This window comes from Seongchinamella unica (assembly GCF_004354085.1).
In the GTDB taxonomy this organism is placed as follows: domain Bacteria; phylum Pseudomonadota; class Gammaproteobacteria; order Pseudomonadales; family Halieaceae; genus Halioglobus; species Halioglobus unicus.
The window spans coordinates 749,219-806,581 of sequence record NZ_SMSE01000002.1; the positions used below are offsets into that span (position 1 = coordinate 749,219).

At 59.1% G+C, this 57,363-nt stretch carries 56 protein-coding genes (2 of these 56 only partly in view); 25 read left to right on the plus strand and 31 right to left on the minus strand.

Features of this window, described 5'->3' with window-relative positions; genetic code table 11:
• From E2F43_RS10490 to E2F43_RS10505, 4 genes are all read left to right on the plus strand, one after another.
• Window positions 1–808, plus strand: the 3' portion of a protein-coding gene (locus E2F43_RS10490; RefSeq protein WP_165954268.1) for an ion transporter. It extends 71 nt beyond the left edge of the window; only the last 808 of its 879 coding nucleotides appear in the window; its start codon lies off the left edge, out of view; it ends in the stop codon at window positions 806–808.
• Window positions 805–3,135, plus strand: a complete 2,331-nt coding sequence (locus E2F43_RS10495; RefSeq protein ID WP_133212360.1) for a TonB-dependent receptor — start codon at window positions 805–807, stop codon at window positions 3,133–3,135. Before E2F43_RS10490 ends, E2F43_RS10495 begins: the two co-directional genes overlap by 4 nt.
• 107 nt (window positions 3,136–3,242) lie before the next feature.
• A complete protein-coding gene (locus E2F43_RS10500) occupies window positions 3,243–5,363 on the plus strand; it encodes a YgiQ family radical SAM protein (RefSeq protein WP_133212362.1) in 2,121 nt (706 codons plus the stop codon).
• Window positions 5,364–5,939, plus strand: coding sequence for a YtfJ family protein (locus E2F43_RS10505; RefSeq protein WP_133212364.1), 576 nt, complete (start codon window positions 5,364–5,366; stop codon window positions 5,937–5,939).
• Between the two features lie 16 nt (window positions 5,940–5,955).
• Here the strand turns inward: E2F43_RS10505 and E2F43_RS10510 are convergent, their stop codons facing one another.
• A complete protein-coding gene (locus E2F43_RS10510; protein ID WP_133212366.1) occupies window positions 5,956–6,939 on the minus strand; it encodes a zinc transporter ZntB in 984 nt (327 codons plus the stop codon).
• A 45-nt stretch (window positions 6,940–6,984) separates the two neighbouring features.
• A complete protein-coding gene (gene hrpB / locus E2F43_RS10515) occupies window positions 6,985–9,549 on the minus strand; it encodes an ATP-dependent helicase HrpB (RefSeq protein ID WP_133212368.1) in 2,565 nt (854 codons plus the stop codon).
• A gap of 249 nt (window positions 9,550–9,798) precedes the next feature.
• Between hrpB and E2F43_RS10520 the strand changes: the two genes are divergently transcribed.
• Window positions 9,799–11,262, plus strand: coding sequence for an HAD-IB family hydrolase (locus tag E2F43_RS10520; protein ID WP_133212370.1), 1,464 nt, complete (start codon window positions 9,799–9,801; stop codon window positions 11,260–11,262).
• Here E2F43_RS10520 and E2F43_RS10525 read toward each other — a convergent pair whose 3' ends face one another.
• The 3 genes from E2F43_RS10525 to E2F43_RS10535 form a co-directional block, all read right to left on the minus strand.
• A complete protein-coding gene (locus E2F43_RS10525) occupies window positions 11,263–12,276 on the minus strand; it encodes a dihydroorotate dehydrogenase-like protein (RefSeq protein ID WP_133212372.1) in 1,014 nt (337 codons plus the stop codon).
• 1 nt (window position 12,277) lies between these two features.
• Window positions 12,278–15,919: a pyruvate:ferredoxin (flavodoxin) oxidoreductase gene (gene nifJ / locus E2F43_RS10530; RefSeq protein ID WP_133212374.1), complete on the minus strand. Its 3,642-nt coding sequence runs from the start codon at window positions 15,917–15,919 to the stop codon at window positions 12,278–12,280.
• Window positions 15,920–16,037: 118 nt separating this feature from the next.
• Window positions 16,038–17,000 (minus strand): transglutaminase-like domain-containing protein, encoded by a 963-nt coding sequence (locus E2F43_RS10535; protein WP_133212376.1) that lies wholly within the window; start codon window positions 16,998–17,000, stop codon window positions 16,038–16,040.
• A gap of 102 nt (window positions 17,001–17,102) precedes the next feature.
• Between E2F43_RS10535 and E2F43_RS10540 the strand changes: the two genes are divergently transcribed.
• The gene (locus E2F43_RS10540; RefSeq protein ID WP_133212378.1) at window positions 17,103–17,984 is read left to right on the plus strand and encodes a lysophospholipid acyltransferase family protein; all 882 of its coding nucleotides are present in this window, start codon (window positions 17,103–17,105) and stop codon (window positions 17,982–17,984) included.
• Window position 17,985: 1 nt separating this feature from the next.
• Here E2F43_RS10540 and E2F43_RS10545 read toward each other — a convergent pair whose 3' ends face one another.
• The gene (locus E2F43_RS10545) at window positions 17,986–19,353 is read right to left on the minus strand and encodes an MATE family efflux transporter (protein ID WP_238946848.1); all 1,368 of its coding nucleotides are present in this window, start codon (window positions 19,351–19,353) and stop codon (window positions 17,986–17,988) included.
• Window positions 19,354–19,497: 144 nt separating this feature from the next.
• On the minus strand, window positions 19,498–20,889 hold the full coding sequence (locus tag E2F43_RS10550; RefSeq protein WP_133212380.1) for a M20/M25/M40 family metallo-hydrolase: 1,392 nt from the start codon (window positions 20,887–20,889) through the stop codon (window positions 19,498–19,500).
• 111 nt (window positions 20,890–21,000) lie between these two features.
• On the opposite strand from E2F43_RS10550, the gene E2F43_RS10555 reads away from it, so the two are divergent.
• Genes E2F43_RS10555 through E2F43_RS10565 form a run of 3 tightly spaced genes read left to right on the plus strand, consistent with a single transcriptional unit; the run spans window position 21,001 to window position 22,997 of the window.
• Window positions 21,001–21,876 carry a helix-turn-helix transcriptional regulator gene (locus E2F43_RS10555; protein WP_133212382.1) on the plus strand — a complete coding sequence of 292 codons (876 nt, stop codon included), beginning with the start codon at window positions 21,001–21,003 and terminating at the stop codon, window positions 21,874–21,876.
• A gap of 4 nt (window positions 21,877–21,880) precedes the next feature.
• Window positions 21,881–22,252 carry a YkvA family protein gene (locus E2F43_RS10560; protein WP_133212384.1) on the plus strand — a complete coding sequence of 124 codons (372 nt, stop codon included), beginning with the start codon at window positions 21,881–21,883 and terminating at the stop codon, window positions 22,250–22,252.
• Window positions 22,245–22,997: a class I SAM-dependent methyltransferase gene (locus E2F43_RS10565; RefSeq protein WP_133212386.1), complete on the plus strand. Its 753-nt coding sequence runs from the start codon at window positions 22,245–22,247 to the stop codon at window positions 22,995–22,997. Before E2F43_RS10560 ends, E2F43_RS10565 begins: the two co-directional genes overlap by 8 nt.
• On the opposite strand, the gene E2F43_RS10570 is transcribed toward E2F43_RS10565, so the two are convergent.
• Together E2F43_RS10570 and E2F43_RS10575 are read right to left on the minus strand one after the other, a co-directional pair.
• Window positions 22,994–23,815 (minus strand): Rossmann-fold NAD(P)-binding domain-containing protein, encoded by an 822-nt coding sequence (locus E2F43_RS10570; protein WP_133212388.1) that lies wholly within the window; start codon window positions 23,813–23,815, stop codon window positions 22,994–22,996. The genes E2F43_RS10565 and E2F43_RS10570 overlap by 4 nt on opposite strands.
• Window positions 23,809–24,105 carry a 4a-hydroxytetrahydrobiopterin dehydratase gene (locus E2F43_RS10575; protein WP_133212390.1) on the minus strand — a complete coding sequence of 99 codons (297 nt, stop codon included), beginning with the start codon at window positions 24,103–24,105 and terminating at the stop codon, window positions 23,809–23,811. The genes E2F43_RS10570 and E2F43_RS10575 overlap by 7 nt, the downstream gene beginning before the upstream one ends.
• 143 nt (window positions 24,106–24,248) lie before the next feature.
• Between E2F43_RS10575 and E2F43_RS10580 the strand changes: the two genes are divergently transcribed.
• Window positions 24,249–25,202 carry a cyclase family protein gene (locus tag E2F43_RS10580; protein WP_133212392.1) on the plus strand — a complete coding sequence of 318 codons (954 nt, stop codon included), beginning with the start codon at window positions 24,249–24,251 and terminating at the stop codon, window positions 25,200–25,202.
• A 66-nt stretch (window positions 25,203–25,268) separates the two neighbouring features.
• Here the strand turns inward: E2F43_RS10580 and E2F43_RS10585 are convergent, their stop codons facing one another.
• Window positions 25,269–25,988, minus strand: a complete 720-nt coding sequence (locus E2F43_RS10585) for an ABC transporter permease (RefSeq protein ID WP_133212394.1) — start codon at window positions 25,986–25,988, stop codon at window positions 25,269–25,271.
• Window positions 25,989–26,109: 121 nt separating this feature from the next.
• Here E2F43_RS10585 and E2F43_RS10590 point away from each other — a divergent pair, with 121 nt between their 5' ends.
• Entirely contained in the window at window positions 26,110–26,718 is a 609-nt protein-coding gene (locus tag E2F43_RS10590) for a uracil-DNA glycosylase (protein ID WP_133212396.1), read from the plus strand.
• Here the strand turns inward: E2F43_RS10590 and E2F43_RS10595 are convergent.
• Window positions 26,710–26,934 carry a hypothetical protein gene (locus E2F43_RS10595; RefSeq protein WP_133212406.1) on the minus strand — a complete coding sequence of 75 codons (225 nt, stop codon included), beginning with the start codon at window positions 26,932–26,934 and terminating at the stop codon, window positions 26,710–26,712. The genes E2F43_RS10590 and E2F43_RS10595 overlap by 9 nt on opposite strands.
• Window positions 26,935–27,433: 499 nt before the next feature.
• Between E2F43_RS10595 and E2F43_RS10600 the strand changes: the two genes are divergently transcribed.
• Window positions 27,434–29,245, plus strand: coding sequence for a DUF885 domain-containing protein (locus tag E2F43_RS10600; RefSeq protein WP_238946849.1), 1,812 nt, complete (start codon window positions 27,434–27,436; stop codon window positions 29,243–29,245).
• Between the two features lie 23 nt (window positions 29,246–29,268).
• Here the strand turns inward: E2F43_RS10600 and E2F43_RS10605 are convergent, their stop codons facing one another.
• The 10 genes from E2F43_RS10605 to E2F43_RS10650 form a co-directional block, all read right to left on the minus strand.
• Entirely contained in the window at window positions 29,269–30,186 is a 918-nt protein-coding gene (locus E2F43_RS10605) for a DUF808 domain-containing protein (RefSeq protein ID WP_133212410.1), read from the minus strand.
• Window positions 30,187–30,274: 88 nt separating this feature from the next.
• Entirely contained in the window at window positions 30,275–32,437 is a 2,163-nt protein-coding gene (ppk1, locus tag E2F43_RS10610; RefSeq protein ID WP_133212412.1) for a polyphosphate kinase 1, read from the minus strand.
• A 299-nt stretch (window positions 32,438–32,736) separates the two neighbouring features.
• Window positions 32,737–33,141 carry a hypothetical protein gene (locus tag E2F43_RS10615; protein WP_133212414.1) on the minus strand — a complete coding sequence of 135 codons (405 nt, stop codon included), beginning with the start codon at window positions 33,139–33,141 and terminating at the stop codon, window positions 32,737–32,739.
• A 432-nt stretch (window positions 33,142–33,573) separates the two neighbouring features.
• Entirely contained in the window at window positions 33,574–34,443 is an 870-nt protein-coding gene (locus E2F43_RS10620; protein ID WP_133212416.1) for a universal stress protein, read from the minus strand.
• 136 nt (window positions 34,444–34,579) lie between these two features.
• Entirely contained in the window at window positions 34,580–34,834 is a 255-nt protein-coding gene (locus tag E2F43_RS10625) for a hypothetical protein (RefSeq protein WP_133212418.1), read from the minus strand.
• Window positions 34,835–34,931: 97 nt separating this feature from the next.
• Window positions 34,932–35,957: an AraC family transcriptional regulator gene (locus tag E2F43_RS10630; RefSeq protein ID WP_133212420.1), complete on the minus strand. Its 1,026-nt coding sequence runs from the start codon at window positions 35,955–35,957 to the stop codon at window positions 34,932–34,934.
• Between the two features lie 63 nt (window positions 35,958–36,020).
• On the minus strand, window positions 36,021–36,545 hold the full coding sequence (locus E2F43_RS10635) for a PspC domain-containing protein (protein ID WP_133212422.1): 525 nt from the start codon (window positions 36,543–36,545) through the stop codon (window positions 36,021–36,023).
• 3 nt (window positions 36,546–36,548) lie between these two features.
• Entirely contained in the window at window positions 36,549–36,806 is a 258-nt protein-coding gene (gene pspB / locus E2F43_RS10640) for an envelope stress response membrane protein PspB (protein ID WP_133212423.1), read from the minus strand.
• Window positions 36,807–36,876: 70 nt separating this feature from the next.
• Window positions 36,877–37,557: a phage shock protein PspA gene (pspA, locus tag E2F43_RS10645; protein WP_133212425.1), complete on the minus strand. Its 681-nt coding sequence runs from the start codon at window positions 37,555–37,557 to the stop codon at window positions 36,877–36,879.
• 18 nt (window positions 37,558–37,575) lie between these two features.
• The gene (locus E2F43_RS10650) at window positions 37,576–37,758 is read right to left on the minus strand and encodes a hypothetical protein (RefSeq protein WP_133212427.1); all 183 of its coding nucleotides are present in this window, start codon (window positions 37,756–37,758) and stop codon (window positions 37,576–37,578) included.
• A gap of 203 nt (window positions 37,759–37,961) precedes the next feature.
• Between E2F43_RS10650 and pspF the strand changes: the two genes are divergently transcribed.
• Window positions 37,962–38,981 (plus strand): phage shock protein operon transcriptional activator, encoded by a 1,020-nt coding sequence (gene pspF, locus E2F43_RS10655; protein WP_133212429.1) that lies wholly within the window; start codon window positions 37,962–37,964, stop codon window positions 38,979–38,981.
• Here the strand turns inward: pspF and E2F43_RS10660 are convergent.
• The 3 genes from E2F43_RS10660 to E2F43_RS10670 are packed head-to-tail and all read right to left on the minus strand — an operon-like array spanning window position 38,969 to window position 41,697.
• The gene (locus tag E2F43_RS10660; RefSeq protein ID WP_133212431.1) at window positions 38,969–39,424 is read right to left on the minus strand and encodes an SRPBCC domain-containing protein; all 456 of its coding nucleotides are present in this window, start codon (window positions 39,422–39,424) and stop codon (window positions 38,969–38,971) included. The genes pspF and E2F43_RS10660 overlap by 13 nt on opposite strands.
• Window positions 39,425–39,433: 9 nt before the next feature.
• Window positions 39,434–40,600 (minus strand): sulfotransferase family protein, encoded by a 1,167-nt coding sequence (locus tag E2F43_RS10665; protein ID WP_133212433.1) that lies wholly within the window; start codon window positions 40,598–40,600, stop codon window positions 39,434–39,436.
• Complete coding sequence (locus E2F43_RS10670) at window positions 40,597–41,697, minus strand: hypothetical protein (RefSeq protein WP_133212435.1); 1,101 nt, start codon at window positions 41,695–41,697, stop codon at window positions 40,597–40,599. The genes E2F43_RS10665 and E2F43_RS10670 overlap by 4 nt, the downstream gene beginning before the upstream one ends.
• A gap of 288 nt (window positions 41,698–41,985) precedes the next feature.
• On the opposite strand from E2F43_RS10670, the gene E2F43_RS10675 reads away from it, so the two are divergent.
• The 7 genes from E2F43_RS10675 (at window position 41,986) to trmA (ending at window position 46,277) form a co-directional block, all read left to right on the plus strand.
• A complete protein-coding gene (locus E2F43_RS10675) occupies window positions 41,986–42,660 on the plus strand; it encodes a Bax inhibitor-1/YccA family protein (protein ID WP_238946850.1) in 675 nt (224 codons plus the stop codon).
• A gap of 66 nt (window positions 42,661–42,726) precedes the next feature.
• A complete protein-coding gene (gene tusD, locus E2F43_RS10680) occupies window positions 42,727–43,119 on the plus strand; it encodes a sulfurtransferase complex subunit TusD (RefSeq protein WP_133212437.1) in 393 nt (130 codons plus the stop codon).
• 1 nt (window position 43,120) lies between these two features.
• Window positions 43,121–43,492, plus strand: coding sequence for a sulfurtransferase complex subunit TusC (tusC, locus tag E2F43_RS10685; RefSeq protein ID WP_133212439.1), 372 nt, complete (start codon window positions 43,121–43,123; stop codon window positions 43,490–43,492).
• Window position 43,493: 1 nt separating this feature from the next.
• The gene (tusB, locus tag E2F43_RS10690; RefSeq protein WP_133212441.1) at window positions 43,494–43,784 is read left to right on the plus strand and encodes a sulfurtransferase complex subunit TusB; all 291 of its coding nucleotides are present in this window, start codon (window positions 43,494–43,496) and stop codon (window positions 43,782–43,784) included.
• Window positions 43,785–43,787: 3 nt separating this feature from the next.
• On the plus strand, window positions 43,788–44,105 hold the full coding sequence (locus E2F43_RS10695; RefSeq protein ID WP_133212443.1) for a TusE/DsrC/DsvC family sulfur relay protein: 318 nt from the start codon (window positions 43,788–43,790) through the stop codon (window positions 44,103–44,105).
• Window positions 44,106–44,115: 10 nt separating this feature from the next.
• A complete protein-coding gene (locus E2F43_RS10700; protein WP_133212445.1) occupies window positions 44,116–45,132 on the plus strand; it encodes a glycosyl transferase family protein in 1,017 nt (338 codons plus the stop codon).
• Complete coding sequence (trmA, locus tag E2F43_RS10705; protein ID WP_133212447.1) at window positions 45,132–46,277, plus strand: tRNA (uridine(54)-C5)-methyltransferase TrmA; 1,146 nt, start codon at window positions 45,132–45,134, stop codon at window positions 46,275–46,277. The genes E2F43_RS10700 and trmA overlap by 1 nt, the downstream gene beginning before the upstream one ends.
• Here the strand turns inward: trmA and E2F43_RS10710 are convergent.
• The 7 genes from E2F43_RS10710 to E2F43_RS10740 all read right to left on the minus strand — a co-directional run bounded on the left by E2F43_RS10710 (window position 46,251) and on the right by E2F43_RS10740 (window position 53,643).
• On the minus strand, window positions 46,251–47,144 hold the full coding sequence (locus tag E2F43_RS10710) for a hypothetical protein (protein ID WP_133212449.1): 894 nt from the start codon (window positions 47,142–47,144) through the stop codon (window positions 46,251–46,253). The genes trmA and E2F43_RS10710 overlap by 27 nt on opposite strands.
• 17 nt (window positions 47,145–47,161) lie before the next feature.
• Window positions 47,162–47,767, minus strand: a complete 606-nt coding sequence (locus E2F43_RS10715) for a dUTP diphosphatase (protein WP_133213027.1) — start codon at window positions 47,765–47,767, stop codon at window positions 47,162–47,164.
• A 179-nt stretch (window positions 47,768–47,946) separates the two neighbouring features.
• Complete coding sequence (locus tag E2F43_RS10720) at window positions 47,947–49,356, minus strand: DUF3604 domain-containing protein (protein WP_338054591.1); 1,410 nt, start codon at window positions 49,354–49,356, stop codon at window positions 47,947–47,949.
• 48 nt (window positions 49,357–49,404) lie between these two features.
• On the minus strand, window positions 49,405–50,388 hold the full coding sequence (locus E2F43_RS10725; protein WP_133212453.1) for a zinc-dependent alcohol dehydrogenase family protein: 984 nt from the start codon (window positions 50,386–50,388) through the stop codon (window positions 49,405–49,407).
• Window positions 50,389–50,402: 14 nt separating this feature from the next.
• Window positions 50,403–50,951: a nuclear transport factor 2 family protein gene (locus E2F43_RS10730; RefSeq protein WP_238946852.1), complete on the minus strand. Its 549-nt coding sequence runs from the start codon at window positions 50,949–50,951 to the stop codon at window positions 50,403–50,405.
• 79 nt (window positions 50,952–51,030) lie between these two features.
• Complete coding sequence (locus tag E2F43_RS10735; protein WP_133212455.1) at window positions 51,031–52,161, minus strand: HEAT repeat domain-containing protein; 1,131 nt, start codon at window positions 52,159–52,161, stop codon at window positions 51,031–51,033.
• Window positions 52,162–52,164: 3 nt separating this feature from the next.
• Window positions 52,165–53,643 carry a neutral/alkaline non-lysosomal ceramidase N-terminal domain-containing protein gene (locus E2F43_RS10740; RefSeq protein WP_165954269.1) on the minus strand — a complete coding sequence of 493 codons (1,479 nt, stop codon included), beginning with the start codon at window positions 53,641–53,643 and terminating at the stop codon, window positions 52,165–52,167.
• A 521-nt stretch (window positions 53,644–54,164) separates the two neighbouring features.
• Here E2F43_RS10740 and E2F43_RS10745 point away from each other — a divergent pair.
• From E2F43_RS10745 to E2F43_RS10765, 5 genes are all read left to right on the plus strand, one after another.
• Window positions 54,165–54,632: a rhodanese-like domain-containing protein gene (locus E2F43_RS10745; protein WP_165954270.1), complete on the plus strand. Its 468-nt coding sequence runs from the start codon at window positions 54,165–54,167 to the stop codon at window positions 54,630–54,632.
• A gap of 373 nt (window positions 54,633–55,005) precedes the next feature.
• A complete protein-coding gene (locus tag E2F43_RS10750; protein ID WP_133212461.1) occupies window positions 55,006–55,290 on the plus strand; it encodes a hypothetical protein in 285 nt (94 codons plus the stop codon).
• Entirely contained in the window at window positions 55,283–56,494 is a 1,212-nt protein-coding gene (locus E2F43_RS10755) for a tyrosine-type recombinase/integrase (RefSeq protein ID WP_133212463.1), read from the plus strand. The genes E2F43_RS10750 and E2F43_RS10755 overlap by 8 nt, the downstream gene beginning before the upstream one ends.
• The gene (locus E2F43_RS10760) at window positions 56,491–57,201 is read left to right on the plus strand and encodes a hypothetical protein (protein ID WP_133212465.1); all 711 of its coding nucleotides are present in this window, start codon (window positions 56,491–56,493) and stop codon (window positions 57,199–57,201) included. The genes E2F43_RS10755 and E2F43_RS10760 overlap by 4 nt, the downstream gene beginning before the upstream one ends.
• Before the next feature lie 89 nt (window positions 57,202–57,290).
• Window positions 57,291–57,363: the beginning of a hypothetical protein gene (locus E2F43_RS10765; protein ID WP_133212467.1), read on the plus strand. 146 nt of this gene lie beyond the right edge of the window; the window shows 73 of its 219 coding nt (coding positions 1–73); the start codon lies at window positions 57,291–57,293; the stop codon falls past the right edge of the window.

A 57,363-nucleotide genomic window follows, 5' to 3' on the forward strand; every position in this document is an offset into this window, starting at 1 on the left:
CGGTAAGTGGTTCGACATCTGCCTGATCCTGGTGATCCTGGCCAGTGTCCTGGTGGTGATGCTCGATTCCATCCCCCGCTACCACACCAGTTACGCGCGGCTGTTCCTGCAGATCGAATGGGGATTCACTCTGCTGTTCACAGTGGAGTACCTGGTGCGACTGTGGTGTGCCCCCAATCGTAAAGGCTACGCAACGAGTATTTACGGTGTTGTCGATCTGCTTGCCCTGATGCCGACCTATATTTCCCTGCTGGTACCCCAGGCCGCTCCCCTGTTGATTATCCGGTTACTGCGTATCCTGCGCATCTTCAGGGTCCTGCGCCTGTTGACGCTGCTGGACGAAGCCAACGGCCTCGCCCGGGCGCTGCACAACTCCGCCCGTAAGATATTCGTTTTCTTCTCGTTGATGATCATCCTCGCCACCATCTTCGGCTGCCTGATCTATGTCATCGAGGGCCCGGAACATGGTTTCAGCAGCATCCCCCACAGTATCTACTGGGCGATCGTGACCATTACCACGGTCGGTTACGGTGACGTGACACCGATGACACCACTGGGGCAGGCCCTGGCCTCAGCCGGCATGCTGATCGGCTACGCCGTGATCGCCGTGCCAACCGGCATCGTGACCGCTGAACTGACCCTGTCACAACAACTGAACAAAGAACGCCTGATTCGCTCCTCACGCAACTGCACCACCTGTGCCCAGGTGGAGACGGACGCGGCCGCACACTACTGCCGGCACTGTGGCAGTCACCTGCCCCTGCCTGGCCACCAACCAGAAACCAATAATAAGGAACACACAACATGAAAAGTTTCAGTCGCCAACAAGCCCTTGCCGCTGCAATTGTCTCGATCTTCGGCCCTGCTTCGCCTGCCCTGTTCGCCCAGGGCGTGCTAGAGGAAGTCCTGGTTACGGCGCAGAAACGGGAACAGAACCTGCAGGATGTGCCGGTCGCTGTCTCAGCATTCGACGCCGCGGCACTGGAACAAACAGGGGTCAAGGATATGTTTGACCTGCAAAACAACGCCCCGAGCCTGATCGTTTCCCAAAGCCAGACTTCGACCACCACCAGCTTCTCCATTCGCGGCATCTTTACCAGTTCCCAGAATTTCGGACTGGAGCCCTCAGTGGGACTGTACGTCGACGGTGTTTATCGCGCTCGCCAGGGTTCGATGATCAACAACATGGTGGATATCGCCAGTGTGGAAGTGCTGCGAGGGCCCCAGGGCACGCTGTTTGGCAGAAACACACCCGCCGGCGCCATCACCATGACCACGGCCTCCCCTGATTTCGAAGGCTCCGGGTTTCTCCAGGGAACCGCTGGTAACTACAACCTGATCGACATTAACGGCGCCAAGTCATTCACCCTGATCGATGACACCCTGGCCATGCGTGCTACCGGCTTCTACATGGAGCGCGACGGCTATGTGGATATCGTCGGCGGTAAGGATGACATCATTAATGACCGGGATCGCTGGGGCGTGCGACTTTCCGCACTATACGAGCCCAATGACCAGTTGACGGTGAAGGTTATCGCCGACTATTCAGAAGTCGAGGAGCTCTGCTGCGCAGCCGGGTCCTGGAAAAACAACTTTTTCGCCCAGGACCTGCCTCCCGACTCTGCGCCCAAGGCAGGGACCGACGGTAACACGGTGGCCGCTGGCGGCACGGTGGTGGACCAGCGGGATTTTTACGACTACGCGGTGAGCGTGGCGCGTCCGCCACGGTCAGAAAACGAGGACGGCGGTATATCGGTACAGCTTGACTGGGCCACCGATACCTTCCTGTTTACCAGCATCACCGGCTACCGTCAGCACGATTCCTATGACGATGCCGACATCGTATTCAATGACCTGGGCGGTGCATTTCGCATCAACGATGCCAGCCAGGACCAGTTCACCCAGGAATTGCGGATAAGTGACAGCACGGAAACGCTCAATTACGTGGCGGGCCTGTATTACTACGAACAGTCACTGGACAACGACCGTCAGACGACCGTGGGCGGTGCGCTGGGCAGCATCGTCGGCTTGCCGCCGAATGCCTTTATTGAAGGTACAGGCTCAAGGGATACCAATACGCAGGATCACACCAGTTACGCCGCCTTCGGCCAGGTCGACTACAACCTGAGCGAGAGTCTGGTGTTAACCGCCGGTCTGCGCTGGACCTATGAAGACAAGGACCTGGGCACCACGTTCACCCAGGAGGCACCGGACGTCTTCAATCCCCTGCTGCCCAACTGGGGCTTTTACCTGTTCCCGCCCCTGTCTCCCCAGCCCGACGTGGAGGAGAAGTTCGACGATGATCGCGTCACCGGCACGCTCAAGCTGAGCTGGTTCCTGAATGACCTGACCATGTTCTACGCTTCCTACGGTACTGGCTACAAGTCCGGCGGCATCAACGCCGATCGCATCGAACAACAGTTTGACGTGGCTTTCGACGCCGAAAACTCCGAATCCTACGAAGTCGGCCTCAAGGCTGAATTCCCCGACCAGGCGATGCGCCTGAACGTGGCCCTGCATTTGACCGACACCGAGGACCTGCAGACCGTCTCTTTCCAGGGTGGTGGTTTCGCCCTGACCAACGCCGGCACGGCTGAAACCTATGGAGCGGAAGTGGATCTGTTCTGGCTGCCTACCGACAGCACCACCCTTACCCTTGCCTACGCCTACAATCACGGCGAATACGCCGATTTCGAGGGCGGCCCCTGCTGGACCGGCACCCCCTGGCATACTGACCAGCCGGACCCGGGACAGCTGGAGGACGGCAGCTGTGATCGCAGCGGTGGCGATATTTCAGGCAATCCGGAAAACGTCCTGGTGCTCACCGCCAACCAGGACTTCCAGCTCACTGACGGGATCAGCGGCTTTGTATACGGTGAATATGTCTACACCGATGAGCGCATGACCGATGTGAACAACGACCCGGTCAAGTACGATGACGCCTTCAACCTGCTCAACCTGCGGGCGGGAATTGTTTTTGAGCGCCATAACACCCAGCTGACCCTCTGGGGACGCAATGTCACCGATGAGGAATCCACCGACACCATCACCGACACGCCGGGACAGACCGGTCGCTTCATTGCCTACTACAAGGAACCTGCCACCTGGGGACTCACCCTGAGAAAGGATTTCTAGCCCAGACCCGAGCTGCTCCGGACACCCTGTGGGTGCCCGGAGCAGCCCCTCTCCAGGCCCGGCCATTCCTGCTATAATACGCGGCCTGATTGCCCGTGTAGCAGACCATGCCAACCCCGATTCACTCCTACCGCAAATACTGGGCCGAATGCTTTGGCCCGGCGCCGGAACTGCCCACCTCGCGGGCGGAGATGGACGCCCTCGGCTGGGACAGCTGCGACATTATTATCGTTACCGGCGACGCCTACGTGGACCATCCGAGCTTTGGCATGGCGGTTATCGGTCGCCTGCTTGAAGCACAGGGTTTCCGGGTGGGCATTATCGCCCAGCCTGACTGGACCAGCGCCGATCCCTTCAAGGTCCTCGGCAAACCCAATTTGTTTTTCGGTGTTTCCGCCGGCAACATGGATTCCATGATCAATCGTTACACCGCGGACCGCAAGCGGCGTAACGATGATGCCTATACCCCCGACAACGAGGGCGGCAGGCGCCCCGACCGGGCGGTCATCGTGTACAGCCAGCGAGTCCGGGAGGCCTACCGCGATGTGCCCTTGATCATCGGCAGTATCGAGGCCAGTCTGCGGCGTATCGCGCACTACGATTACTGGAGTGACAAGGTCCGTCGCTCGGTGCTGCTGGACAGCCGCGCCGATCTCTTGCTGTACGGGAATGCCGAGCGCGCCATCGTCGATGTGGCCCATCGCCTGGCCGCCGGGGACTCCATCCACGACATTCGCGACCTGCGCGGCACCGCCTTCGTGCGCAAGCGCATACCCGATGGCTGGCGTGAGATCGACTCCACTTCCATCGATACGGTAGGCCGGGTAGACAGGATTGCCAACCCCTACCAGGAAGTGCGCACCGCCGAGTGTTCCAACGACGAGGTAGCGGTACAGCAGGGCGAGGACGTGGTGCGCATCCTCGACCGGGTGGACGACACCCGTCCGGCGGTCATCCGCATACCGTCCTACGAACAGGTAAAAGACGATCCCGCCCTCTACGCTCACGCCTCGCGGATACTGCACAAGGAAACCAATCCGCACAACGCCCGGCCGCTGATACAGGCCCACGGTGACCGCGAGGTCTGGCTGAACACGCCGCCGATCCCGCTGGAGACCGACGAACTCGACTGGCTGTTCGAGTTGCCCTATACCCGGCTGCCCCACTCCAGTTACGGCGATGCCCGACTCCCCGCCTATGAAATGATCCGTCATTCGGTCAACATCATGCGCGGCTGCTTCGGCGGTTGCACGTTCTGCTCCATCACCGAGCATGAGGGACGCATCATCCAGAACCGCTCGGAAGACTCCATCCTGAGGGAAGTGGAAAAGATACGCGATACCTCTCCGGCGTTTACCGGTGTTATCTCCGATCTGGGAGGCCCCACCGCCAATATGTGGCGACTCGCCTGCAAGAGCCGGGAGATCGAGGCCAAGTGCCGCAAGCTCAGCTGCGTGTTTCCCGGTATCTGCAAGAACCTGAACACCGACCAGAAGCCGTTGGTGGAGCTGTACCGGAAAGCACGGGAACTGCCCGGCATCAAAAAAGTCCTGATAGCCTCGGGGCTGCGCTATGACATCGCGGTAGAAACCCCGGAGTACGTGGAGGAGCTGGTGACCCATCATGTAGGCGGTTACCTGAAAATCGCCCCGGAACACACCGAGGAAGGCCCGCTGGACAAAATGATGAAGCCGGGCATAGGCTCGTATGACCGCTTCAAGGCCATGTTCGAGAAGTACTCAAAAGCGGCGGGTAAGGAGCAATACCTGATTCCCTACTTTATCGCCGCCCACCCCGGCACTTCAGACAGGGACATGATGAATCTCGCGCTGTGGCTCAAACGCAATAAATTCCGCGCCGACCAGGTACAGACCTTCTACCCCTCGCCCATGGCCAGCGCCACGGCGATGTACCACAGTGGCAAAAACCCCCTGAAACGCATTACCCGCGACAGCGACACCATGCCCACGGTAAAAGGCTTGTCGCAGCGCCGTCTGCACAAGGCCTTCCTTCGTTATCACGACCCTGACAACTGGCCCATCTTGCGCAAGGCGCTGAAGAAACTGGGCCGCAGCGACCTGATCGGCAATGGCAAAATGCACCTGGTCCCCCCGCGCCAACCCGGCAGGCGTCACGCGGTCGTTGAGCCGGGACAGCCCTTCGCTACCCAACACAACGGCCTGCCGCGAACACCCAAATCCGGCAAGAGACTGCGGAAGGGCCGCTAGGTGAGATATACCGCTTCCCTGTTATTGCTGGCCCTCGTCCAACTGTCGCCGGTTCAGGCGTCTTCGTCCGGGGCCGGCCTGCCGCCGCTGACGATCACCCGCCTGGGCGAACTGGTGCTCGCTGGCGATGAATTCGACTACCGGCACTGGCACAGTGGGCGGGCCGTCGACAAGGTGCACGTACTGCAATATTTTCCCGGCACCCTGTCTGCGAGCAAAACCTTCGAGCCATTTACTGATTTACTGCAGGAAAAGTACCAGCCAGACAGCTACCACGTCACCACCATTATCAACCTCGATGCTGCGCTGTGGGGCACCGGGGGTTTTGTGGTGTCAGAGGTCAAAAAGAACAAGCGCCGCTTCCCGGGGGCAACCATGGTGCTGGACAAGACCGGTGACGCGGTCAGTGCCTGGGAACTGGGGGAACAGGGAGTGGGTCTCTTCATACTGGATGCCCAGGGCAAGGTCCATTTCCAGGTTCACGATGCAATGAGCGAGGATGTTCAGGCACAGGCTGCAGCCGTGGTCAGCTCACTGATCAGCAGCCAGCGGGGCCAGGCCCCACCGGCCCGGTAAACCGGGAAATAGCCCCCTAAAGCCAGCGTTTGAAGCGAAACACCAGGGCCAGTAAACCGGTCAGCCCCAGGCAGGCTGCAACCACAATCCAGAACGCGCTAGCGTTCTCGACACCGGGCATGCCGCCCACGTTGATACCCATCAGTCCGGTAAAAAACCCCAGCGGCAGGAAAATTGTCGCTACCACGGTAAAAATATACGAGCGCTCATTCATTTGCTCCGATACCCGGGTGAACAGTTCTTCCTGGGCCAATGCGGCGCGATCCCGGATTTCGTCAAGGTCTTCAATGTAGCGCATCTGCCGGTCGTTGGTTTCCCGCAGGCGCAGGCGGTTAATCTCATCCAGCCAGCTCAGGTTTTCACTGGCCAGCCGGTTCATCGCTTCTCGCTGGGGCGCCAGGTAACGCCGCAGTGAAATGGTTTTCTTGCGCAACTGGGCTATCTGCACCCGGAGACCGGAGGTCTCGCCGCTGAGGATTTTCTCTTCCAGCGCCAGCACTTCTTCCTCCAGTTGCTCGATGGTGTCGTTCATCCGCAGCACCACCCGATCGATCCAGGTCACCAGTAACTCGGCGGCATTTTGAGGACCATGTCCGGCCTCCAGTTCCTCGATCACATCCTGGGTAGAAACCAGTTTTCTGCGGCGAGTGCTGACCACCCGCCTGCCGTCCGTCCAAAGGCGCAGCGACACCATGTCTTCCGGATCGTCTCCCGGCGCCAGGTTAACCCCACGCAGGGCAAGTAGCAGGTTATCACCGCGATTGAGGGTGCGCGGCCGGGTCTCGTCGGTCACCAGTGCGCTCACCGCGATTTCACTCAGGCCGCTATGTTGCTCCAGCCAGACCTGGCTCTGGGGGTCTTCAAAGTAGAAGTGAAGCCAGAGGCAGCCCTGTTCCGGCTGCCAGCGGGCAACGTCTTCCCAGGGTAAGTGTACACAGCCGCCTTTACCATCAAGCAGAATCGCATGCAGCAAACCTTTCGGTGCTGTTTGTTCAGGCATTAACACGCTCCTCTTCTGGGTCCTGTTGCGCTACCGGCAGAAAGATCAAGCCTGCTCCAGACGTTTCCGGGTGTGCCGGGTCGGCACGGCCTGCAGGGGATCGTCTGGCCACGGGTGCTTGGGATAGCGCCCTTTCATTTCCTTTTTCACATCCTGGTAACTGCTGCGCCAGAAGCCGGCGAGATCCTGGGTCACCTGCAGCGGGCGTTGGGCGGGCGACAACAGATGAACCTGCAGGGCCACCCTGCCCCCGGCTATGACAGGTGTTTCCTCGCAGCCGAACATCTCCTGCAGCTTGACCGCCAGCACCGGGGGACGCTGGCTGTAGTCCACGGCAATACTGGAGCCAGAGGGCACAGTGATTCGTTCCGGAGCGAGGCGCTCCAGTTCCAGGGGTAGTGGCCATGGCAACAGTGCCTGGAGCATCGCTTTCAGGTCCAGCTGCTGGAAATCCTCCAGCCGGCTCACCGGCCCCAGATAGGGCAATAGCCAGTTTTCAAGAGAGCCCAGCAGACCGTGATCGGAAAGATCCGGCCAGGGATTTTGCGGATCACCCCTGCAGGCTTCATGCATCAGGCGGACCCGCTCTCGCCACTGTTGCAGGGCTTTAGTCCAGGGAAGAATGGCCAGTCCACGGCGCCGGACAACGCCGAGCAGGGCCCGGCTGCGAGCGTCTTCGGACACGTCCGTCAGCGGCTCTACCGCCACCTGCAACTGGCCACACAGGGTCCTGCTCTGGGCGACGAACCTCTCCAGTCGATTATCCCAGTCCACCACCTCTTCTGTGCGCACCAGCGGCGAAAGAATGTCACTGAACCGGTCGGGATTGAGTTCAACAGCACTGTATATCCGGTCCGTGCTGTGGCCAGCCTGGCTGCCAAGATCCGCGACCGCCAGCCAGACCTGACTGGCCAGTGAATCCTCTGCCGGCAGGATGGCGCTGCGGCCATTACCCAACTGGTAGACGCCGCTCTTGTCACGGCGACGGGCGACACGGTCAGGATAGGCGCTGGCAAGCAATACCCCCAGTACATCCGCTGAGTCGATCGAAATCGCAAAGCGCCGGGGTTTGTGAATGTCGCTGGCGATTCGGGCAAAACGTCGAGCCTGCTGCCAGATGCGCCGGAACCAGCCCTGGGCCTCCGCCGGACAGCGTTGTTCACCCAGCAAAACCGCCAGCGTAACGGCAAGATCAGCGCCGGCATTGGCCAACGGGTTACGTTCGGAGAGCACCGCAGCCAGCAGGCAGGCGGTTTCCGTCGCATGAATATCACAGCCCACCAGGAGCATATGTGCCAGCCGCGGATGCAACGGCATTTGTGCCAGCCGCACTCCGTGGGGCGTCAGCTGCGGCGTATTGGCCTCGTTGTAAAACAGGACACCACAGCGTTCGAGAATATCCAGGGCCTGTTGCCAGGGCACTGCGGGGGGCTCATTCAGCCAGGCGAGCTCCCCGGGATCGTTCACGCCCCAGGCCAGTAGCTGCAGCGCTAACGGGGCCAGATCTGCCTGCAGGATCTCCGGGCTGGACTGGGCCACCAGCCGACCCTGCTGTTCTTCAGACCAGAGTCGATAACAATGGCCGGGGCCCAGTCGCCCTGCCCGACCCTGGCGCTGTTCTGCGGAAGCCCGGGAAATACGTCGGGTGGTCAGGCGGGTCATGCCAGTGGCCGGATCAAACAGGGCTTCGCGCACCAGCCCGGAATCCACCACCACGCTGATGCCCTCTATCGTCAGGCTGGTTTCGGCAACATTGGTGGCCAGAACCACTTTACGCTTTCCCGCCGGGGCCGGAGCGATGGCACGCTGCTGTTTTTCCAGGCTCAGGTTACCGTGCAGGGGAGTCAGCAGAACTTCCTCGCCGACAGTAGCGGCCAGGGATTTCGCCAGTTCCCGGCCGGTGGCATTGATTTCCCGTTGCCCGGGCAGGAACACCAGCACGCTGCCGCTGTGTTCCTGCAGCGCCCGCCGCACCGTGGCGGCCACCGGCGGCGCGATGGGATCCTGTAGCCGATGGGTCGGACCGAAATGCGCCTCCACGGGAAACTGGCGACCGGCAGAAGTCACCACCGGTGCATTATTGAGCAGCCCGGCAACGGCGTCCCCATCGAGGGTGGCCGACATTACCAGCAGGCGCAGGGCGGTGGACTCACGGAACAGCTCCCTGCCCTGCAGGCACAGTGCCAGGCAGAGGTCGGAATCAAGGCTGCGTTCGTGAAACTCATCAAAGATCACCAGACCAACATCTTCCAGCCCCGGGTCGCTCTGCAGCCGCCGGGTCAGGATCCCTTCGGTTATGACTTCAATACGGGTCTTGTCGCTGGTTCGACTTTCCAGGCGGATGCTGTAACCGACGGTTTCGCCCACCTCCTCACCCAGCATTTCCGCCATCCGCGAAGCCGAAGCCCTGGCCGCCATGCGCCGTGGCTCCAGCATCACGATCTTGCGAGCCTCCAGCCAGGGTTCACGCAGCAACGCCAGGGGAACAGCGGTCGTCTTGCCGGCGCCCGCAGGGGCCTGCAGCACCGCCTGGCCGTGTTCAGCCAGGGCGGCGCGCACTTCCGGGAGAGTTTCAAGTACCGGGAGTTCTGAAAAATCGGTGGTCGACATGCGCTCATCTTAGCGAAGGGCGAGAGGCCAGGCCATGAAAAACAGCGCCGATCGCGCACCAGTTTAGTGCAGACCTGTCCGCCATGGCGCACCACTCCCAAATCTAACACCTGCCTGTAGCACAGTTGTCACAGTCCCGAGGCAAAATATAGCGACTGGCAAGAATCTTGCTGTCTATTTTTTAAGCAATTTTTTAGCACGGTCCGGTGCAAAAAAGCCGGATTCCAAGCCCCGACGGAGTGACCCAACATGACAGTCCTGGAGACACACCTGCAAACCATCGCCAGCAGCCCAAGGCCGGGCAGCGGACGCATCGCCTTTTTCGATCTCGATCGCACCCTGATCGCCGGCTACTCCATCCTGGCGCTGGCCGTAGAGACCGCCCGCTACGGCGCAGCGCGGGGCAAGCTCAAGGAGGCGGCAGGCCTGTTACGGGATGTGTCCAGGCAAAAACGCGCGGGCAAGGGACCCCAGTATCATCAACTGGTCACGCGGGTCGCCGGCGCCCTGACCGGCCTGCCCGAATCGACCCTGTCGGAACTCGGCGAAAGGGCCTGGAAGAACAGCGTCGCCCGCAGTCTGTACCGGGAGGCGATCACCCTGGTCGAAGCCCATCGCGCCGCCGGGGACCATCTGGTTATCGTGTCCGCCGCCAGTCGCTACCAGGTTGAGCCCGTTGCCAGGGCCCTGGGCATAACAGATATCTGCTGTACGCAACTGGAAGTACAGGATGGCCTTTTTACCGGCCAGGTCATTGCCCCGTTGTGCTATGGCGAGGGCAAATCACTGGCGGCGCGGCGCATGGCCCGCAAGTATCGCTGCTCGCTGGCCGACAGCTGGTTTTACAGTGACTCCAGTGCTGACCTCCCGCTACTAAAAAAAGTGGGTATGCCGGTCGCGGTCAATCCCTCGGAAAAGCTCGCGGTGCACGCACGCAACAACCAGTGGCCCCAGCTTCGTTTCGACAGCCGGGGTATGCCGCAACTGGAGAACATCGCCCGCACCCTGCTGGTGGCGGAATCGATGGTCGCCACTACCGCGTTCGGGGCTATCAGCCGCCGGGTCGGGGTCAGTCCCAACCGCAACGCCAACCGGATCACCCGCCTGCTGGGTGATATCGGCAGCGGGTTTGCGGGGCTCGATTTCGAGATAGAGGGCCATGACAAGCTGCGCCGCGACCGCCCCTGCGTCTATGTGTTCAACCATCAGAGCCTGCTGGACTCGCTGGTACTGGCCCACCTGCTGCGGGAGGATGTGGTTGCCCTGTGCAAGAAGGAAATGGCCGACAAACCTGTATTCGGCCAGATGCTGCGCTTGGTGGACACGATATTCGTGGACCGGGACGAAAAAGACCAGGCAGAGGTGCTCAAGCAGTCATTGCAGACCCTTGCCAGCGGTCGGTCGCTGGTCATCGCCCCCGAGGGTACGCGCAGCACCCTGGGTGAAATCCAGCCCTTCAAGCACGGCGCTTTTCTGCTGGCCAAACGGGCGGGTGTGCCGATCGTTCCCATCGTCCTGCACAATGTGAAGGACGCCCTGCCCAAGGGGGGACTAATGCTGCGCCCGGCGACGATCAGGGTCACGGTCATGGATCCCATCCCGGCACAGGCGATCGGCAGTATACGGGCCTGCTGCCGTGAGCTGGAGGACCGCTACAGCCAACTGCTGGGAGCCTCCGACCAGGCGGCCCTGCCCTACAGTGCTACCGCCTGATTACCACTGCACCCCGGGAGGGGGTTGGTAGCTGTCCAGCACGCTGACATAATTGGCGCGCAGGAAGGCCGATGAGTCGGTGGCATTACGCTGGCTCACACTGCCTTTCATCTGGCTGACCGACTCGTACTCTTTCTCTTCCAGCCACTCAGCCAGGGCCTTGAGCACCGTGGCAATGTGCCCGGGGCCGCGGCGCAGCAGGGCGCTGCACATGTGTGTTACATCGGCCCCTGCCAGCAGGGACTTGAGCACGTCACGCAGATTGTGTACGCCTCCGGTTATCGCCAGCGAACAACGGGTGCGCCCATAAAGAATCGCCAGCCAGCGAATGCGCATCAGTGACTCTTCCGAGGTCGACAGCGCCAGCCTGGGGGTCACCTCGAGGGTGTCCAGGTCGATATCGGGTTGGTAGAAACGATTGAATACCACCAGGCCATCTGCCCCGGCTTCCTCCAGCCGCAGGGCGAAATTGAAGGGCGAAGAAAACTGCGGGGACAGTTTCATGGTGATGGGTATGTCGACCTGCTCCCGCACCGCGGCCAGTACTTCCACATAGCGGTTCTCTACCGCACAGCAGTCCTCCCTGGGACCGGCGGGAATGTAGTACACGTTAAGTTCCAGTGCGTCTGCACCCGCCGCCTGCAGGGATTCGGCGTAGCTGACCCAGCCGCCGGGAGTGGTTCCGTTGAGACTGGCAATCACTGGAATTTCCAGTGACCCCTTGAGCGCCTCCAATTGCTCCAGATACTGTTCCTCGTAACTGGTATAGCTATCGGGTATGGGGTGAAAGCTGTCGGCCTCGCCGTGACCCAGCGACTGCTGGTGAAAAAAGCGGTCCAGCCTCGCGTCCTCCTCCTCGATCTTCTCTTCGAACAGCGAATGCATGACCAGCGCGGCGGCGCCTGCGTCCTCCAGCCTGCGGGCTGAATCCAGGTGCTTGCTCAGCGGGGAGGCGGACGGCACCAGTGGATTTTTCAGGTCCAGTCCCAGATACCGTGTTGCAAGATCGACCATCTTACTGCCCTCCTTGAGTGGCTGTTTCGCCTTTGACATTGGGTCTCGCTGCCCGGGCTTCCGCCAGGGCCTGGCCATCCGACCAGTCCAGTTCGGACAACTGACGGTAGAAGTGGTAACGATGATTGACAAACTTCTGCTCTTGTTCCAGCAGGGTTTCCGCAACCTCCGGGTGACTGTGCCACAGCATGTTGAAGCGGGTCTCAGTCTGCACGTAGTCACGATAGGGAATACTGGGGGCTTTGGAATCCATTTTCATCGGCGGCTTACCACTGGCAATGTGCTGCGGATTGAATCGAAACAGTGGCCAGTGACCACTTTTTACCGCCAGGTCCTGCTGCTGGTGATTGCGGGACATATCGACACCGTGGGCAATGCAGGGCGACAGGGCCAGAATCAGGCTGGGACCGTCGTGGGCTTCCGCCTCGAGAAAGGCATTGAGTGTCTGGGTGTCCTTGGCCCCGTAAGCCACCCGCGCGACGTAGACGTTTTCGTACTCCATGGCCAACAGTGCGAGGTCTTTCTTGCTGGTCGCCTTGCCGCCGGAGGAGAACTTAGCCACTGCCCCCCGGGGTGTCGCCTTGGAGGTCTGACCGCCGGTGTTGGAATAAACCTCGGTATCCAGCACCAGCAGGTTCACATTCTCACCGGTGGCCAGGACGTGGTCCAGGCCACCATAGCCAATGTCATAGGCCCAGCCATCTCCACCGATAATCCACACGCTCTTACGACACAGGTTTTCACTGAGGGTGAGCAGGCGTTGCGCTTTTTCGTCATCGATGTCCGCAAGCGCCTGGTCGAGCGCGGCCACCCGCTGCCGCTGTTCGTAGATTTCCGCTTCATTAGCCTCGCTCGCCTCGAGGATCTCTGTCACCAGTTGAGCGTCCAGTTGATCACGCAATTCTTCCAGCAATTGCCGGGCCATTTGCCGCTGCTGGTCGACAGCCAGGCGCATACCCAGGCCAAATTCGGCGTTATCTTCAAACAGGGAGTTGTTCCAGGCAGGCCCCCTGCCCTCCGGGGTGGTGGTCCATGGCGTGGTCGGGAGGTTTCCGCCGTAAATAGACGAGCATCCAGTCGCATTTGCCACCAGCATGCGATCCCCGAACAACTGGGAAGCCAGCTTCACATAGGGCGTTTCTCCGCAACCGACGCAGGCGCCGGAGAACTCGAACAGGGGCTGCAGGACCATGGAACCGGCAATGGTGTTGGTTTTCAATTCACCACGGTCAAACTCGGGGAGTGATTCGAAGAACTTCCAGTATTCCCGCTCGGCTTCCCGCCGCGGTGCCTGGGGTGCCATGTTGAGCGCCTTGCGGCTGACATTCGATTTATCCCGAATGGGGCAGATGTCCACGCACAGGGTACAACCGGTGCAGTCCTCCGGCGCCACCTGGTAACTGATGTGATATCCCTCGGGGTATCCCTTGGCCTTGACCGGTGCCGACTTGAAACCCTCCGGTGCCGTAGCCAGCGCAGACTCATGGAAGACCTTTGAACGAATGGCGGTGTGCGGACAGACGAAGGGGCATTTACCGCACTGGGTGCACAGATCGGTTTCCCAAACCGGGATTTCCAGCGCCAGGTTACGCTTTTCGTAGGCGGCGGTTCCCAGCGGGAAACTGCCGTCCGCCGGCATTTGGCTCACCGGAATGAGGTCGCCCCGCCCGGCAATAATCTCGCTGGTAACCTTGCGCACAAAGTCGGACACCGGTTCCGGCACGACTTGTCTGGTGTCCGTCTCTGCGCCCGGCGAACCTGCCTCGACCTGGTGCAGGCAGGCGAGCGTTTCATCTATGGCCTTGAAATTGAGTTCAATAATTCGCTTGCCCTTGCGGCCATAGGTGTTCTCCACGGCGCGCTTGATCGAGGCGATGGCCTCATCGGCGGGGAAAATTCCTGAGATCGCAAAAAAGCAGGTCTGCATAATGGTATTGATGCGCTTGCCCATGCCACAGCTGGCAGCGACGCCGTAGGCGTCAATGCAGTAGAAACTGACATTCTTTTCGACAATCTGGCGCTGGACGCCGGCAGGCAGGGCGTCCCATGCCCGCTCCGGAGGTTCGGACGTATTCAACAGGAAAACCGCCCCCTGACGCGCGTAGGCCAGCACATCGTACTTCTCCAGGAAAGTGGGTTGATGGCAGGCGACAAAACCTGCATCACCGTGACCAATGAGGTAACTGGAACGAATACGGTCGGGGCCAAAACGCAGGTGGGAAATGGTTACCGCGCCGGATTTCTTGGAGTCATAAACAAAATATCCCTGGGCATGGAGGTCGGTGTTCTCACCGATAATCTTGATACTGTTTTTGTTCGCGCTGACCGTACCGTCACTGCCCAGGCCATAGAACACGGCCTGGAAGGTGGCATCATTAGCGGCAGTCCGGAAACCGTCATCCCAGTCCAGGCTGGTGCCGCTGAGATCGTCGTGGATGCCTATCGTGAAATGATTTTTCGGCTGCGGTCGAGTCAATTCCGCGTAAACGGCCCTGATCATGCCCGGGGTAAACTCCTTCGATGACAAACCGTAACGGCCGCCGATGACGCGCGGCATGGTTGCAAACCGTCCCTGGCCGGAGAGGCTGTCCTGGGCCAGGGCGGTGACCACATCCTTGTACAGCGGCTCGCCGTCAGCGCCCGGTTCCTTGGTGCGGTCGAGCACGGCCAGCGAGCGAACGGTATCCGGCAGGGCCGCGACCAGCGCGTCGGCACTGAATGGGCGGAACAGGCGTACCTTGATGAGGCCCACCTTTTCACCGTTGGCGACCAGGTAGTCCACAGTCTCATGCACCGCCTCGGCGCCGGACCCCATGACGATGACAGCCCGCTCTGCCTGCGGATCGCCCACATATTCGAACAGCCGGTATTGCCTCCCTGTCAGCGTGGCAAACTCGTCCATGACGTCCTGGACGATTCCTGGCAGGGCCTGGTAATAGGGGTTCACCGTTTCCCTGGCCTGGAAATAGACGTCCGGGTTTTGTGAACTGCCCCGCAGCACGGGGTGCGCGGGCGACATCGCCCTGGCCCGGTGCGCCTGCACCGACGTCTCGTCAATCATCTGGCGGACCACGGAGGTCTCTACCAGCTGCAGTTTGGCGACTTCGTGGGACGTGCGGAAACCGTCAAAAAAGTGCAGGAATGGCACTCGCGACCTGAGGCTGGCGGCCTGGGCCACCAGGGCCAGATCCATAACTTCCTGGGGACAGTTGGAGGCCAACATGGCAAATCCGGTCTGCCGGGTGGCCATCACATCGGAGTGATCACCAAAAATCGAAAGACCCTGGCAGGCAAGAGAACGGGCGGCAATGTGGAATACCGTGGGGGTCAGTTCACCGGCAATCTTGTACATGTTGGGAATCATCAACAACAGCCCCTGGGAGGCAGTGAATGTTGTTGCCAGCGCCCCCGCCTGCAGGGCGCCGTGAATGGCCCCGGCCGCCCCTCCCTCGCTCTGCATTTCAATGACCCTGGGCACACTTCCCCACAGGTTGGTCTGGCCGTTGGCGGACCAGTCATCGGCGAATTCGCCCATATTGGAAGATGGCGTGATCGGGTAAATGGCGATCACTTCGTTGGTCAGGTGGGCGATCGTCGCCGCCGCCTGGTTGCCGTCTATGGTTGCGGTGTTAACTGAACTCATGACCCTGTCCCGGAATGCTGTGACATTGTCCAGCATAGGACCGAATGGGTTCCGGCGTATTGATCCGAATCAGTAACCCGGGATTGAGCTGCGGTTGACAACGGTCACAGGGGGCAGTTCAACCCGGGTCGAGCTCCCGGAATGAAAATTCGGTCTCCAGGTCGACCTTCCAGGGAATGCCGCCCACCTCGACGTGGGGATAGATGAAGTAGTTGAGCGGCTGTGACTTGCTCGCCTCACTGAGCACAAGATCCCTGCCCGTGCTCAGGTGAATGCGGTCCGCCGGATGAGTACCATAAAATAACTCGCGCTTTTCCGGGTGTTTTGCCGCCTCGGACGCGTCTATGGGTATCCATCCCTGACCGGGCAGATAGAACTGCACCCAGCAGTGGTAACCGTCGATCCGGCCCCGGGGTTTGTCCTCGGGAACGGGGAAACCGATCTCGAACCGGGCGGGAATGCCCTCGCTTCGGGCCAGGGCAACAAACAGGGCATGGAAATCAGTACAATTGCCGTAACGCTCGCTGCAGGCCCAGAAGGTGTCGCCATTGCCCCATCCGGTGCCAACCTTCTTGTACTCAACATTGTCGACAATCCAGTCATATATTGCCCGGGCAGTGGCACTCGCTGAATCGTCGCCGCGCATGGCGTGGATTTCCGCCTGAATCGGAGCGAGAATCTCGTGCCCTACCGGCACCAGGAGGTTCGGTGCCAGGTAGCGTTGACGTTCCTCTTCACTCAGGGTGCCGGCACTGGCAGTTACCACCCTGCGCTCGACGACCCAGGTGAACTCAGCGTCAATGGGCCCGTTTATGTTTGCCGGTCGGCGAATCTGGTAATAGCGATTACCGTGCACGGCTTCGCTGAGTTCCTCGCCGGGCATTGACGTGCGGAAACGGGTCTCGAGGATTTGCTGGTCGCTGTTCTCCACCGGCAACGGGATGAAGATATCCACGGCATCGTGATTGGGGAACTGCCCCGCCAGCACACGGTAGCTGAATTCGAATTTCCGGGTGGAGTGATCGGCCACGGCGGTAGCCGAAAAAAGCACAATAGCGAGGATCAATGACAACTTTTGCATTGTGGTTTCCTGGTCTGCTGGGGATTGTTTTCCGGACTGGTATAGCCCTTGGTCCGCGAACCGCTATAATAGCCGCTTACTTATCCCCATTCCGAGTACCCGATGTCCGTTTTTGACAAAGATAACCAGCCCCTGGATGAGCAGGAGGCACTGGAGCGCCACATTCAGCTGGCCCTGGAAACACAGCAGCCCGCCGGGCTGCAACTGGAGCTTGCCTACCGCGCGATCAAGAGCCTCTTCAACCCGGTGATCATGGGGGCGGAAAACCTGCCAGACAAGCCCTGCCTGTTTGTCGGCAACCATTCGCTGTTTGCCCTTGACGGCTGGATACTTGGTCCGGTGTTTATTCATGAGTTGGACCGCTTTCCCAGAGGCATGGGTGACAGGTTCCTGTTCGCCAACGACAAGGTAGGTAATGCGCTGCTGCGGGCCGGCGGGGTGATGGGACATCCCGAGGTTTGTGCGGCACTCATGGAACATGGACAGGACCTGCTGGTGTTCCCGGGGGGCGCCCATGAGGCCGTCAAACCGGCGCGGGATATGTACGAATTGCAATGGAAGGAGCGTTACGGCTTCGTCAAACTGGCGGCAAAACACGGCTATACCATCATGCCCTTCGGTATAGTGGGGCCGGATGAATTTTACGGCCACCTGATGGAAGGCGAGGAGCTGCCGGATTCGGCGCTGGGTCAACTGCTGAAGCGGCTGGGTATCATTAACGAGAATACCCGGTCCGACATGTTACCGCCCATCCCCGTGGGCGCCCTGGGTACCCTGTTTCCAAAACCGCAGCGCTGTTATATCGGCTTTGGCGAGCCCATCGACCTGTCGCACATGAAGGGCAAGAACCCGACCAAGCGCCAGCAGGAGAAAATACGCGATCAGGTCGCGGAACAGATAGAAACCCAACTGGCGGAATTGCTGTTTGCCCGGGCCCAGAATCGAGGCCAGGATGGTCTGCTCAGGCGGCTGCTGACTATATAGGCTATTCCTGCATCACCCGGGCCAGGCGTTCGGGTTGCCGCCAGCGGCCCCGATAAAGCCTCACCCAATAACATGCGGCAATAGCCAGCAACATCGCCACAAACACCCACCAGGACACCAGCGGGTCCAGTTCCCAGACAATGATGACAAAGTACTGGGCCAGTAGCATTGCCCAGTGCAGGGTCGTCGATGTCCACATCACCCACCGGGTGTCGCCCGCCCCCCGGAGCGCGCCACCGGCAATCAGCAGCACTGCGTCGGCCATCATGTAGGTTGTCAGGCCAATCATCATCGCAGAGGCCAGCACCCGGATTTCGGCGAATTGGGCATCGTCGGTGGCGAACACATCCACCAGTTCCACCCGGAAAAGCAGAAACAACACAGCGAGCGTGCCGGAATACCCCAGGGCCAGGATAAACCCGGAAGCAATCACCTGGTTAGCACGGGTCATGTCGCCGGCTCCCACGAAACGGCCGATCAGGCTCATAACGCCGATGTTGAGCCCCATCATCGGGACAAAAGACACCATGTCCCAGTTGAACACGATCGCCATGGACGCACCCTGCACCACCCCGTAACCCTGGAACAGCAACAGGAAGACGTTGAAGGTACCGTTATTCATGAAGCTTTCCAGCGCCGAGGGCACGCCGAGCCTCAGGTAGCGACGCATCACACCACGGTCGAACACCAGCGACTCGCCCACGGAAAACTGGTGTCGGTGCTCGCGGGCGAGATAGAAACACAGAAACAATAGAATGGTTATAAACTGGGCCACCACCGTGCCGGTGGCAGCCCCGACGATGCCCAGCTCAGGCAGGCCAAATTTACCGAAGATGAGCATCCAGCTCAGCGGCACGTTGATACAGATACCGGCGACATCCACCGCCATCACCACCCGGGTCCTGCCAATACCCACAAAGTAGGTTGCGAGACTGGCCTTGACCAGGTGAAAGAAGCCACCTCCCATGAGCGTGTAAAAGTAAATTCGTTCCAGTGGCACCTGCCGTGGATCGTGCCCCAGGTGACTGAATGCCTGGCCCATGCCATAAGCGGTCACCGCCAGCAGTGGCAGGGACGCGGTAGCAATGATCACACCCTGGCTCACGACCCGGGTACAGCGGGGATACATCCCCGCGCCGTAGTATTGGGCAACCAGGGCATTGCCGTAGCTGATCAGTCCGATAAACAGTGACAGGCAGAAAAACGAGGCCACCCCGCCACCCATGGCGGCGGCTATGTGAACAGAGTCGATTTGCGACATGAACCAGCGATCAGTAAATACCATGACCGCAAACGCCCCCTGGGATATCACCATGGGCAGGGAAAGGCGGAACAGTTCCCGCAGGGTTGTCAGTGACAGGTAGTGCACGATGCGTGCTCTGACTCCGGATTGAACAGGGGCCGCATTATACGCCGGTGCCGGCCCGGGTCAGTGGTGCCGGGAATGCCGGGGCGGGTACTACTTCACAACACGGTGATCACCGTCATCAGCCCGATGAGGCCACCGCCGGCGCTAACGATAGTAACCGTCGGCATTTGCCGCCAGAAAGATAAACGAGCTCCAGGCAGCGACATTGTGGGCGATGTCGGCGGGGTCGATCTTATCCAGGGTGTCATTGGGTGTGTGGTGCAGGTCGAAGTAGTCCCAGCCATTCTGCTTGAGGCCAACCACCGGCACGCCTGCCTCGCGGATGTATTTCATGTCGGGACCGCCACTGGCGTTATTGCCGCCCCGGGCCGCGCCCAGGCTGCGGACAACGCTACCCAACGCCTGGGCTGCATCGATTTTATCCTCGGCGACATTGGTCTCAAAGCGCCAGATACGCCCTGCGCCAAAATCCGATTCCGAGGCAACGATGTGCTTCTCCAGTTCGTCGGCATGAGCCTGGGCATAGGCCTGTGCGCCCACCAGACCCACTTCTTCCGCACCGAAAAGCACGATTCTCACGGTGCGTCTTGGTCCCTCGGGCATGGCATCCATCACCTGTTTGGCCGCTGCGACTACAATGCCGACCCCGGCGCCGTCATCCACCGCGCCGGTACCGAGATCCCATGAATCCAGATGAGCACCGACCAGGACAATTTCGTCGGCCGCTTCAGTGCCCGGAATTTCGGCGATGACATTGCCGGACATGCCCGCCGGGCGCTGCTGCGGGGTCAGCACCATGCGCAGGGTAACACTGCCCCGGCTGGCCAGTATGCGCTGCAACTGGTCGGCATCCGGTGCCGAGAGAGCCGCTGCCGGCACCCCGCGCACTGCCCCGTCCTCCGTCAGGCGGCGCATCTGGCCGGTATGGGCAAAACGGTGCTGACTGGTACCCACGGAACGAATCAATACCGCTACCGCGCCTTTCTCCTCGGCGATGTAAGCCGCGGCCCGGCGCTTGCCGGCCGCCACCCCGTATCCGGAACCATCCTGGGTGCGGGTCATGACCTCATCGACAAAAACAATCTTGCCCTTCATGTTTTCCGGCGGCGCCGCGCTCAATTGCTCCAGCGAGGCAACAGCGGTGACCTCTGCCTCAACACCGTCCGGCCCGGTGGGCGTGCTTCCCCCCAGCGCAGTGATCACCAGTGGCTGTGGATAGGGGTCGGTGATCTGTGCCCACTCGACACCGCGCTCCCATACCGGCAGCTCAAAGGGCTCCACCCGCACATGGCTGAACCCCAGTGACCTGAGCCTGTCCACCGCCCATTCCCGGGCGCGCGCCTCGGCCTCGGTGCCGGCAAGACGAGGACCCACCTCCGTGGTGAGGGACTCTACCAGCGCGTAGCCGAGGTTGTCCTCACCCGCTTTACCAGCGAGGGCGGCGGCGCGCTGTTCCAGCCGGGGGCTGATCGGTTGGGCATAAGCGAGACTGGTGGCAAACAGCAGGGTGAAAACGAGTGAAAAGCGCGAGGACAAGGCGGAATTCTCCGAAAAACAGCAAGTTTACCCGGAAGTCGCAAGCAACGACATGTAAACTTTACCTACACGGATACCTATACTGGGATCAGAGAGCCACCGGATAACACCATGAGCGACACTACCCCATCAAAATGGCCCTTTCGCTGGGATCTCCTGCTTCGCTATCGCTACATCGAGACCATCGCCCTTTGGGAAGGCCGCCTGACCACCCGCCACCTCTGCGACACCTTCGGCATCGGTCGCCAGCAGGCGAGCAAGGACATCAATACCTACCTTCGGGAAGTGGGTATCGGTAACCTGGAATACGACAAGTATCTCAAGGGCTACAAGCCCACCGCCGGATTTCAGCCACAAGTGACCCGGGGCCTGGCGGACGAGTACCTGCACCTGATGGCGCGCAACAACGAACTGATGAACATGTTCGAATCGCTGGCCCTCAACGTCAGTAACGTGGAAGTGCTCAGCCACCCGGTGCGAGACGTAAAACCCGGGGTGCTGCGCCCGATTATGCAGGCGGCGCGGCAGCAGAAGCGCCTGGACTGCGACTACGTATCCCTGAACCACCCTGATCGGGAAGGCCGGATCATTGTTCCCCATACACTCGTCTATACCGGGCTGCGGTGGCATGTCCGCGCGTGGTGCGAAAAAAACCTCGAATACCGTGACTTCGTACTGAGCCGCTTTCGGGACACGCCGGAAATCATGGGCGAATCGGAGCACGGGATAGCAGGTGATAGTGAGTGGAATACTGAAGTAACCATCCGCATTACCCCCGATCCCAGGCTGGCCCGGGAGCAGCGGGAGGTCATCGAGATTGACTACGGTATGAGCGGAGGCGCACTGTGCATCACCACCCGGGGCAAACTGGTGCCCTATGCCCTGCGGCTGCTACACATCAATCCCCGGGAATCGCTCGATGACCCGATGGCCCAGCAAATCGTGGTGGCCAATCGGAACGAACTGGAACCCTGGCTATTTGGATAACAGCATGAGCAGTAACAACGAATATGAGAACGCTTTCAGCGAGCAGGGATTCCGGGACAAGCTCAAGCGCTACGCCAGAACCGCCGGGCGCGAAGTCGTGGAGAAAGCCCTGCTCCTTTACTACGCAATGCAGGAGGATCAGGCGCCAGCCTGGGCCAAGGCAACCATTGCCGGCGCCCTGGGGTATTTCATCGTACCCCTGGATGCCATCGCCGACCTGACCCCCGCTGTCGGGTATGCCGATGACCTGGGTGTGCTGGTACTGGCCATCGCCGCGGTAGCTACCTATATCAATGACGACGTGCGGGCCAAAGCCACCGGCAAACTGGACGCCTGGTTCGGTCCGCAAAACGAGCGCGAAAGCGACAGTGACTGAACTGGAACTGCTGGTCGACCTGCACCGGCGACAGGCCCGGCTGGGTCCGGGCAGTGATGCTCACACCCTGCTCGCGCTGCAGCTTGCGGGACTGTCGCCAGCTCCCGACCTGTGTGTCGCCGACATCGGCTGTGGCACTGGCGCCAGTACCCTGGCCCTGGCCGACGCCCTGCACTGCCCGATTAGCGCGGTGGATTTTCTGCCCGGCTTTCTCGAGGAATTAGGCTCCCGCGCCACCGCCAAGGGGCTGGCTGAGTATATCCGGCCAGTGGTCGCCGATATGACCTGCCTTCCCTTTGCCGAGGGGGAGTTCGACCTGATCTGGTCGGAGGGCGCGATCTACAGCATGGGATTCGAGAACGGCATTGCCAGCTGGAAGAGCTTGCTCAAGCCCGGGGGCGTACTGGCGGTCAGTGAAATCACCTGGCTCACCCGTGACAGGCCCAAAGCGATTGAAGCGTTCTGGTCCGCCAACTATCCCGGGATCGATACCGCTTCCGGCAAGTTGCGGATTCTGGAGAGTCAGGGCTATACCCCGACTGGCTATTTCACCTTACCCGCCAGCTGCTGGCTGGATAGCTACTATCGTCCCCTGGCGGCGGGCTTCGACGCCTTTCTGGCCCGCCACGACAACAGCGAGGCTGCCGGTCACATTGTCGAGGAACACCGGCGGGAACAGGCCCTGTATGAAGCGTACAGCGACCAGTACAGCTATGGTTTTTACATAGCCCGCAGAGACAACTAGATGCCCCGGTAGGCTCGGTAGGCGGCGGCGTAATCGATGGCATCCTTGTTATCGATCAGGGAGCCGGAGGCCAGTTCATCGGTTCGTGCACTGATTTCCAGCATCGCCCGGCCCAGGTCAATGCCCCTGATAACCAGATGCCCGGGTTTCAGCAGAATTTCGCCAAGGTACATGCCGGCATTGGCATTTTCCGCCGTCGGCATTATCCATCCGGAGCGATGGCCGAAGCTGCGCAAGCCGGTACCACGGGACATCTCTGCAATCCTGCGCTCGGCACTGCCCTTGTCTTTCGCCCACTGGGCACTTTGGTCTTCGCCGGTACCCATGCCCGTCACGTAGTGAAATGCCATTGGCCCCTGCTGGCGAACCGCCAGCCACTGCTCGACAAACGCCAGGGGAAAGTCCACATGAATATGTCGGTAGAGTTCGGGTTCCATACCGATAGAGCTGGTGCCCAGTCCCCACAACACGGTATTTACGGCCGCCAGCTCTTCTGCGATGTTGGCGTAATCGGTGAAGTCCTGTTGCTGGATCACCTGTACCCTCCCCGTTCGCTCCCCTGCTTCGAGTCGCGGTGACATTCTGCGGGTGACCGCATAGATTTTCTCCACCGCCGGATCTGCCATCGCCGCCTTCAACAGGCCGTCTCCCACCGAGCCGGTGGCACCGAATACCATCACCACCCGGTTGGCCGCCGGGTCGCGAACAGCAGCAGGGTCAGGCTCATGGCTGCCCAGGGTCAGGGCACCCCAGAGGTTGAGGCCGAGTAGCAGCGCGACAGGCGCAGCAAGGACAAACAGCAGGACTTTTTTCAACATGGCGACTGGCGCTCCAGCAGTGAGTCGATCTTTGCGGCCAAGGCAAAGTCCTGTTCGGAAATCCCGCCCGCATCATGCGTGGTCAGAAAAATTTCAACGGTGTTATACACGTTCCTCCACTCCGGATGATGATTCATCGCTTCTGCCAGCAGCGCTACCTGGCTCATGAACCCGAAGGCAGCGACGAAGTCGGGAAAAACACACTGGCGGTAGAGCTTGTCCTCGACAAGTGTCCACTGGGGCATGGATGGCAGTCTCTGCTTGATCTGGTCCACAGCAATTGTGCTCATTAAACTCGTCTCCTGAATAGGGGGTTCAACGCATTGTAGCGCAGCTTCACGCTGACCATGGTCTACACTTACTGACCTCCACCACCTTCCGACGCCATTACCGGACACATCACTTCCCCGTTTCTTAGACTGAGGACAAACTCATGAAACTGACAACAACGATGCTGCTGGCCGCAAGCCTGGCGTTTTCGGCCAGCGCCCTCTCCTCCTCGGACGACGTCTGGTGGCCCTCAGAATGGGGGCCTGATGATGAGCGAGGTGCTGCCAACCGGTTGACACCGGAGAAAGTGATTGCGGCCACTTCGCTGATACAGCGTGGCCAGATATATCAATTGGGGCGGGTCTATGAAGCCGGCATGCCACTGTTTCCCGGCAGACACTACAGCCTGACCATACCCGGCTCCCCCACGGGTGGGCCCTTCGGTAACAACCAGACCGTCTACAACGATGAAGTGGTCAGCGCGCAAATCGGTCAGGTCGGCACCCAGTTTGACGGTCTGGGCCATATCGGTACCCGGGTCGACAAAGAGGATATTTTCTACAATGGATTTAAACAGAGTGAGTTTGCGACCGCGGCTGGATTACAGAAACTGGGCATTGAGAACGTCGGGGTCTTCCTCACCCGCGGTGTTCTGATCGACGTGGCGGCGTATAAAGGCATGACGCGCTTGCCTGTCGGGACAGCAATAAGCGCCGAAGATTTGCAGGGCGCGCTGCGCCAGCAAGGGGTCACAATAGGTGAAGGAGACGTGGTGCTGATCCACACCGGTCACGGTCAATTGTGGATGGTCGACAATGAGGAATACAGTCGTGGTGGCCCCGGTATAGGTCTGGAGGCCGCACGCTGGCTGGCCGAGCAGAAAATTGTCATGACGGCGGCGGACACCTGGGCTGTCGAGGTTATACCGACTGAAAACGAAAATCTGGCATTTCCGGTACACCAGGAGTTGCTCGGCAAGCGCGGAATCTACAACCTCGAGAACCTGGATTTGTCCTCGCTGGCCGCGGATAAAGTCTATGAGTTTGCTTTTATGTTTGCGCCGGTAAAGTTCAAGGGGGCTACCGGATCTCCGGGTAACCCAATCGCCGTCAGGTAGGCTCGCCCGGCGCGTCTACGGCGATGCCCCCAGGCGGGGGGAAACCTGGTTCAATTCGCCCGGCTTCTAGTCGACGCCCACTTGCATCCGCCGGCGACACAGGCTCAGGAATAACGCCGTGGAAATGCCGGCGGACGCGAAAATCATACACATCACCATGATCTGGTAGCGAGATGCTACCAGCGGTGATACGCCGGACAGAATTTGCCCGGTCATCATACCGGGCAACGATACCAGCCCCACAGCAAGCAGCGAATTGATCACCGGAATCATCGCCGCCTGGTAGGCCTTTATGCGGGCCTCTTCCCAGCCCATACCGTGGGCCAGTTCACTGTAGAGCCGCTCCGCAGCAAGGCTGACTGCTGTCATTGCATTGGAAAACACCATGCCGGCCAGGGGAATCATGTAGCGAGGAAGGTACCAGGGGTCGACCTGTAACACTCCCTGGGTGATCATCGCCAGCGTCAGTCCGCCCCCCAGCAGGATGGAGAGGAAGGAAGCCAGCAGCAGTTCCCGGCGGTGCTCCCGCGCTGTGCCCAGCGCGATCCAGGCCGATGCCGATAACATGATGGCGAGCACCAACAGGATCAACACCCCATTGTTGGCACTGAATATCCACGCCAGGACATAGCCAATGGCCATGAGTTGTATCACCATGCGCCCCAGGGCGTAGGCGGCGTTGCCGATGCCGTAAGACCAGCGGAACAGGATTGCCAGGGTGACAGCGACGGGAATAAAGGCCAGGGCCAATTGCGCCAGCGACAGGGTTATAACCGGATTATCCATACGCTCGCCGCTCCAATGTCTTCACGCTCCATGCTACACGCTCCACCTGCGAGTACCTACGGCCCTTTGACCATACCCTATAAACTACTTTAGCTATAATTTCTATTTATCTGAATATATTATGTTTAATGTGAATGAATTTATCGAAGAACTGGAGTATCAGGGGCATACCCCTCGGCTGCAGAATCCCTACCTGTTGCCGCACCGCAGCGCCAACCTGCGCGCCTACCTGGACGTCCTGTTTCGCCAGCAGGGCCGCAGAGTGCTGATCGTGGGTGAGGCCCTGGGCTACCGTGGCGGACTGCACACCGGTATTCCCTTCTCCAGCGCCCGACTGGTGCATGAATCACCCCACCCGTTCTGGCGCCAATTACGGAAGCGGCTGGTCGTCAACGGGAGCGTCAGCGAGGCCACGGCCAGTATTGTCTGGGACTACCTCGCGCCGAGACGACGCCTGCCGCTGTTCTGGAACGCCCTGCCCTTTCACCCGCATATCGCTCACGACACTGCCAGCAACCGCACGCCGACCGCAGGGGAAATCAATGCCGGGCAGATATACCTAAAGACCCTGGCCGACGCCTGGCAGCCAGGCATCGTCGCCGGGGTCGGCTCCAAGGGATACCGCGCCGCGTGCCAGGCCTTGCCGGATACCCCCATCGTCGCACTGCGCCATCCGTCCTATGGTGGCAAGCAGGCCTTCTGCCAGGGCATGGACCGCCTGCTACGCTGATCTGCTAGCGCCCCCCATGGCCCAGACCGCACTGCCGGCGATACCCGCGACTACCAGTTCGGGAAAATAGCTGCCAAACAGCAACAGGCCACTGGCAATCGCCGTTATGGCAATCAATTGCTCTGCCAGCCGGTGACGTGTCCGCGGTTGCCGCTGCGGTGCGCCCTCTGTCAGCTGGCGAGTGATTCGGTATTCTATTGCTCGCGCTGATGTCATCACGTATCTCCCTCAGGTGGTGTTGGCAACCATTTTGAGTGGCCATTGGTGGCGCGGCCATCTGTCGCCTCGCGGACGTGATTGAAAAAGTGACAGGTGGCGGGCGGCGAACGGTTCCCGCGTCTCTCAGACGGTTTCCCTGCAATCTGGCAGTCCAGAGAAAGCTGGCGCGCAGGTAGTCTGCGGATACGCTTTTGGTAAGCATCGAGATTCACGGGGACGGACTATGGGCCTACTGATCGGGTGCCTCCCCGCGCCCTGTTGAGGTGGCCAATATGACCTGAAACCCGCCCCGGCTGCCACTGAGGGGCTTGGAAATAGACCCCCATCACGTGTATATTGCCCGCGCTGACAGCCAGTGACCCTGGCTTTACCCACGGAGACAGCCCGTCGTTCGCGCCTTACCCAGGCCCTGTGACCCCCTGACTCCCACAACGATGGTAATGACATGTACAAAGCAATCTTCGGAGCAGCTTGCGCTGCGCTGATAAGCACCTCTGTGCTCGCAGTAAGCCAAAAGGCTGACATCCGTACCCCGTCCAGGCCCCCGATTCAGACCGAATCCGCAAAGGCCAATGCCCTGTTTGATGATATTTTCGACCGCCAGGTCGCCCGCGATCCGGTACGCCAGACCTACCTGGGCATCAAGTGGGACTACGACCAGTGGAACGATCTTTCTGAGGAAGCCCAGGCCCGGGAACTTGCCCACGACAAAGCTGACCTCGCCCTGCTCCAGGCCATTGACACTCGCAAGCTCAACGCAGAAACCCTGGTCAGCTACCAGTTGCTGGAGCAGAAACTGCACAATGATATCGCCGACTACAAGTGGCGGCACCACAGCTACCCGGTGAACCAGATGTTCGGCGAACACGCCGGCATTCCCGCCTTCCTGATCAACCAGCACAGCATTGCCGACAAGGCAGACGCAGAGGCCTATATCGCTCGCCTCGACGGAGTCGAGGCCCGTCTGGACCAGGTGATCGAGCAGCTCAGAATCCGCGCAAAAAAGGGCATCATTGCCCCTGACTTTGTGTTTCCCCACGTGCTGCGGGACTCCAGAAATATCCTCAAGGGAGCACCCTTCGACGGCGGCGAGCCCAGCACCCTGATCGCCGACTTCAGCGACAAGATCGGGTCGCTGGCTATCAGCGACGCCGAACGGACAAAACTGCTGCGCGAAGCCGAGCTGGCCCTGTTAAACAGTGTGCAACCCGGCTACCACAAGCTCATCGCCTGCCTGGAGGACCTGCAAGCCAGGGCGACAGCCGATGCAGGGGCCTGGAAACTGCCCGAGGGTGAGGCGTTCTACCGCAACCGGCTGCAACGCATTACCACCACCGACCTGACTGCCGGGCAGATCCACCAGATCGGCCTTGACGAAGTGGCACGCATCCACAACGAGATGCGCGACATCCAGGCCAAAGTCGGTTTTGAAGGCAGCTTGCAGGACTTTATGACCTTCATGCGCACCGACGAGCAATTCTACTACCCCAACACCAATGCAGGGCGCGAGCAATACCTGGAAAGAGCGGACGCGGTGCTGGCGGAAATGGATTCACGACTCGATGAATTGTTCCGGGTACGGCCCCGGGCTGCCCTCGACGTCAAAGCGGTGGAGGAGTTCAGGGAGAAGTCAGCCGGAAAGGCCTTTTACCAGCAGCCGTCAGCGGATGGCTCCCGCCCCGGCCGCTACTATGCGAACCTCTACGACATGAGCATGATGCCCACCTACCAGTTGGAGGCGCTCGCCTACCACGAGGGTCTGCCCGGGCACCACATGCAGATCGCGATCAAGCAGGAGCTGGAAAACCTGCCCAAGTTTCGTCGCTTTGGCGGAGTGACCGCCTACAGCGAAGGCTGGGGACTTTACTCCGAGCTGCTGCCCAAGGAAATCGGCCTCTACGAGGATCCCTACTCGGACTTCGGTCGATTGGCCATGGAACTGTGGCGCGCGATACGCCTGGTGGTCGACACCGGCATGCATGACAAGGGCTGGACAAGGGAACAGTCCATTGCGTTTTATGCGGACAATACGCCCAATGCGCGCATTGACGCGGTCAAAATGGTTGAGCGCCACGCGGTAATGCCCGGCCAGGCCACAGCCTACAAGATAGGCATGTTGAAAATACTGGAAACTCGCAGCAAGGCGCAGTTGGCGTTGGGCAGCGAATTCGATATCCGGGAATTTCACGACGCGATCCTCAAGAACGGCGCTGTCCCGATGAACCTGCTGGAAGCGCAGGTGGATGACTACATCGCCCAAAAGCAGGCCCTCGCCCTGGGCGAATCGCATCGGGATGACGCCGGCTGAACCGGCGTGCTGCTGCGGGTGCGTCAGGCCCGCTGCTTTTTAGCCCCCTCGACCACCGCCACCACCAGCCCGCCGGCCACCAGACCCACAAGCATGCCGGCGAGGGTTGGCGTAATCTTCGCCAACAGCGGTTGCAGGCCATGGGCGAAGTGCTCCACAGCCTCTCCCAGTGGATGTATGTTATGCAGCAGTATGCCGCCACCGACCATGAACATGGCCACGGTGCCGATGACACCCAGTGCTTTCATCAGCCAGGGCGCAAAGTCGATAAGTCGCTGGCCGAACCAGCGCTGCAGCCGGGTCCAGGAGCCCTTCCCCTGTCGTTGATAAAGGTATAATCCGGCGTCATCAAGCTTGACGATACCGGCGACCAGCCCGTAAACACCGATTGTCATGACGGTGGCAATACCCGCCAGCACGCCGACCTGGGTGATAAATTCCGAGTCAGCGACCACGCCCAGGGTTAACACGATAATTTCTGCCGACAGGATGAAGTCGGTGCGTATCGCCCCCTTGATTTTCTTTTTCTCGAAAGCCACCAGGTCTACCGCGGGATCGGCCAGCTTCTCCACCAGATCCTCGTGCTCCTCGGCTTCCTCGCTGCCGTGGAGAAATTTGTGGGCAACTTTTTCGAACCCCTCAAAACAGAGATAGAGACCACCCGCCAACAGCGCGGGTGTAATCAGCCAGGGCGCAAACAGCGATGCCAGCAAGGCCAGCGGCACGAGGATAAGTTTGTTGATGAAGGACCCGCGGGCAACCGCCCACACTACCGGCAGCTCGCGTTCGGCACGGACTCCGGCGACCTTTTCGGCATTGACCGCCAGGTCATCTCCCAGCACCCCGGCAGTCTTTTTTGCTGCGACCTTGGTCATCAATGAGACATCGTCCAGCACGGCGGCGATGTCGTCGATCAGTAACAGCAGGCTACTGCCAGCCATAGGGTTCTCCCGCACACACAGATGTGGGGAAGTTTGCCCGCTTCCGGCGCAAAACACTAGTTGAGCCCAGGTGCGTCAATCGCTGCGGCTACCCTATACCCGGCTGCACCAGCCGCTTTTTGCGTCGCCGCCGGGCTGGCACGTTCATCCTCGACTTGGGGTATCGGGGCAGCTTACCCGTTTGCAGGTAACGATGAATTGATTCCTGGGAACGAATCCGGGTGGCCTTCTTCTTGCCGGGCACGTAGGCGTTGTCCTGGTCCTGGTCCAGTACCCGGGCCTTCACATTGTCGTGCCACTGCTGGTCGAGTATATCCTGGATAGTCTGCTGGGCGTCCTGGTCGAAAATGGGCACCAGCACCTCTACCCGGAAGTCCAGGTTTCGGGTCATCAGGTCGGCGGAACCAATCAGGTAGCGGGGGTTACCCCGATTGTAAAAAACATAGGCCCGCGGATGTTCCAGGTAGCGATCGACAATACTGATCGCCTGGATGTTTTCCGACAGGCCCTTCACCCCGGGCAGAAGCGAACACATGCCGCGAACAATCAGGTTAACCTTGACTCCAGCCTCACTCGCCTCGTACAGCTTCTTCACCAGGTCCCGGTCCACCAGGTTGTTGCATTTCAGGGTCATTTCGGCCCGGTAGCCCGCCCGCGCATTGGCGATCTCCGTCTCGACCAGCTCGGTCAGGCCGGGACGACTGCTGTGGGGCGAAACCAGCAACAGGCGGTACTCGGGACGGCGATAGGTGTACTGCAGGAAGTCAAACACGTTGTAAACGTCCTTGCCCACATTCTGGTCATAGGTGATCAGGGTGAAGTCGGTATACACCCGCGCGGTTTTCTCGTTGAAATTACCGGTGCCGATGTGGCTGTAATAGCGCATGCCGCCTTTCTCCTTGCGCTCGATCAGCACCAGTTTGGAATGCACCTTCAGGCCCGGAATGCCGAAAATCACATTGATACCGCTTTCCGTAAGACGCTCGGCCCAGCTGATATTGGCCGCCTCGTCGAAACGCGCCGCCAGTTCCACCACCGCCAGTACCCGCTTGCCATTGTCTACCGCGTTGACCAGCGCATCGATTACCCTTGAATTTTTGGCCACACGGTACAGGCAGATTTTGATGTCGGTAACATCGGGATCCAGCGCCGCCGTTTTCAGCAGGTCTATTACGTAGTCAAAGGGGTGATAGGGATAGTAGAGAAAGACATCTTTCTCGCGAATGGCGTCAAAGATACTCCCCGGCTGATCCAGCCTCTCGAGGCGAATTGGCGGCAACGGCTTGAATTCAAGGTACTTGGGTCCCACGTTGGGGAAACCCATGAAATCCTTGGAGTTGTGATAACGTCCGCCGGCGATCAGGCTGTCATACTTGCTGAACCCGAAACGGGCGCAAATGTAGTCCAGCAGCCGCGTCGGGATTTGCTCGTCATAGACCATGCGCACCGCATCCGCCTTGCGACGTTGCTTCAGGCTCTTGGTCATTTTATCGATCAGGCTTTGTGAAATACCGGTATCAATTTCCAGCTCCGCATCGCGAGAAAACTTGAAACAATAAGCCTGTGCCTCGTCCACCTGGATTACGCCGCGGAACATCTGTGGCAGGCATGCCCTGATGATGTTATCGAGTACGATAAAAACCTTGCCTCCCTTGCCCCTGCGCCGCGGTATTTCAACAAAACGGTCGAGGCGGTCTGTTGGCACCTCCACTACCGCGTAGTGGTAATCGTCGCCCGAGCGAATGTCTACTGCCAGGTACAGGGACTCGTCGTTAAGTGCGGGGATCGGCCTGCCCTCCACCACCAGTATGGGTTCCAGCTCCGGCAGTACCCGTTGGGTGAAGTAGCGCTGCACGAAAGCCATCTGCCCCTCGTCCAGTTGCTGCTCGTTAATCAGGTAAATCTTGCGCAGGGCGAGCTCTTCCATGATCTGGATGTAAATCCGGTCGAACTCCTTTTGCAGCCGCACCACGCCCTCGAGGATTGCGGCCAGAAGGTCCCTGAAATGCTGCCGGTTGGTGCCGCTGGCTACCGAGATCAGGCGCTGCACCTCCGCCACCCGCACCCGGAAGAACTCATCGGAATTGTTGGAAAAAATGCCGAGGTAACGCAGCCTCTCGATGAGTGGCACGGTCTGGTCAGCCGCTTCCTGCAGTACCCTGGCGTTGAAAGACAGCCAGCTCAGTTCTCTCGGGTAGAACAGTTCGTGCTCGCGCAAATCCGCTGCACGTGTCTTGATGGGGTTTGCCATGATAGCCCTGTTTCAGTCTGGTAGCCCGCACGGTCAGGCCTGTATTCAGTCACCGCATCAGCATAGTACAGGATTATGACAGCTGCGGGACGCAGCTGGTCCAGAGCCCCGTCAACCAGGAAAAGGATAAAAAAACCCGGCGTTAAGCCGGGTAAGGTAGGGATTACCTACAGGGGATAGGGGTGCCGCTGCGCAGACAGGGTGTTGCCAGCCGCTGTGTTTAAAAAGAGCCCGGTTGCTCTCCGATACCGCTGGAGCCGGGCCAAGGTAGGGATCTCCAGTCCTACAACTCTTTGGCTTCAGGCAGCCGCCTGTTGAATCTCATCGCCATAAGTTTTGGCTACCGCGTCAAAGCTGTAATCTTCCATACCCAGCTCTTTCAGCACAGCCATGATGTTGTCGCCGCTGCGGGAGTCTATGCGCTTCTGGATCGCCGCCAGCAGGCCGTAGCGGTTGACCATTTGCCAGGTGCCTGTGGCCCGGGTGCGCTTACCCTTGCTGTAACCCAGTGCCTCTTCGTAGGCGTAGATTGCCCTGACCGCGGCAAATTCGGCTTCAGTGTCTGTGCCGTGTTGCTCTGCCCGCAGGTCAACTGCCCGGCGGTAGGCTTGCAGGGCCAGTTCCGGGTGACCGCGCTTTTTGGCATTGCGCGCAAACACGTAACACAGCTCCGGTTCCTTGATTCGTTCCACTAATTCGTGCATGTCGTTCTCCCTATTGCAGTTCGCGCTTTTTGGCTTGCGCGCTCGGTATGAGAGACATATTAGGGATCGGCAGGCAATTTCCACATGGCCGGAAGCGCCAACTGCATGGCCGCGGGCGTCACTCCCTGACGGGGGTTAGAAAGATTCCAGGTTTAAGCCCTATTACCATGATTCTTATAGGTTTTCAGTAAGCATTAACGATGGCTTGAGGCGCAGGGGCAGGCTGATAAAAGTGACAAAAAAGCCCGCTTCACAGAGTGAGGCGGGCTAACAGCCGTATGTTTCGGGGCAGAAACATCGGCCAGGGGACGTGTTAGCACGTGCAGGGAGCAACGTGCTTCTTGAAAAATAGACGCCCACGGCCAAAATGCAAACTTTTCACACAAAAGAATTCTGCCGGATTGAGGGACGCCCGGTTCCGGGACGCCCAATTCAGGGTTTGAGGGCGAGAACGTCCGTTTTCAACTGCCCGAGCACCCGCTCGGCCGTATTGCCGATCAACTTCGCCCTGACGCCCTTGCGCCCTACCGTGCCCATTACGACCATCTGCGCCCGCATGCTGGCCGCCTGGCTGGTGATGACCTTTTCAACGGGCCCTCGCTTGACCACAAACGCTTTCAGCGGGAGATCGAACTGGCGGGCAAGGGCCTTGATGTGTGGCGCCATCGCCTGTTTTGCCTCGGCCACGTAGCTGCGACTGTCAATGAGATCCAGGTCTTCCAACAGGGTCGGCACCTCTACCGCACAGATGATATGGAGTTGTTCATCCATGGCCTCGGCCAGCGCTATGGCCTGGGAGAGAATTGTCGCGTTAAGTTGTTTCTTGGCGGCGATGCGGCTGGACAGGTCAAGCGCAGCCATCACCGGCTGGGTGCGTCGCCATTTTTTCTTCGCCACAATGAGTACCGGCGCCGGGCACTCACGTAATAGCTGCCAATCAGTGGAGGTATTGGCGATACTCTCCGAGCGGCGCCCGGTTTTCACCACCATCTCGTAGGCGGTTTTGCCACAATGCCCGACAACCCATGGGGCCACATCCTTTTGCCATACCACCTTGAGCTTCACCTTCTGGCCTTCGCGCGACAACTTGTCTATCCGAGCCTGGACTTCCGCCTCCCGATCTTCCAGCAGGCGCTGCTTCAGGGCGTTTCGTTCCGCAGCCGTCTGCTTGAGGCGACCCAGGGGGGCGTAGACAAAGGCATAGACGTCCACTGAATAACCCAGTCTCGCAGCCAATTCCAGGCCGCGCCCGGTCGCAATGGCACTGTCTTTTTGGTCAGCGATTACCAGAATTTTACCCATGGGCATCATCCCCTGTTGTTTGAAGCATGGATTATAGGGACTTGCGGAAGGGAAAAAAGTAACCGAGGTCAATAAGTGGTGAAAAAAAGCGGGCGGCCACCGCGACGAGCGGTGGCCGAAAAGGAAAACAATAATGTCAGTGGGCGATCCCGACCGGATACCAGCGCGCGCCCGCTTGTTCCACCCGTCCTTCCTGTTGCAATTCAGCAAGCAGTCGCTCCACCAGACCCTCGTGGTAGAAATCACTCTTGTCCGGAGCCCATTCTGCCAGGAACCCGGACACCTCTTCGGTGGTGGCCCCGCGCCTGTAACTGACGCGCATGGACATATAGACCATTGACTTGATCATGCGCATGACTTTGTCGGTAATCGCGATAATGGGGTTGTTCATGACACATCCTCCTTTTTGGGAATGTGTCCACAATAGGCCCCGAACGGCGAGTTTGGCATGGCCGGCAACGCCAGAGGCATGACTGCTGGCGCCAGTGTCAGTCCCGGGTTGGAGAATCCCGGAAATCGGCCGGTGCCATACCGGTCCAGCGCTTGAACGCACGAGAAAAGGTACTGGGCTCGGAAAACCCCAGTAGATAGGCAGTTTCCACCACTGATCGGTTGGGGTGTTGGAGGTACTTGCGCGCCATTTGCAGTCGCGTGTCCTGCAGCAGGTCCATGAAACTGGTGCCCTCTTCCTTGAGCTTACGCTGCAGGGTGCGATTGCTGACGTGCAGGGCCTCTGCGATCTGTTGCTGGCTTGGGGGACCGTCAGGCAGGTGCTCCACAATTTTGTCGACTACATCCCTGGCGGTGGAATGCATGAGGAAGCTGTCCAGGTACGCCTGGGTCTGCTCATCATTAGCCCTGGCCAGCGCCGGGTCGCCGGTAACCAATGGCTCTAATATGTCTGAGCGGTACCAGCCCATACAGGTTCGCTCACAGGAAAAACTGACCCGCGATGCCAGCATCGATTCCCAGCGTTCAGGCTCTTCGGGCGGGGGGCGCTCCAGTTCCACCTTGACCGGCGCCAGGAAATCGCCCAGGGCGAGAGAGCACATCCGCGAAACCATCCCGATGGCATAATCCCGGCTGGCGAAATGATAACCGCCGGTGAGTGGCACCGTGCCAAGGTCCAGCAGGACCAGGTCACCCTCCTCTGCCAGCCGCATTACCGCCGCGGTGTTGACCAGCTTGCTGAACCGCGCCAGTCGCTTGAGCCCGTCGTACACCGTATCGCTGGCCAACCAGGCAAAGCCAAGCCCATGCAGCGTCTGCGGTTGCACCTGCTCCGCCGCCAGCAGGCCAAACGCCTCATCTTCGGTGACGGCGACACAATGGGCCATCAGGGCTGTGAACATCGGCTGGGGCACCCGCCAGTCCGGGTTGGCGATTTTGGCCGGATCGATGCCCACCTCGGCCATTGTTTCCAGTGGGTCCAGCCCGCGCAAACGCAGCGCCTGGGCGATTGGCAGCAGAAAGGTGCCCAGCACAGAATGCTGTAGTGACAGGTCGTCGCTCATATTGACTCCGGGAACACCTCGTCAATATACCACTGCGCCGGGCATTGTCTGTAGCCACGCGGGCTACAGTCGGGAAAACTCCTTGTTCAGGTTATAGCGACGGGAGGTGACATAGGATTCCATGTCCTCCACTCTGCGCAGGGCCGCGTCGAGACGTTCCCGGGCTCGCTCCAGGCGTACGCTGCTTGACTCGCTGTAACGGAATACCTTGCGTGGCCGATAGTCGTGGTAGCGCTCGTCGTATTCCATCTCTACCTCGACATCCTCGAATTCCGGCTCGTCGTAATAATCGCCATCGCCGCCGCGACGGGTGGGCCTGGGCGCCAGCAATACCCATGCGCCCAGGTACACCCATAGCGCCAGGGTACCGGTGAACAGAAAGCCGCCGATCCAGATCAGCCGCACGACCCAGTGGGCGATGTCCCAGTGGTCCGCCAGACCGGCACAGACACCGGCGATTTTTCCGTCGCGGGTATTACGGTAGAGGCCCATGCCCCAACCACCGCGTTTGTTGTTGCGAAAACGTCGGCTTTCGCGCCGGTAGGTATCGCGATAGTCGTGGTGTTCATGTCTGCGTCTTCTACTCATGATTTACTCCTCGCCCCTGCTCTTGTGGCTGGACTGGGCACGCCATTCCGGGTGGTCTGCGTCCAGCAGCGATTCCAGCGCCTCGATACGGTCGGTCAGTTTATCCACGGTCACCAGCATCTGCTCGACCGTTTCCCGGTCTTCCCGCGACAGGCTTCGCGAGGAGCGATTAAGACTGCGATAGTGCATGGTGATCCACATGGGCGCCACGATCACCATGAACAGAATGGTGGGGACGAACATGAATTTCCAGAATTCCATTAACTCTTTCCTTGGGCGGCCCGGTCAGTAACAACCATGCTGCCATTGATGATTCCAATTACCAAACCCTTCAGGACGGATCCGGCTTGCCCTGCATTTCCGATTTGAGCCGCTCCAGCTCGTCGCTGATCCGTTCATTCTCTGCCAGCGCATCGATTTCCGCGGCGAGGTCCGCAGGCACCTCGCGGCCGATGTCCATGGACTCCAGCTGACTTTCCAGCGTATCCATACGACGCTCGAACTGGTCGAAGCGCTGGAAGGCGCCATCGAGGGCTTCGCGGTGCATCTGGCGCTTGACCTTGATGCGCGATTCAACGGTTTTACTGCGCATTAACAGCGCCTTCTGCTTGGCCTTGGCGTCAGTGAGCTTCTGCTGGAGCTTTGCGACTTCCTCGTTGAGCTGGCTGATATGGTCGTCTGTTGCCTTCAGTTCCGCCTCCACCGCAGCCACTTCGTCCTCTATCGCGTGCTTCTCCTGCAGTGCCGCTCGGGCCAGATCCTCGCGACCCTTGCTGATAGCGAGCTTGGCCTTCTGCTCCCAACTTACAGCTTCAGCCTGCACCTGCTCCAGGCGTCTGGCGGCGGTTTTACGGTCCGCCAGCACCCGGGCCGATGATGAACGCACCTCTACCAGGGTGTCCTCCATCTCCTGGATGATCAGGCGGATCATTTTTTCCGGATCTTCCGCCTGGTCCAACAGGGAATTTATATTGGAGTTGATGATGTCTGTCATGCGGGAAAATATACCCATTGCCGTTCTCCTGTTTGCTTACCAGCCGCGGGTCTGGGGCTTTTCCCCGGGGCTGGCTATCCAGTAAATAATCTCGATCACCGCAACAATCTGCACAAAACTCCACAGGCCGGCGGCGGTACCGACCACCGCTGCCGTCAGTGCACAAAGCACCGCCAGCGCGGCATAAATCAAAAATCGTTCGCCCAGTTTGCTCATCATTCTGCTTCCCTACGTGGATGATCGACTTCTTTGCGTCGTACAACCCGATAAATACAGAAATCGTGCCAACCACTTTATCTGATTGAATTCAAACGGTTTTTTTTGTAAAACCAAGGGTGCCAGTGTCTACCTGGGTCTAATATTTGGGTATATTCTACCTAGATAAGGTTATATACACCTGCTTATATAGGTATATTTAACCCATGAAGCGACCGACTGAGAGCATTATCGGCAATTCCGCTGCCCTGGCCCTGTCCCTGGAACGCATTTCCCAGCTGGCCCCTATCCAGCGGCCGGTACTGGTGGTGGGTGAGCGAGGCACGGGCAAGGAACTGGCCGCCGACCGCATCCACTTTCTTTCCAGCCGCTGGGACGCGCCGCTGCTGAAAACCAACTGCGCCGCGCTTGCCGACGCGCTGCTGGAATCGGAACTGTTCGGTCACGAGCAGGGAGCCTTCACCGGGGCAACCCGAGCCCACAAGGGCCGCTTCGAGCGGGCCGACGGTGGCACACTGTTTCTGGACGAACTGGCTACCATGTCGCTGCGACTGCAGGAAAAACTGTTGCGGTTAATCGAGTACGGGGAATTCGAACGCCTGGGCGGACAGCAGACCTTGCAGGTCGACGTGCGCGTGGTGGCGGCTACCAACGCCGACCTGCCCGCTCTGGCCAAAGCGGGTAAGTTCCGCCCGGATCTGCTGGACCGGCTCAGCTTCGACGTGGTCCACCTCCCCGCCCTGCGCCAGCGTCCGGAGGATATTCCCGAACTCGCCCAGCACTTCGCCGTGCAGATGAGCGCCGAATTGGGCTGGGAACTGTTCCAGGGTTTTACTGACGAGGCCATGCAAACCCTGTGCAGGCACCCCTGGCCAGGCAATATTCGGGAACTGAAAAATGCGGTGGAACGCTCCCTTTATCGCTGGGAGGACAACACGACCCCGGTGGCGGAGATTATCCTTGATCCCTTTGCCAACCCCTATGCCACGGTGACGGGACCGGCCCCAGTGCAGCTACCGGGGCCGGACCAGCCAGGACCTGAAATCACCGATTTCAACGCTCACATGGATAGCGTGGAGAAAGCGCTGCTGCAGGACACGCTGACCCGTCATGGCCATCATCAGCGACACACGGCCGAGGCACTGGGACTCAGCTACGACCAGATGCGCGGGCTGGTGCGCAAGCATGGACTGTCCCGACGCCAGCGCCGCACTCAGGCGTCCTGATGAAGTGATTCGGCCCGGGCTTTCAGATTGCGGGCGCAGAGATTGAAACCCTGGCGAACCCGCTCACCCAATTGCTCGACCATGGCTGCAGCGAAGTCACCACTGAAGTCATCGTAGGTCACGTAACTGCAGCGATGCCCGTCAAGGGCGGTAACGAGCTGGCTGCGGTCCGCATGCACCGGGTCGCCGGGTTTGTTTTCCATTGACCAGGTGATCCGGTGCGGCGCCTCGATACAGGTAATGTACTCAACCTGTTCCTGCAGCCCTTCACCCAGATTCACCTGCATCTTCACCGGGGAGCCGATTTCCAGCTCAGCCTCAATGGCAGGACAGAACTCATTCCAGTGCGGGTATTGGGCGAAATCGACAATCACCTGCCAGACCAGTTCGGCCGGCGCCTCGATCTCCACCGTATCCGAACTGATCCTGATGGTATCGCTCATAATGCATCCCTACTGGCTGATGGGCCAGCGCTGGTCATCGGTGTAAAAAGCAAAACGCCGGGCGATCAGCTCACGGGTCAGGCCGTACTCTTCCAGCCGATACTCGTGTTTGCCGTGCTTGCCCTTGGGGTTGGCCTCGATATGGGCGGTGAATGCGGCCCGGGCGGCACAGTCCAGCTCCATGCCGAATTGCCCATACACCCGCTCAACCACCCCCATCGGATCGTCCACCAGCTCCTGCTGGGAGCAATCCACAAACAGCGCCGGGTCCAGTCTTGCCCGCGCCGCCAGCCCGCGCTCCAGGCTCAGGGCGTACCATTCCATCACCGCCCGGCCCATGTCTCCCGCGTCCAGGTGACTGCAGTCACCGGCATACATGCCCATCACCACTTTGTTCATACTGTTAATGGAAGGCACTACCGCCTGCGGGTCCCGGTGGCACCAGACAAAACGCGCGTCGGGAAATACCTTAATGATGGCGTCGATGGCCAACATGTGCGCCGGCGCCTTGAGCATCCAGTGTTTGCCGGGCATACGCCAGTTGAGCAACTGCATTATTTTCTTCTGGTAACGGTAGAGCGGCTCGAGGTCCTGGGCCAGCACCCAACTGTGATAGGGTTCCAGCATGATCTCGAACCCCAGCTGCACTCCGCCAAAGGCGAAGGCATGCAGTAACACGCACTCTTCCGGCGTGTCGGCATCGATGTAGTGAATTTTGGCGAAATCCGAATCCCGGGACTCTTCCAGTGCCCTGGCCAGGTAATCGTAGCGTGGATCCTTGTCTCCCGGGGCACTCCCCGGCCAGGGATCAGGAAACTGCACCTCCCACTGCAACAGCCCGCGATTGTCCGGGGCAGTCTCCAACAGATTGAGCAAAGCCGAGGTGCCGGAGCGCGGCAGACCGGTCACAAATACCGGTGCCACTATTTCCTGCTGCTGCCAGCCGGAAATGGTGTTGAAGGCGTTTTCCAGCTTGAGCCGGGTGGCCAGTTGAAATACTACCCGGTCGCGACAGCGTTTACGACCCTCCGGATCCCGGACGTGGCGGTCGTAGGTCGCCAGCAACGCGTCGAGACCTTCGCGATAAGGCAGGTCACCAAAATCACTGAACCCGGTCTGCTCCATTGCCTCGGCAATCAGCTCACCGGCGACAAAAGCTACCGTCTCTTCGCTCATTTCAGATCCGCCAGCTTCATCACCCGGGTGTTGAGCAGGGGATGCCTGTCGGCGCCAATCCAGCGCCAGCACATGGTACCCATGTTGTGTCCTGCCGTTTCAATCCAGTTCGGTACGCCCGGGTCGGTGTGAGAGACCACAACCCGGACACCGCCGTCGGGCTCGTAGTGGGCGGTGTGTTTGTTGACGTGAATCTGGTGATGACGGTAGTCCAGTGACTCCATCCACCAGTTATCGAGCTGGAAGTTCCACGTCTGGCACTCGGGAATTTCCGGCGCCTCGATCACGAACACTTCATCGTCGGCCAACTGCCAGGCACTGTGGAAATAGAAAATATTGGGATCACCGCCAATGGATTGACAGTAGTCCTGGTCTGCGGGAGGCAGCTGGTTCAGCGTTGGCAGGAAGCTCTCCGACCAGTTTTCGAACAGGGTGGCCGAGCCCAACACAAACATGGCGGCTCCCTGCAGTCCACGCTCCAGCTTCTCCGGGGTAAGGGGCTCGGGCCTGTCATCGCTGGCACCGATGCGCTCTATTTTCAACTCGGCAGCTTTCTCGTTGATCCGGTCCTGGAAGGTCTGGCGCACGGTGATCGAGTTGGTGTCCGCGCCCATGGGCAGCCAGTTTCCGGGCTGTTCTCTTTGGCTGATGATAATCTCGATCTCGCCGTGGGGACCCAGCTCCATCTCCCTGTGGTCGATATGCCCGGTCACTTCCATGGTGCCACCGGAGGCGTACTTGTTGATGACGGTGCTGATTCCCAAATAATCGACAGTGCCCCGGGTACCATAGATACGATACGAATGCCGTGGATTGATGCTGGCACTTTCGTAGCGATTATCCGGGTTGTCGGCACCCAGCTTGATGGTTTCGTGGGCGCCGCAGCGCAGCTCGGGGAACAATGGGTCGCGAAACTCCAGAAAGCTCTCCAGACCACCGCGCAACAACCGTGACAGATAACGGTAACCTTCTGCCTGGTTGAAGGCGTCCCCCGGTGCTTTCTCGCTGCGGACGATTTTGCCGGCTTCCTTCAGGGCGTCGCAAAATTCATCCCAGACCCGGCCATCGAGTACTTTCTGTTCAGCTTCCGTTGTCATTATTGTCTCCTGGGCGACTGTTACCGCGTTTACCGAGCACCTGTTATAGCGGCTCCGGGAAGACAATTCACCAAAAATCCCGCGCAGGGAGCAGCGACCGGCCCGGTGTGCCAAAAAGGTCCGATCTATTGAACCAAATGTTCAGCTTTCGTCAGGAAAATGCAGGATTTTCAGGGGCATACCCACACAAAATTCGAGCCTTTGGGCCCTTTAAATTTGAACTTTGCACCCTTATTATCTGTCATAACGATACCCGCACATCCCGTGCGTCGCATTATGGAGTGAACAATGCAAGACAAGAGTTTGTACAACACGAACACCGCCGGTATGGAGAGTGTCATCAGCACCAACAAGGTCCTGAAAAACACCTACATGCTGCTGGGAATGACCCTGGCGTTCAGTGCAGTGTGCGCCGGGATTTCCATGGCCGTGGGCCTGCCTCACGGCGCGGCACTCATACTGAGCCTGGTCGGCTTCGGATTGCTGTTCGTCGTGCACAAGATGGCTGACAGCAGTAAAGGCCTGCTGGCCATTTTCGCGTTTACCGGCGTAATGGGCGCATCCATTGGCCCGATGCTGAACTACTACCTGTCCATGCCGGGCGGGCCTGCGCTGGTCATGCAGGCGCTGGGCGGCACTGCACTGGTGTTCTTCGGCCTTTCCGCCTACGCACTCACCACCCGTAAGGATTTTTCCTACATGGGCGGCTTCCTGATGGTGGGCCTGCTGGTCGCCGTGGTGGCCATGATCGCCAACATCTTCCTGGCGATACCGGCGCTGTCGCTGACCATCTCCGCTGCGTTGGTGATGATCATGTCCGGTCTCATCCTGTTTGACACCAGCCGCATCATCAACGGAGGCGAGACCAACTACATTCGTGCAACCGTGTCGCTGTACCTGAGCATTTACAACCTGTTCATTCACATGCTGCACCTGTTGACCGCCTTCGGTGGCGACGACTGAACCGTTGATAACGCTCTTCAGACCCCGGTTAAAGCCGGGGTTTTTTGTTTCTGCTGGCAACCAGCCATGAATTACGCGTTGCTGGTCTTGTCTGCTCCGGTATCCGGGCACGGCGCACGCACCGCCGTCCGTTTTGCCCAGCGTGCGATCGCCCGCGGGCATCGCATCGAACGCGTATTTTTTCTCGACGAGGGGGTCAGCACCGGCTCTCAAGTGGCCGTGTTTCCGCAGGATGAGGAGGATCGGCTGGCGCCCTGGATTGAACTCGCCCGCCAGCACGATGTGGAGCTGGTGCTGTGCATCTCCTCGGCGTTGAAACGCGGTATGCTCGACGCCGCCGAGGCCGATCGCTTCGACAGGCCCGGCCCCACCGCGCATCCCGCCTTCGTGATCTCGGGACTGGGGCAGCTGGTAGACGCGGCAGCGAGCGCTGACCGCCTGCTGACGTTCGGCGGCTGAAATGAACACGGCGGAGCGTAAGCGCAGTCTTGTCGTCATGCGCCACTCACCCTACGGCAGCAGCCTCGCGCGGGCCGGTATAGACCTGGCGTTGGCCATGGGGGCCTTTGAACAGGACTTCGACCTGCTGTTCATGGGGTCGGGGGTCCTTCAGTTACTGAAAGACCAGGACAGCAGGCAACTGGGCAGCAAAAACGCGGGTAAAACCCTGAGTTCCCTCCCCCTCTATGAGCTTAGCGCCGTTTACGCCGATGCGGCATCATTACAGGCATTCGGCATTGGCGAAGAGGACCTGGTGCTGCCGGTAAAACTGCTGGACGAGACGCAGCTGGCTGCGTTCCTCAACGACTGCGATCACGTGATAAGCTGCTGACATGTTGCTTCACACACTCAATTGCTCCGCTGACAGCGACGCCTTCCGGGACTGTCTCCGCGTCGCCGGTGAAAACGACACCATCGTTCTAATCGGTGACGGCGTTTATCTCGCATTGCCAAACACCTCACCGCGCCTCGCCCTGGACGCCAATCCCGCGCGGATAGTTGCCCTCGATACAGACACCGCCGCAGCCGGGTTGGCTCATCGCCTCACTGGCATTGAGCGAATCGACATGGACGGCCTGGTCAGCCTGACCGAGGTCTATCCCCGGCAAGTGGCCTGGTACTGAGCCGTGGTAGCACCCGCCGCCTTCGACAAGGAAGGTTTCCTGCTGAACCTGAGTGATTGGAGCCCGGAAGTGGCGGAGCAAATCGCCCGCGCTGAAGGCATCCAGTTGACGGACGAACACTGGGAAATCATCGAATTGCTACGCAGCTATTACCGGGAATTCGATGCCTCCCCCGCCATGCGTCCTCTGGTAAAATACTGCGCACTGAAACTGGGCGCAGAAAAGGGCAAGAGTATTCACCTGATGCGACTGTTTCCCGGCTCCCCGGCCAAGATTGGCAGCAAGATAGCCGGACTGCCCAAACCCGAAAACTGCCTGTAACCGAGGCCCCGTGACGCAGACATCATTCCAGGCTCCTGCCGCAGAGCACCCTTTCGCTCGCTACGTGCGCATACTCGGCAAGGGCAAAACCGGCAGCCGCTCCCTCGACCGGCAGGAAGCCGCTGACGCTCTGGGTATGATCCTCAGGAACGAGGTGGACCCCCTGCAGCTGGGCGCTTTCCTGATGCTGTTGCGGGTCAAGGAGGAGACCGGCGAGGAACTGGCGGGTTTCGTCGACGCCTGCCGGGGCCAGATGCTGCCGCCGCCCGCAAACCTGCAGGCGCAACTGGACTGGTCCAGTTATGCCGGCAAGAAACACCAGCATCCCTGGTATCTGCTGAGCATGCTGTTGCTCGCAGGTGCGGGTTACCGGGTATTTGTTCACGGTGGTGACGGCCACACGGCGGGCCGTCTTTACACCGAACAGGCCATGCTGGAGCTGGGATTGCCGGTTGCCGACAATTGGGAGACCGTCGCGCTGCAGCTGGACCGACACAAGCTGAGTTACCTGCCGCTGAGAAAATTCTGCCCCCGCCTACATGACATCATGCAACTGCGCCCCCTGCTGGGCCTGCGCTCACCGGTCAATACCCTGGTACGTATGCTCAACCCACTGCAGGCTCCGGCGAGCATCCAGAGTATTTTCCATCCCGCCTATGGCGGCCTTCACCAGCAGGCGGATCGTATACTGCAGCAACCGCGCTCACTGGTTTTCAAGGGTGACAGTGGTGAGGTAGAAATCAAGCCACAGGCCGATACCCGCCTGCTGCTGCTGGAAGATGCCCTGGAACGCGAGCTGTCGCTCCCGCGGACGCTGCCCGGCAAGGTGGCGCCCGTAGAACACCCCCGCTGTGAACCGCTGCGGGCGCTATGGAATGCCACAACCGAGGACCTGTACGGCAGCAACGCGGTGATCGCAACCACCACTGCCGCCCTGCTGGTCCTTGAACCCGGATGGGATCTGCAGCGCTGCCAGCGGTGCAGCGAGCAGCTATGGCATGACCGCGATCGGGAGCGGCTGGACTGATGCCCCTGTCCAGCGTGACACCCGCGCAGTACGAGGACCTGCTGGCTGCCAAGGTGGCCCGGGTCAGTGAGTTACTGGCGCCCTGCGATGTGCCGCAAGCACAGGTATATACTTCGCCCTCCACCGGCTTTCGCATGCGCGCCGAGTTCCGGATGTGGCACGACGGCGACGAGCTGGACTATGTCATGTTCCGGCGGGATGATCCGAAAACCCCCGTCCCCGTTCGGGAATTTCCCATCGCCTGCGAGACCATCCAGCGGCTGATGCCGGCTCTGCTTGCCGAGCTCAAGCCCAACCACACGCTGCGCCACAAGCTCTTCCAGGTGGAGTTTATATCCACCCTGGCCGGTGAATCACTACTCACACTGGTCTACCATCGCAAACTCGACGGGGCCTGGGAAACGGAAGCGAGACATCTGCGCTCACAATTACGGAACCTGTGCGGGGATTTGTCCATCATCGGCCGCAGCCGCAAGCAAAAGCTGGTACTCGGCAGGGAGTGGGTATGGGAAGAACTGGATATCGATGGCCGCTGCTACCGCTACCAGCAGTACGAACAGGCGTTTACCCAGCCCAACGCCAGGGTGAACATACAAATGATCCAATGGGCGTGCCACCAGGCATCGACGCTGGACGGCGACCTGCTGGAGCTCTATTGCGGCAACGGTAATTTCACCCTGCCCCTGGCGCGGGAGTTTGACCAGGTGGTCGCCACCGAGCTCGCCAAGGTATCGGTGCGGGCCGCTCGGGAGAACATGCGCGAAAACGGCGTGGATAATATCCAGATCATCCGCCTGGCGGCAGAGGAAGTCACCCAGGCGATGAACGGGGAGCGGGAGTTCCGGCGCCTGGCGGACCTGCCCAAACCACTGCACGAATATGATTTGAGGACGGTGTTTGTCGACCCGCCACGGGCGGGTCTGGATGCGCAGACGGTGCAAATGGTGAGTCGTTTCGAGACCATCATTTACATTTCATGCAACCCGCAGACGCTGGCGGACAATTTACACGAACTCGGGAACACCCACGAGGTCAAGCAATTCGCCCTGTTTGACCAGTTCCCCTATACCGAACACATGGAGTGCGGGGTCCTGCTTTGCCGCAAGAACCAGTCCTCCTCAGCAGCGAATACCCAGCGCGAGTAAGCCCCTGCCCAGGACCTCATCCAGGTTATCCGCGTCCGTCGCATTAACCTCCAGTGAATGCAGGCCCAGGTCGCGATAGACCTCGCGCTTGTTCAACCTCTCCCGCAGGTCGCTGGCCGAGCCCTCCTCTTCCCAGCAGTCGATATACACGTTGCCCGCGGGCAGGTAGAAATCCGCATGGACCAGTTCCTCGATCGGCAGCGCGCGCCGATAGGCATGAGCCAGTTGCGCCAGGTAAAGCCAGTTGCACACCCGCATCTGCAGCGGGGTCTGCAGCAGGTGGCCGTCAATACCGTCGCAGTTGAGTTGTTTTTCGGTATTGGCGAACAGATCCGGCTCGGCACTGGGATCGCCGGGTTCAGGCGTCGGGATCTGGTCGGACTGGCGGGTCAGTTCGCGATGAACAACCGGGTGATCAATAATCTCGTGAGGCCAGGTGACGTAAAAAGCGCCCGAGGATTCGCTCTCCTCCTGCTGACCGCCCATTGAGCGCCCCAGGTCGGTGAGCTCCCAGCCGAGGATGCTATGGTGCTGCAAGCCCATCTCCGCCAGCGCCCGGTTGATCTGCCGGGCATGCAGACGGGGGTAATAACGGCGCATCGATGCCGCGGTAATGCGCTGGTTGGATTCGATGGCCGCCAGCAGTGGGTGGTGATCCAGCGTTTGCGGCCAGACGATATAACGGCCAAAGCGCCGGCTGTTCTGGTAGGTACCCCCTTCGAACTCACCTTTGGGCAATAGCACCCAGGTGTCACCCGAGCGACGAATCCAGCCGTAGTCCCGCAGGGTGGCGAACAGTTGCTGAACGGGAATATCCAGCTTTCGCGCCAGCGCGGTGGTGGAGAGTTTGCCGTCTTCCTGTGACACACGGTGCCTCTTTCAATTCAATTGAGCACGGTTTCTCGGTAACGCTTTTCCAGCGCCGCGTAGACCTGTTCTGCAAACAGGGGGTCACTGGCCTCCAGCGACTCAAGCAGGTCCACCAGGTGTTCGTTGTCCTCCTTGCCATCCCAGTTCTTGATGTAGCTGCCTTCCTTGTAGCCGTGGTCCTGGCGGAAAAAGTTAAGCACGTTTTTACCGACGTAGGAACGGTACAAGCCGTCGAAATCGAGGCCTGAGGCCAGCATGAGATCCCAGAACAGGGAGGGGGAAAAGCCCCTGGATTGCAGACAGTCCAGCGCCAGGGCCTCGGTCGCCTCCCTGACTCCGAGGCCGGAAGGCTGGTGGGCCTGCAACTCTGCAGCCATCTCACCGGCAATCTCCTCCACGGTTTTGCCCGGCTGAAACAGCGCCGACATCCCGAAGTGCCAGATATCAATGGCCTCCAGCCGCACCTGCTGCAGATCCGGATCCTGCTTCTTCCACCACTTGAAACCGTAGTGGTCTATCAGTTCACCGCACTCGATCCACGCTGCCCGATACCATTCAAAGTTCTGTTCCACCCAGTTTTCATGCACCCGGGTGTTCATTTTGTCCTGCATGGTCAGCATGTTGATCAGGGCCTGTTCCAAGGGATACCTCGCGACTAATTCATCCTTCCAAAGAGGCACAGAGCATAGCAGCGCCAGGGGGTGAATGGCTACGGAAAGCGCCCTGCACCTGGCCCAATCAGCCCCTGCTCAGGACGCCTGCCGGTGACTGGTGAAAGCCCTTTGCAACAGCGCAGCGCTCAGCTTTCCGGCGTGCACCAGACTGGCGAACTCCAGGCTCGTTCGCGGATAGTGGCAGGTAAATCCGCGGGATGCTCGACGCCGGCTTTTTTTGCATCGTACCTGCTCCAGCGACAGACAGGATTTTCCAGCACCCGCGCATAGTAGAAAGCGTCTTCCTGTGGATCAAAATCCGGGTCGGTCCAGAGGGAGGACAGTTCAGCGGCACCCTTGTTGACGCTGATCTCACAGGTATCAGGATTCACCGTGGCGCCATTGTCGGGGCAGCGGTGCATTTTGGGATCGGGCTTGCCGTCATCGGAACAGGCGATATCGTAGGTTTGCTCTTTCAACTCCCCCGACGCGGTTTTCCAGCCCTTGATGACCTGCAGCCTGGCCAGCGGGGCACTCAGCGGATCGCGGACTGCCCAAACGGCCAGTTGCGGGGCCTGCCCGGCCTTCGCACCCGGCAAGTCACCCCCCTGCGGCACACCCCTGGCGGCAGCCGCCGACTGCCAGTCGCTGCGGGTCAGTAACGCGGCGTCGTGGCCATAGCCGGCAAACATCCGGATACGGGTGCGGGTGCCGCTGGTGGCGAATGTTTCCCTGCGGTAGAGCGCGTCCCAGATCGACTCCCGGTCATTCCTCACTGCCCAGACGCCAGTGATTGCGCCGGGATTATACAGCCGGGTAGGATCATCATCTCCGGACATGCCCATGGCCTCAGCGGTCGGATTGGGCTTGAGGCCAGGCCGGATGTCAGGCGTGCCGTCATTGAAGGCGTAATGCCCCTCGAAGTTGCCCTTGATCTGCATGATTTCCACCAGTCGATCCATGCGCGCCCGGCGTTGCAGGATATCCTCGGTGAACGGGGTACCATCACTGTTTCTGCCCCAGTACAGTCTGCCCCAATAGAAGTTGGGGTTGTGGGGAATGGTCAGCACCTGGCAATCGTCGGTGCACTCGCGTTCCAGCCAGGCGTGCAACTCCTCTGCGGTGCCCTCGAAAGCGGAAAACACGGTTTCAGGCACATTGTCGCTGCGGAAGATGACATTGCGGTGCATCATGCCACCCTTGCCTTCCGGGGCCCCGGCGGAAAGTTCGTAAGCCACGAAACTGGTAAATTTTCCAGGCTCATAGCTGTCCGCCGCCGCCTGCTGGACCTCTTGCCAGGGTCCGGACAGTGCATTACGGCAGGTGGCGCCGTCCGCGCCACAGATTTCCTCTACCCGCGAGGGTGGCGAATTGGCCATGCCGGCAAATATCTCCTGGAAAATCTGCATTTCGCTATTACGTATGCCCTCACAGGTGGAGGTCTGGTAACCCGCCCTGTCCGGGTTGGTGCAGATCTCGTACTCACCCAGGGCTTCCGCGTGATCGGTAATGGCAGTGAAGTCCAGCGGCGTCCTGATGTGCCTTGTGCAGTTTATGAGCTGTCATTGTCGCCACCTCGGTCAGCGCGATGGTTGTCGGAAAGCTCAGGGTACCAGCACCCCGGCGCCACTGAAGCGCCCGGCTCGCAAGTCATCCAGGGCCTCGTTGGCCCGTTCCAGCGGGTATTCATGTACGGTAGTACAAACCGGAATGTCCGCCGCCAGGGGCAGGAATTCCTCGCCGTCGCGGCGGGTCAGGTTGGCGACCGAGACGATCTCGCGCTCACCCCACAGTATGTCGTAGGGGAAAGATGGTATGTCCGACATATGGATACCCGCGCACACCACCCGACCGCCACGGCGAACAGACCGCAAGGCCTGGGGAACCAGTTCTCCCGCAGGCGCAAAAATTATCGCGCCTTCCAGCGCTTCGGGGGCGTCCAGGGTAGAGTCCCCTGCCCATTCCGCCCCCAGCTCGAGGGCAAACTTCTGTGCCTCCGAATCCCCCTCGCGAGTGAAAGCAAAGATGCGCTGCCCCCGATGCCGGGCCACCTGGATGATGATGTGGGCGGCGGCGCCAAAGCCGTAGAGCCCGATACTGTCACAGTGCTCCACCAGTCGATAGGAACGATAGCCGATCAGACCGGCACAGAGCAGCGGTGCAGCCTGGGTGTCACTGTAGTTCTCCGGCACCGTAAAACAGTAGCGGGCATCGGCAACCGTATATTCGGCAAACCCGCCGTTGATCTGGTAGCCGGTGTAGCGCGCCTCATCGCACAGGTTTTCCCTGCCGCGCCGGCAGTACCAGCACTGATTGCAGCTACCACCCAGCCAGGGTACGCCGACGCGCTGCCCCGGACTGAAGCCCTTCACCCCCTCTCCCAGCGCTGTCACCTCGCCGACTATCTGGTGCCCCGGGACCAGAGGAAGCCTGGGCTCCCTGAGGTCGCCATCCACCACGTGCAGGTCAGTACGGCAGATACCGCAGGCAGTAATCCTGAGCTGGATTTGGCCTGCGCCGGGTTGGGGAATCGGGAGATCGCGAAGTTCCAGAGGTTTCCCAACGCCTTCAAAAACCATGGCACGCATTGGAAACTCCCTCCTCAATCAGCCAGTGACCGGGCGGCCGTCTGCACCTGCAGGCTACCGGGCGCATACTCACAGTGCAGTACCGTTCGGTACTCCGTTCGTGAGCGAGTCACCTTCCACTGCCCCGCCAGGCGCCGATACTCGTCATGGTACAGGGCTGACATCAGGGTCAGTGTCTGGTCCCTGGTGTTGATATTACGATAATTCAACGACCAGACACCCCGGGCCCGGTCGCCTCCGAGAATCTCGATTTCGGGATTGGCACCATGATGCATGTCGAGCACATAATCGTGGCAGCCCCGTGGCACAAAAATACCGTCGACGAACTCGTCCCGATTCTGGCAGTGACCAAAGTAGGACATATCGATTACCACCTCACCCTCGGCAAAGCAGTCGCGAACTGCCTCGGGGTCCTGGCAATCACAGGCATTGAGGTAATGGGCTTTTAACTGGCGGATGGCTTCGATGTCCTTCAGCCGCTGTAGCTCAAGCTCGAGCCGTTCTATTCGCTGCTCCAGGGCCATGGACCCTCCAGGATGTTGATCAAATTCCAGTGAGCTCATACTTTCACCAAACAGAAAAACAAATGCAATGGGACGCGCTACGCCAGCACCAGAGCCCGATCCGCATTGACTTCCGGACTTACCTTGGCGCCGGAGAATATGCGGGACTGCCACCCTCGACGAGACTCACCAGGTTCAGGCGGGCGGAGATCATTCTGCGCACTTTCGGGTTTGGATGGTTAACCTCGGCGTCCAGCAGCATGCTTTTGGCTTCTTCACTGCGCAGCCCGATCAAGGCATACACTGCAGCGTAGTTCAAGCGTTGGCTTCTGCTGTCGAGTAGCGGCTCCAGAGATAATTCTGTGCCCGTATATACGGGGTGCCCCAAAGCCCTGGCAGCTGCCTCAACTATCATCTCCGAGGGGTTCTTCAGCAGGCGTACCAGATGTGGCGTGAACAGCTGACTCTCATACCCCTCCGTTGACCTGATGACCAATATGAGATTGTCATCGGGCTCATGCTGGAACAGGTATGTCCACGCGGTATCGTCCACCAGTTGTTTACGATACATGGTTCGCAGGATGGCGAGCCGCAGGTTTACCGGCCTGGAGGGGTTTCGCGTCAATGACAGCAGTTCAGCAACTTCCGCCTGGGTAAGTTGAACGCCGCTGCCCGCGTACTCCCAGTCGAGCAGACCGGATTCCACAATGCCTGTCGAACTCGACTCCAGCATGCGCAATATGAGCCCTTTGATCTGCTGGGCACGCTGCGCCGCAGCGACAGTGGTTGCACTGCCGAGGGCGGCATAAGCCGAAAGTATCCCGTCATAATCTGGCAATTCACCAGGCTCAATGCGGTGCTCGGTATTCCTCACCTGCCCGGAGACATAGTCAACACCGGCTGCCTTGCCGAGCTCGGCCAGCACATGGCCACGGCCCAGGGTCTCCAGAAAGAGCACGGCGGTATCACCGACCACATAGTGCGCATGCCCATGACCCTCCTGGAAGAACTCAACAAAGGTCGCCGCACTTCCCTTGTATTGGGTCAGAACCCGCGCGCTGACCACCGGTTTTAACGTTGGTGTTTCGTCGAGCACAAAGCGTCGTTCAGCGAGGCTTTCTATACGCCCGATCACCACAACATCGGCACCCAGAAACAGTTGTGACAGGGAAACGCGCTGCGCATCGAGATGCGCAGCCGCGCCCCGCATCCAAAAAAACGAGGCTATAGTAAACCCGATCAGGGCCAAAGGGCCCATTTTAGCGCACATCTATCAGGGGTGGGTCTGGTTGATCTGCTCTATAAGTGGCATCAACGCTCCGCTAATGGCCGGGTCGAGACCCGGCCCAACATTATTCTGGAACACTGTGCTGCAATCGATATCGGGATACAGCGGGCAGAATTGCGGAACACCAGCCAATACAAATGGCGCGCATATCATGCAACTCTGGTCAAACTTGCTCTCCAGCACCTGATACCCGATATGGTCATTGCCAAGCCCAACGATCAGCTTGTCCCGCACGCCGGTCATGGCCGCTCGGTACTGGGCGCCAATCTGCGGATCGAGTTCGGTAGGCACAACAATCAGGCCGGCATCTCCAACGCGCGCCGCACCTACCTCCGTTTGCAGGTCATCGCCCAATGACTGCGGTATCACATCGAACGGCGGAGGGAGGGGAAAGCCCACTGAAGCATCAGGTAATCCATTGGTATAAAGGGTTCTGCCTTGCCCGAGCACGCCGACGGCGAAGAAGAAGCGAAAAAAACTATTGTCGAGGCTGACTGGCACCGGATTTTCCCGGGCAAAGGCGACAACCGGGGCAGGATGTCCCGGCCTGTTATCAAGGGCAGCGATAGCACGTTCTGCTAGTTGCCGGCCGTGAACCTCTGCGAACTGGAATGACCTGCGCGGTAAAACGGGGTTTACCCCGTCTTCGGTAACATCGATCCGGTCGGGGCCCTGAAGAACTCCCAGTGCGCCGCTGACCCAAATCGCGGTACCGCCATATTCCTGCTCGAGGCGCTCCCGCACAAAGTGGGGAAAATCGGAAGTCAACAGCGTATTCTGTGACCAGAGTGCCTCTGGATGACTGCCAAAGTTAACAATTGTGGCGATGACATCTTTTGCTGCTTCGCGTTCAGTGAACTGGAGCACCACCAGGTTGGGATCCACAATTCTGCCGTTTGTGTCCGGTGAGAGAATGTCGTCGCCTGCAAGCACTTTCTGGTCAGCCACGCCATAGCCGTCGTCGTCGGATCGCATGCCCGTGCTCAGTCCTGCGGTACTCGTGGTAACCGACTTGACGCGCGCCGCGCGCAAATTAGCGGTCGCATCATTGACGCAATCGGCTATCGCGTCGTTTACAAAATCGAGGTAGCCCGCGTCAACCCCGGTGGTTAGCGGATCTGGCCCCCAGATGCCCAGCGTATCGGGACCCTCGTGCGAGTGGGTGCTCTGGACAATCAGGTAGTCCACATCGCTTCCCACCATTTCACGCGCGATTTCTATCTGGTTGTTGAAATAACCGACGAGATCCAGGGCGACCAGCGCTATGCGACCACCGCGACCGTCTATGACTACACCCCGCGCCCACAGCCGGTCGTGATAACCGGTAGCCTGGCGGTTATTGCCGAAGCCGGCCATAAAGATCGGGTCAGTATGATTGACTGTCTTTGCCTCTCCAAATGTATCCTCGTAAGCCTGCGCAAGAGACGCGCTGACGGGGGTTATATCCTGCTTGCAAACACCCACACTCAGGTCTCCAGGACCTCCAGGGGCAGCGGTTGCCGTGGTCAACCAGCACGCGGAAAACAGGAACAGGCACAGGCGGTGCGAAATCAGTGAGCCAAAAAACGAACGTATTGTGGTCATTTTCTTATCTCTTGAACTGCTCAACATGGGTGTAAACGTAGTCCATGGATCAGCCAGTAGCAAGAAAAGTGGTTCAATCCGCCGTAGACGTCCGACCAGCAGAACGCCATCAGGCGCCAAACTGTGGTTAGTACCTAACCCGTCCGGGCGTTTAGCGCCGCTTGCCCCTGAGGATTCAATCGGTGGATGTGAAATCTTAAATGAACAACCGGAAGGTGAGAGCAGATTTTATTGGTCATGGACGGTGCTGGAGAGGAAGCCGCACCCCGAACCCGTTGTTACATTCGCCGCTCAGCTATCTTGCAGCCGTTCAGGCTCGCCAAAACTCGCTTAGTACTGTGGTCTGCTATACTTCCCTGCTATGACTTGACTGGCAAGTCACCTCGATGAGGGCTTCTGCCATGGCCATATACCGAAGTATTGCTTTGATATGGATAACGTTGCTCAGCGCAGGAGCAGTAAGTGACATCACGAGCAAGCAAGAGATCGTGCAAGAGGCCAAATCGAAAGCTTCCCACATCTCCTCTGAGCAGCTTGCGAATTATCTTTCTGGCACGGAAAGTATTGTCCTGCTGGATGTTCGGACAGAAGCAGAGTACCAGGCCGGGCACATCAAGGGTGCGCAGTGGTTTCCCAGAGGGAAAATCGAATTCTATATCCAGGGGCTCGTTGAAGACCCTGCGGCAAAAATTGTCCTTTACTGTCGCAGCGGGGGGCGATCTGCATTAAGCGCACTGACTATGAAGGAAATGGGTTATACCAACGTTGTCGATCTCGACGGCGGTTTTAGGGAGTGGGTTGCTCAGGGAAACACGTTCTACAACCTTCATGGCGAACATAAAGTTGTCTCTTATCAAAAAAAGGAATAGTCGGCGCCCCAGATAGCGAAAACGGCACTCGTGCCGGTTCGTGCTCGACATCAGGGATGGTGCCCGGAGCCGGAATCGAACCGGCACGGCCGCAATGGCCGGGAGATTTTAAGTCTTAAAATAGCCCTTTTTGTAACCAATTGATCTAACTCACCTTTTCCCATAATACCGCGCTAACACACTGATTTTACTTGTTTTATGGTGTTTTCTCACATTGCTTGAGATTCATTGACAGAATGCCCGTATTGCGCCAATAATGTGCACCAGATGTGCACCGGGATTTAGAGAGATTTCTGAGCCATCTAAAACAAAGCCCCAGGGTGCGGTAACACCCCAGGGCTTCTAACCACAACCGATAGCAAAGGTATCAATTATGGCTACTCCCAATACTACCAAAACTCCGATGGAACTCGTTGACGCAGTTGAAAACTTGGAATTGAAGATTTCCCTGCTGAAAACACTGCACTCTCTGGAGGCAGAAGTTGAGTCTGAAGACGATCGTGAAAGCGTCAACTACATACAAGGCAGCTATATCCGTGAATGCCATGCTGACGCAACTGCGGCACTGAATGACCTTATGGATTACCTGAGGGCCACTGGGGCGCTGAATACCCCTCCTGAGGTACTGGCACAGCTAGAAAACCTCGGCAATGCCTAAGTCCCTCAACTTCACCAAAGCAGCACTGGAGAATATAGACGCTCCCGAAAGGGGGCGTTTGTACATCCACGACACCAAGATTCCCTCGCTAGGAATCGCAGTCACCGATAAAGGCTCAAAATCGTTTTATGTCCGTGGGACCGTGGGAGGAAAGACCAAGCGCGTCACTCTCGGCAGATTCCCCGCCATGAAGGTTGAACAGGCCCGAAAACAAGCGAAGAAGAAGCTCTCCGAAATGGTTGACGGGGTAGACCCCATTAAGGAGAAACGCGCTGAGAGAGCCGCTGAGAACGTCTCAGAGCTGACCGTGAAACAGGCGGTTGAGGTGTACCTCAAAGAGAAGCGGAAAGGTAAACAGAAGCTCCCACTCAAGGACTCCACAAAAGACAGCTACCGGGACAAGATCAAGTATCTGCTGGGTGATGACTACGAGGAGCCGCTGGTATCCATTACAGAGGAACTGATAGCCAAGAAGATCGCTGACATCACCCCTTCCCAAGGCGCAACGGGCTGTAGAAGCCTCTCTGCTGTCTGGAACTGGACCAGGAAGCGAAAGGGCAACCGGGGGCTAATCCCCGAGAATCCCGTGAGGCTGTGGTCAGAAGACAATGATGGGCTGTACGTCCCTCCCCCGCGCAAGGGTCATATTCGCAAGGAGTACCTGGAGGACTGGTTTAACGCAGTAGAGGCACAGAAGCACGGCGATTGTCTGGCGTGGTTGATCTTGACCGGGAACCGCCTGGAGGAAGCCAGGGGTCTAGAGTGGGCTGATTTCGACTTCAGGACGGGCCTATACACGCTCAGGGACACCAAAAACCGCACAGAGGTAGAGCTACCCATCCCCGAGTATTTCAAGGACAAGCTGAAAAAGCGTAAGTCCAAGGAAAAGACCGGACCAGTATTCACCATGCCCGCGCAAAACAGCCGTATCAGGACAGAGATAACCAAGGCGGCGGAACTCCCTGAGAGGTTCACAAACCACGACCTCCGGCGCACCTTTGCCACTATTGGCAGGACTGTATGCGATCACACAATGGTCAAGCAGCTTATGAACCACCTGATTAGCGACATCACTTTTGATTACTCCCAGTTGGACGGCTCAGACCTTGCTCAACAGTTACGGAAGATAGAAGCGGCAATCCTCGAACATGCAGGACGCCCCCTCCCCTCTGAGAATGTGGTGAAGCTGGAGGTGGTGGGATGAGCTACGAGACAAAAAAAATGCTTTCATCATTGGAAAAGTTCAAATTTTTGAAAGAGGTTATTGATAACTCGAAGACAGCGGATGATGCACAGGTATACATTCGAGAGCAGCTAGGCCGCCAGCCTACCGAAAAGGAAATTGAATTATTTAATGACCGCCGCAAGATAGCCATCTCAACCTTTGATGACGGTTTTAAAAACGTTATCGGATTGAATGCACAAAATGCGGGTTATGTGGTCGAATATTTCCCCAAGGCATCTCGCCAGTATGCACCAGCAGAAGCACTTTTCTGGACGACAGCTATAGCAAGTTGGGACTACGGCGATGGAGAGGAGTTCTACAAATTACTGGGAGGCGATAAACCTATACCCACACCACTTCGGCCAGTCATCGCAGGTATTGCCAGAGGAGATCGGAGGCCCGCAAATATGAAAAATGCGAAGATCAAAGGCATTAAGCGCGCCATCTACGGCTTTTCTCTATGGTCTTCCAGTGGAGTTCTAAAGAAGGCCACAGAACAGAACCAAGTTATCGCAATGAATGTGGGGCGCGAACCAATGGACACGCTTGCAGATTCCAGGGCTTGCCATAAGTTCGTTATGGGATTCATAAAGATTGCTCATAACTACTCAGACACGCAGATTAAGAACCTAAAACGAGAGTTTGGAGATAAATTTGAGGAAATATGGAGTCATGGCAAGTCTTAGCCCGTTCTAAACTTGCCCTACCCTTTTTTAAATCCTCGCAAACATGCGTAAATTCAACTGTAACCCGAAGCAACCCGGAGTTACAGAAAATGAAAGTTACGCCAATCCAATCAATGCAGGACTGGGAGGCCCGTAAGACCTCCCTTTCCGAAGCCGCCTCAA

Bases quoted from the DNA above. Each gene is read 5' to 3' on its own strand.
- E2F43_RS10495 (WP_133212360.1), top strand. From the start codon at position 805: ATGAAAAGTTTCAGTCGCCAACAAGCCCTTGCCGCTGCAATTGTCTCG.
- E2F43_RS10500 (WP_133212362.1), top strand. From the start codon at position 3,243: ATGCCAACCCCGATTCACTCCTACCGCAAATACTGGGCCGAATGCTTT.
- E2F43_RS10510 (WP_133212366.1), bottom strand. From the start codon at position 6,939: ATGCCTGAACAAACAGCACCGAAAGGTTTGCTGCATGCGATTCTGCTT.
- hrpB (WP_133212368.1), bottom strand. From the start codon at position 9,549: ATGTCGACCACCGATTTTTCAGAACTCCCGGTACTTGAAACTCTCCCG.
- E2F43_RS10520 (WP_133212370.1), top strand. From the start codon at position 9,799: ATGACAGTCCTGGAGACACACCTGCAAACCATCGCCAGCAGCCCAAGG.
- E2F43_RS10525 (WP_133212372.1), bottom strand. From the start codon at position 12,276: ATGGTCGATCTTGCAACACGGTATCTGGGACTGGACCTGAAAAATCCA.
- nifJ (WP_133212374.1), bottom strand. From the start codon at position 15,919: ATGAGTTCAGTTAACACCGCAACCATAGACGGCAACCAGGCGGCGGCG.
- E2F43_RS10535 (WP_133212376.1), bottom strand. From the start codon at position 17,000: ATGCAAAAGTTGTCATTGATCCTCGCTATTGTGCTTTTTTCGGCTACC.
- E2F43_RS10540 (WP_133212378.1), top strand. From the start codon at position 17,103: ATGTCCGTTTTTGACAAAGATAACCAGCCCCTGGATGAGCAGGAGGCA.
- E2F43_RS10555 (WP_133212382.1), top strand. From the start codon at position 21,001: ATGAGCGACACTACCCCATCAAAATGGCCCTTTCGCTGGGATCTCCTG.
- E2F43_RS10560 (WP_133212384.1), top strand. From the start codon at position 21,881: ATGAGCAGTAACAACGAATATGAGAACGCTTTCAGCGAGCAGGGATTC.
- E2F43_RS10570 (WP_133212388.1), bottom strand. From the start codon at position 23,815: ATGTTGAAAAAAGTCCTGCTGTTTGTCCTTGCTGCGCCTGTCGCGCTG.
- E2F43_RS10575 (WP_133212390.1), bottom strand. From the start codon at position 24,105: ATGAGCACAATTGCTGTGGACCAGATCAAGCAGAGACTGCCATCCATG.
- E2F43_RS10580 (WP_133212392.1), top strand. From the start codon at position 24,249: ATGAAACTGACAACAACGATGCTGCTGGCCGCAAGCCTGGCGTTTTCG.
- E2F43_RS10585 (WP_133212394.1), bottom strand. From the start codon at position 25,988: ATGGATAATCCGGTTATAACCCTGTCGCTGGCGCAATTGGCCCTGGCC.
- E2F43_RS10590 (WP_133212396.1), top strand. From the start codon at position 26,110: ATGTTTAATGTGAATGAATTTATCGAAGAACTGGAGTATCAGGGGCAT.
- E2F43_RS10595 (WP_133212406.1), bottom strand. From the start codon at position 26,934: ATGACATCAGCGCGAGCAATAGAATACCGAATCACTCGCCAGCTGACA.
- E2F43_RS10605 (WP_133212410.1), bottom strand. From the start codon at position 30,186: ATGGCTGGCAGTAGCCTGCTGTTACTGATCGACGACATCGCCGCCGTG.
- ppk1 (WP_133212412.1), bottom strand. From the start codon at position 32,437: ATGGCAAACCCCATCAAGACACGTGCAGCGGATTTGCGCGAGCACGAA.
- E2F43_RS10615 (WP_133212414.1), bottom strand. From the start codon at position 33,141: ATGCACGAATTAGTGGAACGAATCAAGGAACCGGAGCTGTGTTACGTG.
- E2F43_RS10620 (WP_133212416.1), bottom strand. From the start codon at position 34,443: ATGGGTAAAATTCTGGTAATCGCTGACCAAAAAGACAGTGCCATTGCG.
- E2F43_RS10625 (WP_133212418.1), bottom strand. From the start codon at position 34,834: ATGAACAACCCCATTATCGCGATTACCGACAAAGTCATGCGCATGATC.
- E2F43_RS10630 (WP_133212420.1), bottom strand. From the start codon at position 35,957: ATGAGCGACGACCTGTCACTACAGCATTCTGTGCTGGGCACCTTTCTG.
- E2F43_RS10635 (WP_133212422.1), bottom strand. From the start codon at position 36,545: ATGAGTAGAAGACGCAGACATGAACACCACGACTATCGCGATACCTAC.
- pspB (WP_133212423.1), bottom strand. From the start codon at position 36,806: ATGGAATTCTGGAAATTCATGTTCGTCCCCACCATTCTGTTCATGGTG.
- pspA (WP_133212425.1), bottom strand. From the start codon at position 37,557: ATGGGTATATTTTCCCGCATGACAGACATCATCAACTCCAATATAAAT.
- E2F43_RS10650 (WP_133212427.1), bottom strand. From the start codon at position 37,758: ATGATGAGCAAACTGGGCGAACGATTTTTGATTTATGCCGCGCTGGCG.
- pspF (WP_133212429.1), top strand. From the start codon at position 37,962: ATGAAGCGACCGACTGAGAGCATTATCGGCAATTCCGCTGCCCTGGCC.
- E2F43_RS10660 (WP_133212431.1), bottom strand. From the start codon at position 39,424: ATGAGCGATACCATCAGGATCAGTTCGGATACGGTGGAGATCGAGGCG.
- E2F43_RS10665 (WP_133212433.1), bottom strand. From the start codon at position 40,600: ATGAGCGAAGAGACGGTAGCTTTTGTCGCCGGTGAGCTGATTGCCGAG.
- E2F43_RS10670 (WP_133212435.1), bottom strand. From the start codon at position 41,697: ATGACAACGGAAGCTGAACAGAAAGTACTCGATGGCCGGGTCTGGGAT.
- E2F43_RS10675 (WP_238946850.1), top strand. From the start codon at position 41,986: ATGCAAGACAAGAGTTTGTACAACACGAACACCGCCGGTATGGAGAGT.
- tusD (WP_133212437.1), top strand. From the start codon at position 42,727: ATGAATTACGCGTTGCTGGTCTTGTCTGCTCCGGTATCCGGGCACGGC.
- tusC (WP_133212439.1), top strand. From the start codon at position 43,121: ATGAACACGGCGGAGCGTAAGCGCAGTCTTGTCGTCATGCGCCACTCA.
- tusB (WP_133212441.1), top strand. From the start codon at position 43,494: ATGTTGCTTCACACACTCAATTGCTCCGCTGACAGCGACGCCTTCCGG.
- trmA (WP_133212447.1), top strand. From the start codon at position 45,132: ATGCCCCTGTCCAGCGTGACACCCGCGCAGTACGAGGACCTGCTGGCT.
- E2F43_RS10715 (WP_133213027.1), bottom strand. From the start codon at position 47,767: ATGCTGACCATGCAGGACAAAATGAACACCCGGGTGCATGAAAACTGG.
- E2F43_RS10725 (WP_133212453.1), bottom strand. From the start codon at position 50,388: ATGCGTGCCATGGTTTTTGAAGGCGTTGGGAAACCTCTGGAACTTCGC.
- E2F43_RS10730 (WP_238946852.1), bottom strand. From the start codon at position 50,951: ATGAGCTCACTGGAATTTGATCAACATCCTGGAGGGTCCATGGCCCTG.
- E2F43_RS10735 (WP_133212455.1), bottom strand. From the start codon at position 52,161: ATGTGCGCTAAAATGGGCCCTTTGGCCCTGATCGGGTTTACTATAGCC.
- E2F43_RS10745 (WP_165954270.1), top strand. From the start codon at position 54,165: ATGGCCATATACCGAAGTATTGCTTTGATATGGATAACGTTGCTCAGC.
- E2F43_RS10750 (WP_133212461.1), top strand. From the start codon at position 55,006: ATGGCTACTCCCAATACTACCAAAACTCCGATGGAACTCGTTGACGCA.
- E2F43_RS10755 (WP_133212463.1), top strand. From the start codon at position 55,283: ATGCCTAAGTCCCTCAACTTCACCAAAGCAGCACTGGAGAATATAGAC.
- E2F43_RS10760 (WP_133212465.1), top strand. From the start codon at position 56,491: ATGAGCTACGAGACAAAAAAAATGCTTTCATCATTGGAAAAGTTCAAA.